At 41.3% G+C, this 57671-nt stretch carries 54 protein-coding genes, 4 pseudogenes and 1 other annotated feature (2 of these 59 only partly in view); of the genes and pseudogenes, 45 read left to right on the forward strand and 13 right to left on the reverse strand.

Annotation, left to right across the window (positions count from 1 at the left end; genetic code table 11):
- Positions 1 to 301: the 5' portion of a toprim domain-containing protein gene (locus tag AC1TO8_RS13660; protein ID WP_482056173.1), read on the reverse strand. 29 nt of this gene lie to the left of the window's left edge; 301 of the gene's 330 nt are visible here — the first part of the coding sequence; its start codon is at positions 299 to 301; the stop codon falls past the left edge of the window.
- Between the two features lie 770 nt (positions 302 to 1071).
- Positions 1072 to 2253 carry an MFS transporter gene (locus AC1TO8_RS13665; RefSeq protein WP_482056174.1) on the reverse strand — a complete coding sequence of 394 codons (1182 nt, stop codon included), beginning with the start codon at positions 2251 to 2253 and terminating at the stop codon, positions 1072 to 1074.
- A 207-nt stretch (positions 2254 to 2460) separates the two neighbouring features.
- Here AC1TO8_RS13665 and AC1TO8_RS13670 point away from each other — a divergent pair, with 207 nt between their 5' ends.
- The 6 genes from AC1TO8_RS13670 (at position 2461) to AC1TO8_RS13695 (ending at position 7509) form a co-directional block, all read left to right on the forward strand.
- The gene (locus AC1TO8_RS13670) at positions 2461 to 2913 is read left to right on the forward strand and encodes a hypothetical protein (RefSeq protein WP_482056175.1); all 453 of its coding nucleotides are present in this window, start codon (positions 2461 to 2463) and stop codon (positions 2911 to 2913) included.
- A 16-nt stretch (positions 2914 to 2929) separates the two neighbouring features.
- Complete coding sequence (locus AC1TO8_RS13675) at positions 2930 to 4081, forward strand: transglutaminase domain-containing protein (RefSeq protein WP_482056176.1); 1152 nt, start codon at positions 2930 to 2932, stop codon at positions 4079 to 4081.
- A gap of 157 nt (positions 4082 to 4238) precedes the next feature.
- The gene (locus AC1TO8_RS13680) at positions 4239 to 4526 is read left to right on the forward strand and encodes an RNA polymerase sigma factor (protein WP_482056177.1); all 288 of its coding nucleotides are present in this window, start codon (positions 4239 to 4241) and stop codon (positions 4524 to 4526) included.
- Positions 4519 to 5697, forward strand: a complete 1179-nt coding sequence (locus AC1TO8_RS13685; protein WP_482056178.1) for an anti-sigma factor — start codon at positions 4519 to 4521, stop codon at positions 5695 to 5697. The genes AC1TO8_RS13680 and AC1TO8_RS13685 overlap by 8 nt, the downstream gene beginning before the upstream one ends.
- Before the next feature lie 63 nt (positions 5698 to 5760).
- On the forward strand, positions 5761 to 6063 hold the full coding sequence (locus AC1TO8_RS13690) for a hypothetical protein (RefSeq protein ID WP_482056179.1): 303 nt from the start codon (positions 5761 to 5763) through the stop codon (positions 6061 to 6063).
- A gap of 36 nt (positions 6064 to 6099) precedes the next feature.
- Positions 6100 to 7509 carry a deoxyguanosinetriphosphate triphosphohydrolase family protein gene (locus AC1TO8_RS13695; RefSeq protein ID WP_482056180.1) on the forward strand — a complete coding sequence of 470 codons (1410 nt, stop codon included), beginning with the start codon at positions 6100 to 6102 and terminating at the stop codon, positions 7507 to 7509.
- Here the strand turns inward: AC1TO8_RS13695 and AC1TO8_RS13700 are convergent.
- A complete protein-coding gene (locus tag AC1TO8_RS13700) occupies positions 7506 to 8477 on the reverse strand; it encodes a D-2-hydroxyacid dehydrogenase (protein ID WP_482056181.1) in 972 nt (323 codons plus the stop codon). The genes AC1TO8_RS13695 and AC1TO8_RS13700 overlap by 4 nt on opposite strands.
- Positions 8478 to 8923: 446 nt before the next feature.
- Between AC1TO8_RS13700 and AC1TO8_RS13705 the strand changes: the two genes are divergently transcribed.
- Positions 8924 to 9736 (forward strand): cell wall hydrolase, encoded by an 813-nt coding sequence (locus AC1TO8_RS13705; protein ID WP_482056182.1) that lies wholly within the window; start codon positions 8924 to 8926, stop codon positions 9734 to 9736.
- Here the strand turns inward: AC1TO8_RS13705 and AC1TO8_RS13710 are convergent.
- Positions 9727 to 10890, reverse strand: a complete 1164-nt coding sequence (locus AC1TO8_RS13710; protein ID WP_482056183.1) for an MGDG synthase family glycosyltransferase — start codon at positions 10888 to 10890, stop codon at positions 9727 to 9729. The two genes, AC1TO8_RS13705 and AC1TO8_RS13710, sit on opposite strands and share 10 nt — an antisense overlap.
- A gap of 324 nt (positions 10891 to 11214) precedes the next feature.
- Between AC1TO8_RS13710 and AC1TO8_RS13715 the strand changes: the two genes are divergently transcribed.
- The 3 genes from AC1TO8_RS13715 (at position 11215) to AC1TO8_RS13725 (ending at position 14644) form a co-directional block, all read left to right on the forward strand.
- A complete protein-coding gene (locus tag AC1TO8_RS13715) occupies positions 11215 to 11793 on the forward strand; it encodes a TetR/AcrR family transcriptional regulator (protein WP_482056184.1) in 579 nt (192 codons plus the stop codon).
- Between the two features lie 152 nt (positions 11794 to 11945).
- On the forward strand, positions 11946 to 14294 hold the full coding sequence (locus AC1TO8_RS13720) for a YhgE/Pip family protein (RefSeq protein WP_482056185.1): 2349 nt from the start codon (positions 11946 to 11948) through the stop codon (positions 14292 to 14294).
- A gap of 197 nt (positions 14295 to 14491) precedes the next feature.
- Positions 14492 to 14644, forward strand: coding sequence for a hypothetical protein (locus AC1TO8_RS13725; protein ID WP_482056186.1), 153 nt, complete (start codon positions 14492 to 14494; stop codon positions 14642 to 14644).
- 47 nt (positions 14645 to 14691) lie between these two features.
- Here AC1TO8_RS13725 and AC1TO8_RS13730 read toward each other — a convergent pair whose 3' ends face one another.
- Entirely contained in the window at positions 14692 to 15060 is a 369-nt protein-coding gene (locus tag AC1TO8_RS13730; RefSeq protein WP_482056187.1) for a helix-turn-helix domain-containing protein, read from the reverse strand.
- Between the two features lie 282 nt (positions 15061 to 15342).
- On the opposite strand from AC1TO8_RS13730, the gene AC1TO8_RS13735 reads away from it, so the two are divergent.
- The 6 genes from AC1TO8_RS13735 to AC1TO8_RS13760 all read left to right on the forward strand — a co-directional run bounded on the left by AC1TO8_RS13735 (position 15343) and on the right by AC1TO8_RS13760 (position 21459).
- The gene (locus tag AC1TO8_RS13735) at positions 15343 to 15687 is read left to right on the forward strand and encodes a hypothetical protein (protein ID WP_482056188.1); all 345 of its coding nucleotides are present in this window, start codon (positions 15343 to 15345) and stop codon (positions 15685 to 15687) included.
- 746 nt (positions 15688 to 16433) lie between these two features.
- Positions 16434 to 17063 carry a sugar transferase gene (locus tag AC1TO8_RS13740; protein WP_482056261.1) on the forward strand — a complete coding sequence of 210 codons (630 nt, stop codon included), beginning with the start codon at positions 16434 to 16436 and terminating at the stop codon, positions 17061 to 17063.
- Positions 17064 to 17113: 50 nt separating this feature from the next.
- Positions 17114 to 18454 carry a UDP-glucose dehydrogenase family protein gene (locus tag AC1TO8_RS13745; RefSeq protein ID WP_482056189.1) on the forward strand — a complete coding sequence of 447 codons (1341 nt, stop codon included), beginning with the start codon at positions 17114 to 17116 and terminating at the stop codon, positions 18452 to 18454.
- 71 nt (positions 18455 to 18525) lie between these two features.
- The gene (locus tag AC1TO8_RS13750; RefSeq protein WP_482056190.1) at positions 18526 to 19464 is read left to right on the forward strand and encodes an LCP family glycopolymer transferase; all 939 of its coding nucleotides are present in this window, start codon (positions 18526 to 18528) and stop codon (positions 19462 to 19464) included.
- Between the two features lie 308 nt (positions 19465 to 19772).
- Positions 19773 to 20684 carry an ABC transporter ATP-binding protein gene (locus AC1TO8_RS13755; protein ID WP_482056191.1) on the forward strand — a complete coding sequence of 304 codons (912 nt, stop codon included), beginning with the start codon at positions 19773 to 19775 and terminating at the stop codon, positions 20682 to 20684.
- The gene (locus AC1TO8_RS13760; protein WP_482056192.1) at positions 20668 to 21459 is read left to right on the forward strand and encodes an ABC transporter permease; all 792 of its coding nucleotides are present in this window, start codon (positions 20668 to 20670) and stop codon (positions 21457 to 21459) included. The genes AC1TO8_RS13755 and AC1TO8_RS13760 overlap by 17 nt, the downstream gene beginning before the upstream one ends.
- Before the next feature lie 267 nt (positions 21460 to 21726).
- On the opposite strand, the gene AC1TO8_RS13765 is transcribed toward AC1TO8_RS13760, so the two are convergent.
- Together AC1TO8_RS13765 and AC1TO8_RS13770 are read right to left on the reverse strand one after the other, a co-directional pair.
- On the reverse strand, positions 21727 to 22146 hold the full coding sequence (locus AC1TO8_RS13765; RefSeq protein WP_482056193.1) for a bactofilin family protein: 420 nt from the start codon (positions 22144 to 22146) through the stop codon (positions 21727 to 21729).
- A gap of 108 nt (positions 22147 to 22254) precedes the next feature.
- A complete protein-coding gene (locus tag AC1TO8_RS13770; RefSeq protein ID WP_482056194.1) occupies positions 22255 to 23250 on the reverse strand; it encodes a M23 family metallopeptidase in 996 nt (331 codons plus the stop codon).
- A gap of 211 nt (positions 23251 to 23461) precedes the next feature.
- Between AC1TO8_RS13770 and cls the strand changes: the two genes are divergently transcribed.
- The 8 genes from cls (at position 23462) to AC1TO8_RS13810 (ending at position 31553) form a co-directional block, all read left to right on the forward strand.
- Positions 23462 to 24892 carry a cardiolipin synthase gene (gene cls, locus AC1TO8_RS13775; protein ID WP_482056195.1) on the forward strand — a complete coding sequence of 477 codons (1431 nt, stop codon included), beginning with the start codon at positions 23462 to 23464 and terminating at the stop codon, positions 24890 to 24892.
- Positions 24893 to 25114: 222 nt separating this feature from the next.
- Complete coding sequence (locus AC1TO8_RS13780) at positions 25115 to 25282, forward strand: hypothetical protein (RefSeq protein ID WP_482056196.1); 168 nt, start codon at positions 25115 to 25117, stop codon at positions 25280 to 25282.
- Between the two features lie 194 nt (positions 25283 to 25476).
- Positions 25477 to 25683, forward strand: coding sequence for an H-type small acid-soluble spore protein (locus AC1TO8_RS13785; RefSeq protein ID WP_482056197.1), 207 nt, complete (start codon positions 25477 to 25479; stop codon positions 25681 to 25683).
- Positions 25684 to 26009: 326 nt separating this feature from the next.
- On the forward strand, positions 26010 to 26498 hold the full coding sequence (gene tsaE, locus AC1TO8_RS13790) for a tRNA (adenosine(37)-N6)-threonylcarbamoyltransferase complex ATPase subunit type 1 TsaE (protein WP_482056198.1): 489 nt from the start codon (positions 26010 to 26012) through the stop codon (positions 26496 to 26498).
- On the forward strand, positions 26495 to 27289 hold the full coding sequence (gene tsaB, locus AC1TO8_RS13795) for a tRNA (adenosine(37)-N6)-threonylcarbamoyltransferase complex dimerization subunit type 1 TsaB (protein WP_482056199.1): 795 nt from the start codon (positions 26495 to 26497) through the stop codon (positions 27287 to 27289). Before tsaE ends, tsaB begins: the two co-directional genes overlap by 4 nt.
- 17 nt (positions 27290 to 27306) lie before the next feature.
- On the forward strand, positions 27307 to 27819 hold the full coding sequence (rimI, locus tag AC1TO8_RS13800; protein WP_482056200.1) for a ribosomal protein S18-alanine N-acetyltransferase: 513 nt from the start codon (positions 27307 to 27309) through the stop codon (positions 27817 to 27819).
- A gap of 4 nt (positions 27820 to 27823) precedes the next feature.
- Complete coding sequence (gene tsaD, locus AC1TO8_RS13805) at positions 27824 to 28876, forward strand: tRNA (adenosine(37)-N6)-threonylcarbamoyltransferase complex transferase subunit TsaD (protein ID WP_482056201.1); 1053 nt, start codon at positions 27824 to 27826, stop codon at positions 28874 to 28876.
- 663 nt (positions 28877 to 29539) lie between these two features.
- Positions 29540 to 29817, forward strand: a binding site (T-box leader).
- A 206-nt stretch (positions 29818 to 30023) separates the two neighbouring features.
- On the forward strand, positions 30024 to 31553 hold the full coding sequence (locus AC1TO8_RS13810; protein ID WP_482056202.1) for a 2-isopropylmalate synthase: 1530 nt from the start codon (positions 30024 to 30026) through the stop codon (positions 31551 to 31553).
- Positions 31554 to 31960: 407 nt separating this feature from the next.
- Here the strand turns inward: AC1TO8_RS13810 and AC1TO8_RS13815 are convergent, their stop codons facing one another.
- Positions 31961 to 33910, reverse strand: a complete 1950-nt coding sequence (locus tag AC1TO8_RS13815; protein WP_482056203.1) for an ABC-F family ATP-binding cassette domain-containing protein — start codon at positions 33908 to 33910, stop codon at positions 31961 to 31963.
- A gap of 214 nt (positions 33911 to 34124) precedes the next feature.
- Here AC1TO8_RS13815 and AC1TO8_RS13820 point away from each other — a divergent pair, with 214 nt between their 5' ends.
- The 6 genes from AC1TO8_RS13820 to groL all read left to right on the forward strand — a co-directional run bounded on the left by AC1TO8_RS13820 (position 34125) and on the right by groL (position 38716).
- A complete protein-coding gene (locus AC1TO8_RS13820; RefSeq protein WP_482056204.1) occupies positions 34125 to 34742 on the forward strand; it encodes a 5-formyltetrahydrofolate cyclo-ligase in 618 nt (205 codons plus the stop codon).
- 40 nt (positions 34743 to 34782) lie between these two features.
- A complete protein-coding gene (locus tag AC1TO8_RS13825) occupies positions 34783 to 35268 on the forward strand; it encodes a MogA/MoaB family molybdenum cofactor biosynthesis protein (protein WP_482056205.1) in 486 nt (161 codons plus the stop codon).
- Positions 35269 to 35430: 162 nt separating this feature from the next.
- Positions 35431 to 35652 carry a twin-arginine translocase TatA/TatE family subunit gene (locus AC1TO8_RS13830; protein ID WP_482056206.1) on the forward strand — a complete coding sequence of 74 codons (222 nt, stop codon included), beginning with the start codon at positions 35431 to 35433 and terminating at the stop codon, positions 35650 to 35652.
- 92 nt (positions 35653 to 35744) lie between these two features.
- Positions 35745 to 36518, forward strand: coding sequence for a twin-arginine translocase subunit TatC (tatC, locus tag AC1TO8_RS13835; protein ID WP_482056207.1), 774 nt, complete (start codon positions 35745 to 35747; stop codon positions 36516 to 36518).
- 224 nt (positions 36519 to 36742) lie between these two features.
- Positions 36743 to 37024, forward strand: coding sequence for a co-chaperone GroES (groES, locus tag AC1TO8_RS13840; protein WP_482056208.1), 282 nt, complete (start codon positions 36743 to 36745; stop codon positions 37022 to 37024).
- Between the two features lie 63 nt (positions 37025 to 37087).
- Positions 37088 to 38716: a chaperonin GroEL gene (gene groL, locus AC1TO8_RS13845; RefSeq protein ID WP_482056209.1), complete on the forward strand. Its 1629-nt coding sequence runs from the start codon at positions 37088 to 37090 to the stop codon at positions 38714 to 38716.
- Between the two features lie 223 nt (positions 38717 to 38939).
- Here the strand turns inward: groL and AC1TO8_RS13850 are convergent, their stop codons facing one another.
- From AC1TO8_RS13850 to AC1TO8_RS13865, 4 genes are all read right to left on the reverse strand, one after another.
- Positions 38940 to 39092 carry a hypothetical protein gene (locus AC1TO8_RS13850; RefSeq protein ID WP_482056210.1) on the reverse strand — a complete coding sequence of 51 codons (153 nt, stop codon included), beginning with the start codon at positions 39090 to 39092 and terminating at the stop codon, positions 38940 to 38942.
- Positions 39056 to 39649, reverse strand: a complete 594-nt coding sequence (locus AC1TO8_RS13855; RefSeq protein ID WP_482056211.1) for a hypothetical protein — start codon at positions 39647 to 39649, stop codon at positions 39056 to 39058. Before AC1TO8_RS13855 ends, AC1TO8_RS13850 begins: the two co-directional genes overlap by 37 nt.
- A 2-nt stretch (positions 39650 to 39651) precedes the next feature.
- The gene (locus AC1TO8_RS13860; protein WP_482056262.1) at positions 39652 to 39951 is read right to left on the reverse strand and encodes an Arm DNA-binding domain-containing protein; all 300 of its coding nucleotides are present in this window, start codon (positions 39949 to 39951) and stop codon (positions 39652 to 39654) included.
- A gap of 422 nt (positions 39952 to 40373) precedes the next feature.
- Positions 40374 to 40529 (reverse strand): hypothetical protein, encoded by a 156-nt coding sequence (locus tag AC1TO8_RS13865; protein ID WP_482056212.1) that lies wholly within the window; start codon positions 40527 to 40529, stop codon positions 40374 to 40376.
- 222 nt (positions 40530 to 40751) lie between these two features.
- On the opposite strand from AC1TO8_RS13865, the gene AC1TO8_RS13870 reads away from it, so the two are divergent.
- The 11 genes and pseudogenes from AC1TO8_RS13870 (at position 40752) to AC1TO8_RS13920 (ending at position 51790) form a co-directional block, all read left to right on the forward strand.
- Positions 40752 to 41045: a phage tail protein gene (locus AC1TO8_RS13870; protein ID WP_482056267.1), complete on the forward strand. Its 294-nt coding sequence runs from the start codon at positions 40752 to 40754 to the stop codon at positions 41043 to 41045.
- Positions 40972 to 41133 (forward strand): annotated as a pseudogene (locus AC1TO8_RS13875) (hypothetical protein); the annotation flags it as partial. The gene AC1TO8_RS13870 and the pseudogene AC1TO8_RS13875, both read left to right, overlap by 74 nt.
- 195 nt (positions 41134 to 41328) lie before the next feature.
- Positions 41329 to 45009: a putative Ig domain-containing protein gene (locus tag AC1TO8_RS13880; protein ID WP_482056213.1), complete on the forward strand. Its 3681-nt coding sequence runs from the start codon at positions 41329 to 41331 to the stop codon at positions 45007 to 45009.
- Between the two features lie 352 nt (positions 45010 to 45361).
- Positions 45362 to 45574 (forward strand): annotated as a pseudogene (locus tag AC1TO8_RS13885) (hypothetical protein); the annotation flags it as partial.
- 395 nt (positions 45575 to 45969) lie between these two features.
- Positions 45970 to 46689 (forward strand): lantibiotic protection ABC transporter ATP-binding protein, encoded by a 720-nt coding sequence (locus AC1TO8_RS13890; protein WP_482056214.1) that lies wholly within the window; start codon positions 45970 to 45972, stop codon positions 46687 to 46689.
- Complete coding sequence (locus AC1TO8_RS13895; RefSeq protein ID WP_482056215.1) at positions 46686 to 47444, forward strand: lantibiotic immunity ABC transporter MutE/EpiE family permease subunit; 759 nt, start codon at positions 46686 to 46688, stop codon at positions 47442 to 47444. Before AC1TO8_RS13890 ends, AC1TO8_RS13895 begins: the two co-directional genes overlap by 4 nt.
- Positions 47445 to 48167 (forward strand): lantibiotic immunity ABC transporter MutG family permease subunit, encoded by a 723-nt coding sequence (locus AC1TO8_RS13900; RefSeq protein WP_482056216.1) that lies wholly within the window; start codon positions 47445 to 47447, stop codon positions 48165 to 48167.
- Positions 48168 to 48180: 13 nt separating this feature from the next.
- Entirely contained in the window at positions 48181 to 48843 is a 663-nt protein-coding gene (locus AC1TO8_RS13905) for a response regulator transcription factor (protein WP_482056217.1), read from the forward strand.
- A complete protein-coding gene (locus AC1TO8_RS13910; RefSeq protein ID WP_482056218.1) occupies positions 48834 to 50207 on the forward strand; it encodes a sensor histidine kinase in 1374 nt (457 codons plus the stop codon). Before AC1TO8_RS13905 ends, AC1TO8_RS13910 begins: the two co-directional genes overlap by 10 nt.
- Before the next feature lie 49 nt (positions 50208 to 50256).
- The gene (locus AC1TO8_RS13915; protein WP_482056219.1) at positions 50257 to 50460 is read left to right on the forward strand and encodes a hypothetical protein; all 204 of its coding nucleotides are present in this window, start codon (positions 50257 to 50259) and stop codon (positions 50458 to 50460) included.
- 607 nt (positions 50461 to 51067) lie between these two features.
- Positions 51068 to 51790 carry a dihydropteridine reductase gene (locus AC1TO8_RS13920; protein WP_482056220.1) on the forward strand — a complete coding sequence of 241 codons (723 nt, stop codon included), beginning with the start codon at positions 51068 to 51070 and terminating at the stop codon, positions 51788 to 51790.
- Positions 51791 to 51976: 186 nt separating this feature from the next.
- Here the strand turns inward: AC1TO8_RS13920 and AC1TO8_RS13925 are convergent.
- A pseudogene (locus tag AC1TO8_RS13925) lies at positions 51977 to 52490 on the reverse strand (tRNA dihydrouridine synthase); the annotation flags it as partial.
- Between the two features lie 131 nt (positions 52491 to 52621).
- Between AC1TO8_RS13925 and AC1TO8_RS13930 the strand changes: the two are divergent.
- The 4 genes and pseudogenes from AC1TO8_RS13930 to AC1TO8_RS13945 all read left to right on the forward strand — a co-directional run.
- A pseudogene (locus tag AC1TO8_RS13930) lies at positions 52622 to 53041 on the forward strand (recombinase family protein); the annotation flags it as partial.
- Between the two features lie 180 nt (positions 53042 to 53221).
- A complete protein-coding gene (locus AC1TO8_RS13935) occupies positions 53222 to 53674 on the forward strand; it encodes a nucleoside deaminase (protein WP_482056221.1) in 453 nt (150 codons plus the stop codon).
- 444 nt (positions 53675 to 54118) lie between these two features.
- Entirely contained in the window at positions 54119 to 54589 is a 471-nt protein-coding gene (locus AC1TO8_RS13940) for a DinB family protein (RefSeq protein WP_482056222.1), read from the forward strand.
- A 633-nt stretch (positions 54590 to 55222) separates the two neighbouring features.
- Positions 55223 to 57671, forward strand: partial view of a hypothetical protein gene (locus AC1TO8_RS13945; RefSeq protein ID WP_482056223.1) — the 5' portion only. The gene runs 533 nt beyond the window's last position; the window shows 2449 of its 2982 coding nt (coding positions 1–2449); it begins with the start codon at positions 55223 to 55225; its stop codon lies off the right edge, out of view.

Genomic DNA, 57671 nt, shown 5'->3' on the forward strand with positions numbered 1-57671 from the left:
CCTTTTCTAATTGAGCTATCAAATATTCATCAGGTGTGCCCTCCACTCCAGCATATCCACGATGCGTATAAATATGTTCGGCATCCGGGAATGCATCGCGTAGTACACCACGAATTTTTTTACCCGAACTATCATTATCCATAAATAAAAAGACTTCATCATCTTTCACTTGATTACGGAGAGCTTCAAGCCTAGTAGTGTTTAATGTACCGTAGGTGCACAAAATATCGATTTCTGGTAAAAGTAGGCGTTGGAGCTTACGACGGTCATTCTTACCTTCGACAATAATATAGATAGACACTGGATTTGCACCTCATCATAAGAGGAGAGATCCCTCAGAATTCCCCGGGAAATGTTGAAATTTAACCTGTATGGGTCATTCTAGTGTATCTCCTTTTGTATGTTATATGCAAAAAAACGCTGGAGGATATGGAGGGCATAAGCCTCTCTTATTGAATGGTTGATATTAGTTTTGGTTGAACAGTAGGATAATGAGTTTGATTGTGATGGCTTGATTAACTGTCGCCACTTTTTCCCGTGTAGTTCATTGCCGCATTGTATCTTATGTGGAGGAAGGATAAAGGCTTGTGTGAAAGCCTAGTTCTGATTTGCCAAGAGATAGAAGGCTAAACCGAAGATTGAGTGCTTGTTGGATAAGATTCTGGCTACAGCATCCGCTAATTGTCCCCCAATATCACCGCTATACGTCTACTCTGGGATAGGGATGGGTTAGATGTATAATGTGTACTTAATTGGCAGTAAAGGTAGGGGGAGAGAGGAATAGCTGTAAAAACTGCAGTTAAAAGTGGCGATAACGATGAAAAGTGGGTTTTCCAGCAATCTAGAGGCAGTATTTACAACTAAAGTTAGTGTTAGAGGGATTTAGCCGAATTTAGATGTGCTTTATGCAACTGTTGGTGATGATTTGATTATTACACACCGTCTTTAAAGTCGTAAGTCGTGCTCTCCCTCTAAATATGATTCAAGGAACAGGATTTCACTTGTCCCATAATCTACATTAACTTGTTTACGAAAGAAGGACGCCTAACGGCGTCCTCTTTTGGCAACTGCCTATATAGCATCAGGACTGCTGTGTGGGTTACGCGTATATAAAGATGGATTTGTCTGACGAGATATAGGGATCATCATTAATCCAATCATCAATATAAGAAAGGCTATGAAATAGGGTGAGAAATGGTCGCGGAATTGCCCTGAAGTAACAGGTCCAAGGAATGATCCCAAGGACATGGCGATGGATTGAAATGCGAATACTCGCCCTAATCGACTTCCACCGCTAAGTTTGATAAATAAGGAGGCCATGGCTGGGAAGATAATCCCCTTGGATGAACCTAATACAAACAGGATTACAACTAAAGGGATTTCTGGCAATGCCGCTAAACTGAAAAAGCAACAAGTCATTAGTATAACTCCTAGGACAACTCGCTTAAAAGGAGAATATCGATTTAGGAAGAGCAGGCAAAGTGTTGAGAGTGCTCCTAGGCTAACAACCGAGAAGAGAATGCCGGTAGACATAATGCCAGACATATCCGTATTTCGTAAAGGGATTTCAAAAAAAAGAATACCTTGCGCGCAAGACACGACGAATGGAAGGGCGTAGTAACGTAAGGAAATCGATACTGTCTCCGGTCGTGTGAAAGGTCCGAATGGAATGGAGTTTTTAGATCTAATAGCTTCCTTCGATGCTCCAAACGACTTGGGTACACTGAAAATGGCCATGATGCCAGTTGCGATGAGTAGCCAACCAAGACTTTGGAATGTCATAGTATAACCAGCATTGGCAACAATGAAGGCGCCCGCAGCTGGGGAGACAACGGAGGCTAAGGTATGGATCACGCCATGCCCTGACATATACTTCCCTTGAGTGACAGGATCTTTAGATAAGGAAGCCAACAGAGCTAGGCAAGCTGGAGAAAGAAAGGCTAATACAAAACCACTTAGAGAACGTAGAACGAATAGTTGCCAGGGGAACTGGATATGAGCTTGTAGTAGGAGAATGGCTCCAGCAGATAAGAGACTGAAGATGATGTAAGGGCGGCTCCCGTGGCGGTCAATTACCTTTCCTGCAATAATATTTCCTGGAAGGTGTGTAAGTGCATAAATACCCACGACCCATCCAATGAAGACTGGAGTTGCTCCAAGAGATATTGCAAATGGAGTGAGTATTGGATACTGAGCATGCAGATCGAAAAAGGCTAAGAAAAGAAATAAATAGAGCCAAAAGGCCGTTTTCACATCATGACTCCTTTCTACATCAGAAATAATTGCTATCTATACTACTTGTACGTTGAAATAGGCTGAAACAGAACAGCTTATCCCCTTTTTTTTGTCCAAGTAGGGTTAGGCTGACAGAATATCTGGGAATAATGTATAATTAGGAAATGATCGGCTACTGATTGGGTGGTCGGAAGTGAGTTAAGTAGATGGGAGTGTTATGAAATAATGGACGTACAAGTATGGATTGATTTCTTGCAGCAAAATTGGCTGGTAATTGTTATTGCTCTCGTGGTGCTCTTTATTGTTCTCAATCTCGTTAAGACGATGGTTAAATGGGTGCTCGCGATTGTAATTGTAGCAGGGCTTCTTATTTATAGTGGCATCTCTATTGAGCAGATCGGTGAGGTCGTTACAACGGTAAAAGATGAAACCGTGGATACGCTCAAGAGTGAAGCTATGAACATGATGTTAAAGGAAGCGAAGGATGCGAAGTATACGAAGAGCAAGGATGGAGCGTATACGATTACAACACCTAATATGAGTTTGAAAGGTGAAACTGGATCTGAAACGGTGGAAGTGACCTTCAAAGGAGTATCCTTAGGAGAATGGAAAGTGAATGACACGATCATAACATTCATTGAGACTGCACAAAGTAATGGATCAACTACAACGAAGTAAATAGGAGATTAAAGGCGTGTTCTACACATGGTTTCAAAGTTTGCAGGATTTCAATATTGTTACACTGATCTTAGTGTGCATTGTAGCCCTATCGTTATTCCAAGGTTGGCGTAGAGGAGCTTCTAATTCAGCGGGTAGATTATTGATTCTTCTTCGTGATGTTGCTCTTACGCTACTTGGACTTGCGATTTCGGTTCCTTTTACGCTGTGGATGTCGCCTTGGGTACAAGGGTGGCTGGAAGTTTATAGTTCGAAGCTACCTAATCGGGATTTGAGTGGATGGGAACAGACGTATTATACGATTATTAATTCGATGGCGGATTTCCCACTGATGCGGTTCGCGGTGCTCTTTATTGTGATTTATTCTATTATTAGATTGTTGTTCAGTATACTTATCTTGTTGCTATTCGGTAGAGGGATCTCTTTATTCTCCGCAAGTAAAAGGAGATCTTCTGGCTTGATTGGTCGACTGATTGGTATGGGGATTGGCGGTTTGATGGGCGTAACGCGTTGCATTATCGTTGTCGCATTTCTATTTATATACGTTGCTTTATATCCAACAAGTGCCTTTAGCCGTCATATTGAGGCATCCCCCGTGTATCAGGATGGAGCTCGGATGATCATTGAGCCATTATCAGGAGATTTGGTTACAGAGAAGCTTCCGGTCTTTACCAAAGCGGTGGAACAAGAGCTAGGTAGTATTCTCCAACGCAAATATGACATCATTGATCGATCCATTCCGACTGATATAGAACAAGCTGCTGCGCAGATCGTTGCGAAAGCCAACAGTGAAGAAGAGAAGGCGCGGTTATTATATGATTGGGTAGGATCACGTGTATCCTATGATTATAGTAAAGTAGATGACTATGAACAAAAGGGAATATGGCATGAGCAGACACCACGTAATACCTTTGATACGAAGCTTGGGGTATGTATAGACTACGCGAGGCTATATGCTGTGATGGCAAGGTCCCAAGATCTCGAAGTCAAAGTAGTTACTGGACTCGGGTATAATGGACAAGGTGGCTATGGGCCTCATGCATGGAATGAAGTATATTTAAGCAACGAGAATATATGGATTCCACTTGACCCCACCTGGGCTCAAAGTGGAAATTGGTTCAACCCTCCGAAATTTGCGGAGACGCATGTGAAGGATAAGGTTCTGTAGCGATTCACTCAATTTTATAGTAATTATAATATCTTGAAGTACAAGGCGAATTTCCTATGAAAGGAAGTTCGTCTTTTTTTACATAGTATAAAAATAAGCATGAATGATTTGTAACTTTTCAACTTATCATACGTTCATAGGGTTGAGGGGAGATAATATGAAGCCCAACACGCTAGATAGAAAATATATGATATTAGCAGACACTTCAGCATTAGGTCCAGAAGCAGAGGTTCTGCGTAAGGAAACGATTGAAGAAGTTAGAGCATGGATTTCAGCCTTACCTGATCAACAGAAACAGGCACTCCTGTTATATGATATGAATCACCTTAGTTATCAGGAAGCTGCGAATATAATGGGCATTACTTTATCGCACTTTAAAATATTGTTGTTTCGGGCTAGACAAGGGTTGAGGCGTAAACGTGAAGGGAGCAATGAGCATGAGTGATGAATTTAAGAAAAAGATGAAGGAATATACAGAGGGTACGCTTTCAGAGGAGGAACGCATCGAGGTAGAGAAGGAACTGGAGAAGATGGAGCTCTACCAATCTTATATGGAAGACATGATGCAGGAGGGCGGCAAGGCTGAACTTGAAAATCCGCAATGGGATACAGAATCTCCTCGTTTAAATGAAGTGCGGATTTTACGAAAAGGAAAATGGAAAGGACGATTTGGCTCTGCCTTTATTGTGATAAGTATGTTCTTAGTCTTTACGGTTATAACTACAATCGGTACAATTTTGTTCTATACATGGGGTGAACCGGATCGTGGTGAACAATATAGGGATGTAGTTAGTTCCACGATAGCGCTAACCCAACCAAATAGCATGGTGAATTTAAGCAGTAATGGCGGTGCCTATTTTGGAATGAACCTTACGGGTGAGATTAAGAAGCAGGTGGGTGGAGCACGGCTTACCGTGGGGGAATTCTCAGGTTCACTTTTCTTCAATTTTTTACGCACATATGATTTTACGTGGAGTGAGCAAGGGCAATATAATAATGCGCTTTATCAGCTTCCTGATTCCGCAGGTTTCAATAGTGACGCTGATTGGAATCGCTTGACAATGCTACCTGAGGGAACGGTGGCCGAGGCGTATGTATCCTATCATAAATACTTCACAACGGATGAGTTATTAGCACAGTTCAAGGACAAGAATCTGGAGGCTGTCTGGTACGCTGTGGATATCGGGGATAGCAATAAAACATATGATGACAACGGAGTCATCACCGAGCCACTTGGGTTTCCTAGTAATCCTATTTGGCATTCGGATGATATGACGGTTACGAATCGAACGGAGAGTAAGAAAGGGTGGGGGATGACGGTAACGATGGAGTCATCGAGTGCACCATCTGTCGACACTCACGGGGATGGTGACTTACGTGATGATAATTTCATAAAAACATTAAAGTTACTTCAACAATATCCATCAATCACGAAGAGATTGGCACCCTTTTACGATATAGAAGGATCTGTATCATATATTGAAGAACATGGCGTGAGATTATACGGTGCTGTCGTCACTGGACCTACGAAAGAATTGTTGAAGCTAAAGGATGATCCGCTCGTATCTAACATACGTATAGGTAACGTTACGCTATGGGATTGGAACGAACGATAAGTTTGAGAGTATAATCTTAACAAGTAGTTAAATTGAACACCATTTAATTCGGAGGTGACTAAAGTGAAGAACAAGAAGGTCATACTACTTATGGGGTTAGCGATACTTACTATAATGTCTTTGACAGGCTGTGTTCCTGGGGATGGGAAGGTAACGGTTGATGATCCCGCAGGATTCTTCTGGGGGGTGTGGCATGGATGGATTGCACCGTTCTCATTAATTATCGGATTCTTCAAGGATGATATTCGCATATACGAAATATACAATAGCGGCTGGTGGTACGATCTTGGATTCTACATTGCTATCATTAGTGGATTCGGTGGAGTATCATTATCTCGGCGTAAAAGAAGAAATAAGCGTTATTAGTAATTAAATGGATAAATATGCAAGGAGAGACCAACTATGACACTCAAAGAGAAAAGAGAACATCGGCAATATCCCGAACAGACGAAGCTAGATGCATCTCGAGCTACCTATGAACGGGATTATTCAAGGCTCATACATTCGCCCACGTTTCGGCGGCTTCAAGGGAAGTCCCAGGTGTTCGGAGCAGGAACAGGTGATTATTATCGGACACGTCTGACCCATTCACTTGAAGTGGCACAGATTGCCCGTGAAGCTTCGAAAAGTCTAGTACGCTCTTATCCGGAAGTGACGCTCGAAAGGGCAGATAATCCAGGACTTGTGATCGATCCTGAAGTGGTCGAATGCGCATCGATCGCTCATGACTTTGGGCATCCGCCATTTGGTCATAAGGGGGAGGAAGTACTGGATGGTATTCTTGAGCGTTTCATTGATGATAAGCTTAAGCTTGTAACGAAGGAAAGATACAACTCACCAGAACATCTTATGAAAGTCCGTAGTGGTCTCAGGACCAAGTATGAACATTTCGAGGGGAATGCGCATAATTTCAGGTTAATTATGTTCCTGGAGAAAAGGGAGAACATGGACGGGCTGAATTTATCGGATGCTGTATTACTAGGCATTAACAAATATCCATATCCAGGATCGATACTCAAGAAGGGGCTTTATAAGCATGAATGGGAGTATATTTCACAGATACGAAAAAGTTGGGGAATTCCAGATCATAAGATGACGCTGGAGGCTCAATTAATGGATTTATGCGACGACATTGCCTATTCAGCACATGATCTAGAGGACGGAATTAAGGCAGGAAAGATCGTAGTCCATGAGTACTTCTTATTTGACCCTTCCATAATTCGATTAATCGTAGAGAAGATTACGACACTTGAGGATGCCATCTGGGCTGGATGGAATAAGGAAGGAATTCAGCCGAAAGTGGAAGAGGTGCTAGCCTCCTTTTTACAAGTGTGGAAAGAGAAAATGGTCATCTGCGAGAATGATTATTCTCGTACAAGACGTGAAGTGAAAGCTTATTGGGTGAGTCTATTCGTGAGTAATCTCGGTGTGATCCCGGATGGGGATTGGAAGAAGGTTACCTTCGTGAAAGACAACTCGGAGAATGAGGATATGCTGCGTACAGTTAGCGTGCTTAAGAGCTTTGCATGGGTAACGATGATTAAGGATTTACGGGTACAACGTCTGCAAAAAAGAAGCGAATGGATCATTAAACGTCTATGGGATGCCTTTTTAGATCCTGAAGTTTCCAAATCGATCATTCCATCTGATTGGCTAGAGCGCTACGAACGGGATCAGATGAAGGACCAACCAATTTGGACTTGGGAGCATATGGTGATTGATTACATTGCAGGGATGACGGATGCTTTTGCCGAGAAAATATACAATGAATTGTATGGACTTAAGGTCGGGTCGATCTATGATTTGGATTAATAATTCAAAGAATAATCCACTAAATTTCGTGGCAATTCTTTATCATCTATATAAGCCTTTAGATTCTCTATAAAGATATCAATGACCCGTTCGTCGTAATGCTCAGTGTTTCCAGATATATGCGGTGTAATAATGACTTGATTCATTGTCCAGAGAGGATGTTCTGCTGGCAAAGGTTCCTCTTCAAATACATCGAGTGCTGCATAACCAATAATACCCTCTTCTAGTGCTCCCAACAGAGCCGCCGTATCGACCGTAGGGCCTCGTCCCACATTGATGAAGCAAGCACCACGTTTGCAGGCTGCAAAAGTCGCTGTATCAAAAGTATGCCGGGTCTCCTTGGTCAGGGGAAGAATGTTGATGATGTAATCACTTTGGTTTAGCGCTTCTTCCAAATTGACCATGGTAAACATGGTATCTACGTGGGGGTTGGACTTACCGGAACGTCGTACGCCGAGCACATTCATTCCGAAAGCCTTTGCAATCTGTGCAGTCTTGCTTCCAATCTCGCCTACGCCGACGATAACGATGGTCTTATTACGTAATTCTGATAATGTTCCTGATCCACCGGATACTATTTTTGGATTCCATATATTATCTTGTTGGTTCTGAATCGACTGTTGGATACCGCGGGAGAAGGCTAGCATCATGGCGAAGATAGATTCGGAAATAGGAATAGCATGAACTCCACTGGCAGTTGTTAAGCGAATATCTTTATTAGCAAATTGGTCGAGAGGCATTTTGTCGACACCAGCAGACCAAGATTGAATCCACTTTAAGGAGCTGTTGTCATGTAGAACATGCTTTTCAATTTTGCTGGACCAGCCTAACAACACTTCAGCTTCTGGAAGAACTGCAGGATCTAATAGATCCCCTTTTCCTATCGTAACGGTATAATTTGGAGCAATATGATAGATTTGTTGTAGATGATCGGCTGATAACGGATACAGACTAACAATACGTTTCACGTTGATGTCCTCCTAAGTATAAATCGGATGGTCTTGATATTAATCATGATTGTATCGAAATTATCAATTCAACACAAATATTTTCTATATTTAAAAAAATAAAAAAGGTCTGATTTTACTCGAAATAAACGGCCAGGTCAGATGATGTATAAATACTCTCAAACCTTGACTACACTAGTCTTTTACAATGCACTCGATGAATTGACATCCAATGAAAGTAAGTGGAAAAAAGAGACTTATGATAGAGTTAGTCGAACTTGAAAACTTGAGGAATGGAACTGAAACGAGTATAATCACAAAGGTAGTGTGTAAATACCGGCCCCATATCACGTTGGCACGTAAATAGAAATGTACGCAAACATGTTTCGAAAATTGCTAGAATGGTTAATAAGACCTATATTTTCGGTTACATATTTAGGGGAATGCCGGAATTTTAGGAGGTTTATATGAATATTATTAGACATAATCGCTGGATTGCACTATTAATTGGTGTGATATTAGTGTGTTTTTCTGCGATAAATTTCTTGATGCAGGGTGAACAAGAGAAGAACCAGGGGAGAATATACAAGCAGGTTACAGTTAAGGAGACAGGGGAGTATAAATTTAAACCATTGTTAACTTACTCAATAGAACATAAGGAATCCTTCTATACATTGATTAATAACAAGCAACAGTCAGCGATTATTGAGCAAGATGTAAGGGATCAATCTTTCATAAATGATTCTGTGAATAAAAGTGAAATTACGGATAATCAGGAAATGGCAGAACAAGGCGAAAATGTAGCAGAAGTAATCGAAGTTAATCATCAGCTCATCCCCCCAAAGGTACTATTCTTTACTCGGACCCAGATGCTTAGTCAGGAAGAGAAAGAACAATCGACTTTGCAATACACTGTAACCGATGAAGAACTGCTAATGCTCCGTAAAATCGTGATGGCAGAAGCAGAAGGTGAACCGTACGAAGGCAAGGTAGCAGTTACTAATGTTGTCTTGAATCGGCTACGGTCAGCCAATTTCCCCAATACAATTTATAAGGTGATTTATCAGAAATACCAATTCAGTCCTGTGGCTAATGGTCGATTCGATCGAGTAAAGCCTTCTGAGGATACTATTTATGCTGTGAATGAAGCATTAAATGGACGCAAGGAAGTGAGTGACGATACTTATTATTTCTTATCGTTAAAGCTAGCTGAAGATTTGACAGTTCACCATACACGTTCATTCAGTAAAACAATTGGTAATCATTCCTTCTATAAATAGGACCCAGTTATTGAATATGCAGTTGTAGTTTGTGGTTGCTCATTAAAGAGGTCTAAGACCGTTTGTGCGCAATAATGAGGCTGGAGATAAGGTTCAATGTGCTTAACCTGCTGTCTGCGGGTGTTTATCTGTTCGTATTGATTGGTTATCAATTGAAACCACTTATTGACAACTTGAGGAGAATGAATCGTTTCAGCATACCCACGATTTACGAAAAATTGACTATTTTGCTCTTCTTGTCCTGGAATGGCTTGAAAAAAAAGCATAGGTATTCCTTTGGCGAGTCCTTCTGTACAAGTCATTCCGCCAGGTTTAGTAATCAATAGGTCGGATACATCCATCAGTTTGCCAATCTGACTTGTGTAACCCAAAATAATGATGTTAGGGTGATGGAATATCGGATTGGCCTTCATTTTCTCAACAAGCTTGACGTTGCTACCCAAGCAGAAAATAAGTTGAATACGGTCTGCCCATGAAATCAATTGTTGTAATAAGTCAGGTTTCAGTGTAAGACCCCATCCTCCGCCCATGATGAGCACAGTGGGCATTTTTTGTAGCTTCAATTCCTTACGTAATTGTTCCTTATTCCCTCTCTCCCAGAAATCAGGATGTACTGGAATGCCTGTTGTTTGAATTTTATAAGACTGTACGCCACGTTGAAGTAGCAGATTCTTGACTCTAGGTGAAGATGCTAAATAATGATTCACTTCTGGGCTAATCCATGTTCCATGTACATCATAGTCTGTGATGAGGGTAACCAGAGGGATATCCATTCCCTGTTGTCTTAGTCTTGAGATGACACTATTAGGTATCGGATGGGTACATATAATGACATCAGGTTGTAGCTGAGATATGACTTGAGCGGCATGTGTATAAAATATACGATGAAGAGCAAGCTGCGTGAGTCTTGTTAATGACTTGTCATATCTATTTCGATAAAGTAAACCTATGATGGCTGGCGATGTACTAACCGTTTTACGGTAAGTGGATAATATTATTGGCCCGATTGTAGGATTTAGAAAATTACCAAGTTCGATTACCTTGCATTGCAGATTGGGATGAAGTTTCTTCATACCGCTAGCTAAGGCATGAGCAGCTTGTGTATGTCCTGCTCCGAATCCCTCTGATAATAGGAGTACTCTCTTCTTTTTCATGAATTCACCTATGTCCTTCTTAATTGAGTATGATGCTTATAACTCTGATGATTATAACTAATGATCTGTTTATTGTAAGTTAGATATCATTTTTTATTAATAGACCAAAGACGGTTTTTAATCCTAGACTTTAGTTGGGGCTGAGCAATGTAGTGCTCCACTGTTATTATGCCATAAGTGCCCTTCTTTTGGATACATACTGTATCACAAAATTTAAATTGAAATTTAAATAGCTACATGTTATATTAATGTCTGACTAAGTGACTAGTTATATATTATAGTCATTTATCGATAATATCAACCCATTTTGAAAGGAGAGATGAAATGGCTGTGATGGATCGTCGTAAGCAAGTGCTTACTGCTGCGGCCCAATCCTTTGCAACTTTCGGGTACAAGGCAACCACGATGGAGCAGGTAGCTAAAATTGCTAATGTAGGAAAAGGAACGATATATAATTTCTTTACGAACAAGGAAGAACTATTTGATGAGATTCTATACGGAGTCATTATCGAAATGAGGAAGATCCCAGATCGAGAGATTCGTCGGGAAAAGTCATTCTTGGATAATTTGTATCAAGTTCTCGATGGTTTACTGGAGTTTCGCAGAGAGCATGAGCTATTCATTAAATTATCGCATGAGTTAAGGGATTTCGGAACACCTCAAGTGTTAGAAGCCCTCGATAAAGTGGAGAATGTGATCTTGGAGTATTTGGAGCGTGAATTACAGGCGGCTATAGATAACGAAGAGATCAAACCTTGTGATCCTAAAATTGTGTCGATTGTCATAAAGAAGCTATATATTACACTAACCACAGAAATTAGTAAGCATCATGAGCCATTGAGTAAAGAACAGATTAAACATTATTTTCGATTGTTTCTTTCGGATGGATTGGCAGTACAATAATTGAATATATAGAAAAAGACTTCCTTTGGGAGCGATGTATTAGACAAAGACGTAAGCATCGCGATTTCGGAGAGAAGTTTTTATTGGTCAACATATGACCGGATGGGGAAGTCAGTCATAACGTATTTTAACTTAGGGGAGAGAAACTGTTTATGAAGTCATTAGCTGTATTTTTTAAAGATATGGGAACTGCTATTAGAAATCCTAAAGTACTGGTTACGATGATTGCGATTCTATTGGTTCCAGTGATGTATAGTGGAATGTTCCTGGGTGCTTTCTGGGACCCCTATAGTAAAATGGAAGATCTACCCGTAGCTGTAGTTAATACTGATATAGGGGCAAACTTTGAAAGTAAGTCACTTCACATAGGTGAAGAGTTAATTGAGGAATTGAAAGTGACAGATGGCTTCAAATGGGAGTTCGTTTCCAAGCAAGAAGCTGATGAAGGTATGATTAATAATATTTACTATATGACGATTGTCATTCCTGAAGACTTCTCATCTAAAGCGACGACGTTACTAGATGATCAACCACAACCTGCGGAAATCATATTTATGCCCAATGAAGGATATAACTTTCTTGCAGGACAAATTGGCGGAACAGCAGTAGAGCAGATCAGAGCGAAAGTATCTGCGAAAGTAACGGAAGTGTACACCGAAACATTATTTGATCAGATCGAAACGGTATCCACTGGCTTCAAGGATGCGGGTGCTGGAGCTAGTGAAATAACAGATGGAGCTATTAAGCTGGACGATGGAGCTATCTTACTGAAAGATAATTTAGTCAAAATGGTTGACGGCACGATGAAGTTGCAAGAGGGGATTAGACCCCTTACGAAAGGTGTCGGTGATCTTGAGCAAGGGGCAACAGAACTGCAGGCTGGATCTTTATCGTTAGCAGATGGTCTTGTTCAGCTGACGGCAGCGCAGAAGCAGCTGGAGAGTGGAGCCATTCAAGCTCATACAGGGATCAGCCAATTACAAGCGGGTCTGAAATCCTCTGAAGAGGGAAGTGCACAAATCTCAGCAGGATTACAATCCTCAGCTGATGGAACATCGCAATTGGAAGTCGGGCTGCAAGCTACGGTTAAAGGATCGGCTCAATTACAAAGTGGACTTGAATCTTCCGTAGATGGGAGTGCTAAGCTATCGGAAGGGTTGAAAGATGCTGCTGATGGTAGTGAACAAGTGGCAACAGGTGCAACAAGTGTAGCTCAAGGGCTTAAACAACTGGCAGACTCTAATCCAGAGCTTGCTGAGAACACGGATGTACAGAAATTGATAGCAGCGAGTCAGGCCGTAGCACAAGGTAGTAATAAGGTACACAAAGGACAGCAACAATTAGCCGAAGGAGCAACTCAATTGCATGAAGGACAAGTACAGCTGGTGCAGGGAGCAACGCAACTGCACACAGGTGCAGTACAACTTCATGCAGGTGCTAATCAATTGGATCAAGGAACACAGCAGTTGCTTAAAGGCAGTACAGAGTTACATCAAGGACAGCAAAAGCTTGTACAAGGTGTTAATCAATTAGATGCAGGGCAGACTCAATTGGTTGAGGGCTTGAAATTAATTGGATCCAAGATGAGTGATGCTGTCTCAGGAAGCCAACAATTGGCAGGTGGGGCAGAGAAGATAGCTACTGGATCTGAGAAATTAGCTGGGGGTATGAGTCAATTAGGAGATGGCGTAGTTACTCTTACGGATGGATCCCAGAAGTTAAGTGACGGCGCTGGGGAATTGGAGAATGGACTGGTGCAACTAAAAGATGGTTCAGATGAACTTGCATCCAAATTGAATGATGCCGCAAATACTACCGGGGAAGTTAAGGGAACGGATGAAACATACAGTATGTTCGCTAAGCCCGTCACTGTGACAGAGGAAAAAGTGAACAAAGTACCTAACTACGGTACAGGCTTTGCTCCATACTTCCTATCACTAGGACTGTTTGTAGGTGCACTGATTACAACGATTGTTGTTCCAATTAGAACGTCTAATGTACCTAATACAACAGGTCTTAATCGATTTGTAAGCCGGACGCTTGCTTTTTGTAGCATTGGTTTAATTCAATCACTGTTAGCCTCAACGTTAGTTCTTTATGGTTTAGGACTGGAAGTACAAAGCGTACCTATGTTCTACTTATTTAGTTTAATTACAAGTTTATCGTTCATGTTCTTAGTGCAGGCATTTGTGACATGGTTGGATCAACCAGGACGTTTCGCAGTCATTGTCATTCTAATTCTACAGCTTACAACAAGTGCGGGTACGTTCCCAGTTGAACTTATCCCGGGATGGTTGAAAGTACTCAATCCATGGTTCCCAATGACATATAGTGTCCAAGGGTATAAAGCTATTATTTCTACGGGTGATGTTGGAATGATGTGGTCTCAAATCGGTATATTGAGTATATTCGGTGGAATATTCCTGATTGCAACATTCTTCTATTTCATGCGCAAACCGCATTCTTTTAATGTACAAGATAAACATACTTTAACAGCTTAATATAGACAATTTTACCAAGGCACTCAGATTCTAGGGTGTCTTTTTTACGGATTATAAGCACCTGTTTTTTTTTTCGACAAAAATAGAACCTAACAAAAGTAAAACTAATCCATAAGACGACAACAAATAATAAAGGGCTAATATATAATATGAAATATTGAATGTTAAATCCTATATATTAAGCGAGGTTATCATCAGTGGACGGAAATAAAGAAGTAGGAATCGGAGTAAGGTTCGAAGCAGAGGTGCCGAACAAAGTGAATGTGGACATTATGAAGATTATGGAACAGTGTAACATTGATCCCGAAAGATGGAAAGATTACATAAGAGCAGAACCAAACAGACTCTAAAGAACTAACTTTAGAGTCTGAGTAGAATCCATGCAGAAGCGAGTAAGTTACTTCATCGTTCGTTCCATACGAATAAAAGCGATAAATCGTTTAGCTTCATCCTCTGAAAGGCTGCGTCCATCGATGGTAAGATTAAACCGCTCCAATAGCTTATCATCGGAAAGTTCCAAATCATCTACAAAGTGACGCACGTCATCCTCCATAACTAGGTTATGATTACTAGTTCTCCCAATTAAATAATCAATGGAAACTTCGAATACATCAGCGAGTTTTGTTAATATTTCAAAATCAGGCTTCCGCCGACTTTTTTCATAATGAGAGAGAGAAGCCCTTGTAATACCAATCGAACGGGAGAGCTCATCTTGTGTCCAGCCTCGAGCCTCTCGTAATTCTGCTATACGATTCTCCTGATTCATGAATTACCCTCCTATGTTGCAATCTAAGTGTGTTAGTTGCGCTATTAAATGGTCAGTAAAGAGTAGAGATAAATTAAGTGCTTGACATGATACGGTTTGTATCGTAAATTGGATTTGTTAGATACGAATTGTATCTATGTCTATTTTACCCCAATTACTAATTTTAAATCATTATTACTACTCTTAAGTAAAAGGAATGAAGATATGCCCCCCAATATACATGATTGGGCCGAACTTTCTCTTAACGCGCATATGTACATCAGAGAAGTAAGGGGAAATAAGGTGAACAGTAAACGACGTCCAATATTTTTGATGGAATTAGGCGACAACACGATAAGTTTCTTAAGTGATTTGGATTTACCGATGTTATCTAATGTAGTGTATGGATTTGATATAGAGAACATTAGTTCTAAGGTCACTCTGTTGGGGAAACTACAAGCTAAAGGCATGTATGAGAATCAATTTCAATATCGGGTTAAGCTAATCAATAGCGTTAAGGGATACCAATTGTATAATGCTAATATTTTGAAAAAAATGCTACTTCATTTAGATTATTTCATGGTCTCTAAACATAAACAAAGATTCAAGACGCATAGAAGTAATAGGAATGTGTTTATTTTACTATAAATCATGACGAAGTGCATTAAATTTAGAAGCCACTCATGCCCAGTCCAATCTGGATGGGTTAAGTTAAGTTAATTTACAAGATGTTCTCCATGAATTAAAAGTGAAACGTATAACACCAATTTTAGCACATCCAGAACGAAACAGTGAGGTTGTTAATTCCATCAAGGTTACGGATGAATTGTTAGAACAAGGTGTAAAAGTGGTGTTTCCATTTATGTAAGAAGAATCAGTTACATTTCATTTCATCAGATGTTCATGATGTCGTTCGAAGGAATTTTATGTTGCAGAAGTCATACGCTAGAATTGGCAACTTATTCGGTGATGATGTGGTGGAAAGGTTGAAACGTAATATATAGATATCATTAAATCATCAACAGTCATAGAGAGGGTGATTACGAATTATGCTGATCTGGGTATAACAGCGAATGAGTTGGCTAGTAAGATTAATTAGTTAAGAAGGCAAAAGCTAACGTAGAACATGTTCATTCTCGTTTTCTTGGAGTGGTCTTGAAAAGCGTCAATATGAGTAAAGGGAACCCGTACAACTATTACTATGGTGAGAAATAAATAGAACAGTGTTGTAATCTAGCTCTTGTTCATGATCAAAACCTGGCTTTTTGAACTTGAACTAAAGTATATCGAGGAAGGGGCACTATGCCCTCTAGAGGAGAGTATGCATGATTCCGACATCTCAAAGGAATGAAGTTGACGTATTTATTGATAAGCACTTATCCTACCCACACGGCATGCCCAACCATCATCGTTCGGACAAACAATATCTATTCATGAAGAGAGTAATGGATGTGATAGGGGCCATAATTGGTCTACTCCTGTTGTCGCCTGTATTTACAATTATAGCAATCCTCATTAAATTAGAAGATCCCAAGGGGCCTATATTCTTTCATCAAATTCGTGTCGGCAAGAATGAGAAAGAATTTCATATGTTTAAATTTCGTTCGATGGTCTCGAATGCTGAAGATTTACTTGATGATCTACTCCATCGCAATGAAGTGAGCGGTGCTATGTTTAAGATGAAGAATGATCCCCGTATTACAAGAATAGGGAAGTTCATTCGCAGAACGAGTATCGATGAATTCCCTCAACTATGGAATGTTCTACGCGGCGATATGAGTATGGTTGGTCCTAGACCACCACTCGTTAGAGAGGTCGCAGAATATTCCCCATATGACATGAAGAGACTTCATGTAACACCAGGTTGTACTGGTCTTTGGCAAGTGAGCGGAAGAAATAGTGTTGGATTTGAGAGAATGGTAGAGCTGGATATTCGATATATAGATAAGAGAAGTACTTTATATGATCTTGGGATTATTCTCAGAACTATAAAGATGCTATTTCGAGCTAAGGATGCTTTCTAAGTGATAGTGCCGTTATTAGGGGAAATTGTGTATAGATGAGGAGTGATTTAATGAAGATTGCAGTTATAGGTACAGGGTATGTTGGTTTAGTATCGGGAGTGTGCTTCTCGGAAATAGGGCATCAAGTAGTCTGTGTTGATAATGATCCAAGTAAAGTGGAGATGCTTCAGAAGGGAGAAGTTCCGATCTATGAACCTGGGCTCCAAGAGTTGATGAATAGTAATGTTGCTTCAGGTAAGCTATCCTTTACAAAAAATATTGGGGAAGCTGTAATGAATTCTGAACTGATTATTATCGCTGTTGGAACTCCTTCTATGCCTAATGGAGAAGCTAATCTAAGTTATATTGAGCAGGTTGCCATAGAAATAGGCACGGTGATGGATGGATATAAAATCGTGGTTACGAAGAGTACGGTCCCTGTCGGGACTAACTTTAAAGTGAAACAATGGATTAGTGAACGGACGGGTCAGCCATTCGATATCGTGTCGATACCCGAATTTCTTCGAGAAGGTACAGCGATCAAGGACACATTATTCCCCGATCGTGTAGTCATTGGAATAGATAATCCGAGAGTTATAGAACCTATGTTAGATCTTCATAAGTCATTAACTGAACATATCGTCATTACGGATATTCGCTCAAGCGAAATGATCAAATATGCTTCTAATGCTTTCCTCGCAACGAAGATTTCATTTATTAATGAAATTGCAAATATTTGCGAAAAGGTAGGGGCGGATGTGACGAAGGTAGCGGAAGGAATGGGATACGACAAGCGAATTGGACATTCCTTTCTTCAAGCTGGAATTGGGTATGGTGGTTCCTGCTTTCCAAAAGACACAGAAGCACTTATCCAAATAGCTGGGAATGTAGATTATGAATTTAAGCTACTGAAGTCAGTAGTAGAGGTGAATAAAGATCAGCGATTTAATGTCATTAATAAGCTAAAGGATGCGCTAGGAACATTAGAAGGCCGAACTATTGGGGTTTGGGGACTAGCCTTTAAACCTAACACAGATGACGTACGCGACGCACCCGCGATTGATATCATCAAGACGTTAATCAAAATGGGAGCTTATATTCAGGCATATGACCCCGTTGCGGTTGAGAACTTTAGAGGTGTACTTAATGCTCCTGAGATCGAATGGTCGAGGAGTGCTATGGAAGCGGCTAAGGATTGTGATGCGATTTGTATCCTAACGGAGTGGTCGGAGTTCGCAGAAATTGAACTTGTTGATCTTGCTTCTATTATGAAGCAACCTGTCATGATTGATGGTCGAAATGTATACGGTAAGATAGAAATCGCGAATTCCCCCTTTGCATATTATTCGGTGGGCCGTCCTAACATGAATACAATCGATGATGATAAACGGGTGGCATCTGTCTTTCATTAAGGTCATTATTCACGAACCGGATTACGAGTGGTTAAAACCATTGAATAGAAGGAATAAAGGGGTATCATTTAATGAAACGTTGGATCAAAATAACCTTGCTGGCTCTATCTATATTGGTTATCACTATATTTTGCTATGGAATCTATTTGTACGAGTCAGTGAAGTCGGCAGCTGATGCAATCTATGAACCTAGAGAACCGATTAAGACTGTAATTAAATCGAATCCGACTAGCGCAGAACAAAAAGGCGGCGGTCCCGTGAAGATGGATGAACAGGAGCCTTATACTGTGTTATTCATGGGAGTAGATCAGCGGGAGAACGACGTGGGTCGATCCGACACGATGATTGTTCTGAGCGTCAACCCATCTAAAGAATCGATTCTTATGTTCAATATTCCAAGGGATACACGAACTGAAATTATAGGGCATGGTACGACAGATAAAATTAATCACGCCTATGCCTTTGGCGGAGTAAACATGTCCATTCAGACGGTAGAGAAATTCTTAAGTATACCTATTAATTATTACATAAAGGTAAATATGGAGGGCTTCAGCCAGATTATAGACCTACTAGGTGGGGTGGAGGTTGAGAATCCATTTTCTTTTCAGTATGCAGGTTATGATTTCGCGGAAGGTCCCTTAGAATTAGACGGTGAAGAAGCACTTGCTTACTCACGAATGCGATTCGAAGACCCTCGTGGAGATATGGGACGTAACGCTAGACAAAGAGAAATACTGAAGCAGACGTTGAAGAATGCTCTACAAGTTACGAATATCGTTCGTATCCAATCGATGCTTGCGGAAGTTGGGAATAATGTGAAGACAGATATTACTTTTGCTGAGATGAAGAAATTTATAACAGATTATCGCTCTGACCTGAATAAGATTGAAACATTGGAGTTAAACGGTCAAGGGAAGAGAATAAACGGGATTTATTATTATATTATAGAAGCTGTCGAGAAGGAACGGGTTCATAGCATCATTGAGGAACATCTGCGTAGAGCGGAATAAGAATAAATTTTGCTGAATATATAGGTGTGAGTCTTTAAAGGGGTAGATTTTTGGGTGACGGAAGGATATCAATTTTTCTGTGTATATTGTGAACAGCTTGTACAAAGTAATGAGAGAAGCTCTATTTTTAAAACTGGATTTTACAAGCATGAGTTCCCAATGGGTTATTGTACGGTATGTGAGAAAAAGTATCGCCAATCGAGCATAGATTCCCATATTATAGATAAACCGTTAGAGTAATATGCTAAACTATATTTAGAGAGCAAGATAAGATCGCATATGCTCGTCAATCTAAAGGGGTGAATAGAATGCAGCAGGAACCGGTTATTCGATTGGAGGGTGTCTCGAAGGTTATCTCCTCAAAGGTAATCATTGATAATCTCAATCTGGAAATTGTACCAGGCCAAGTATTCGGATTTCTTGGTCCGAATGGAGCGGGAAAGACGACGACGATTCGCATGATGGTTGGCTTAATATCCATTAGTCAGGGAGACATCGTCATTTGTGGGCACAGCATTAAACACGAATTCGAAGCGGCAATAGCAAATGTGGGGGCAATTGTTGAGAACCCAGAGATGTATAAATATTTAAGTGGATATCAAAATTTACGCCATTTCGCTCGTATGATGCCTGGAGTCACGAAGGAACGAATACAAGAGGTCATCGCACTTGTTGGCTTGGATAAGCGAATTCACGACAAAGTTAAAACCTACTCACTCGGTATGAGACAAAGATTAGGTGTAGCTCAGGCTATTCTACATAACCCAAAGCTTCTTATCTTGGACGAGCCTACGAATGGACTGGATCCACAAGGTATCCGAGAATTACGTGACTATCTAAGGCATCTTTGTAGAGTTGAAGGAACTACGGTGTTCGTATCAAGTCATTTACTATCTGAGATGGAATTGATGTGTGATAGCGTAGCTATTATTCAGAATGGTCGATTAATTGATGTTCGTCAATTGAAGAATGAAGAAGGGGTAGCCGTGTCTGCTGCCGAGATTGCCTTTGATGTGGATCAACCTCAATTAGCTGCACAATTATTGGGAGTGAATCGATTGGAGAATAACCTACTCATATTGAAAATATCACGTGAAGAAATAGCTGATATTAATGCTCGTCTCGTTCAGGCTGGGCTCAAAGTATACGGCATTCGTGAGGTTACTCGCACGCTCGAGGATCAATTTTTGGAGATGACGGGAAGTGAACAAATTGACTAGTTTCTATAAATTAATATTAAACGAGAATATGAAAATATATTATCGCATTCGTACGTGGATTATGTTAAGTATTCTAGCTATATTCAGTATATTGATGCCATTCGTATTCTTCATGGCGCAAGGATCGGAACAACCTAATGTATGGGAAGTCACGATATTAACGATGACGATAACATTCTTTCTAAATATTATATTCGTTGTTGTTATTGCAGCGGATTCTGTAGCCAGTGAGTTTACTGGGGGAACGATTAAGTTGCTTCTGATCAGACCATGGAGTCGTTCGAAGATTCTATTATCCAAATATATATCCGTGATTTTATTTAGCTTATTAAGTAGCCTTGTACTGTTTGGAGTTGCCTTTCTATTTTCAAATATATGGTTCAACTATGAGGGCAATTCAGGGATGTTCTCGAGTACTTGGAGTGATATGTCGTATGCATTCATGAATCTTGGCAGCAGTTATGTTCAACTCTTCATGATCATGATGATAGCGTTTATGATATCTACCCTATTTCGCTCGAGTACCTTTGCGATAGCCTTGTCATTGTTCATCTTATTCACCAAGGATATCTTTTTGACTATTCTAAATCCTGACAGATATGAGTGGATGAAATATTTGATATTCACACATATGGATTTAAAAGGATATATCAATTCATCTGTTGGCCCAGCGGGATCAACGTTCACTTTTTCGTTACTTATACTAGCGGGTTACTATATTGTGTTCGTGTTGCTCTCATGGTTTGTGTTCAAGAAACGTGATGTAGCAACATAACATGGCGAATGAAATAGGAGATGCACCTTTGCAATTAAAAATGGGATTAGTGGAGTTCGGCTCAATTTAAGTGTACTTTTGGTGCTAATGCTAATTACATGTAGGTGATGGAAGATGATTGTGGTAGCAGTCCCCCTTGAAAGTAGAACAAAAGAAGGGAATGGGTATGAGGGAGGGAGCATACACTTCCTTCCCACCCACGATATCAACTTCCCAAGCAAAAACTTCTCAAATCAAACTATGTTTCCGCAAGGTGTATTCGTTAGATTACCCTACCTCGGTTTGTAAGGAACGCGAAGAGGTATCCTTTGACTTGTCAGAGACAGGATTAGACACTGGAAGGCTCATCGTACTCGTTCCACTTAAAGCCCCGCCTTCCATAATGATTAGGGAAGCGGAGGAGACATCCCCGAACATCTGCCCAGTTGGTGTAATCGTAAGCTTACCCGTTGTAGCAATATCTCCATATACCTTACCAGCAATAATGACTTCCTTAGCCTGAATGTTAGAACGTGCTTCCGCATATTCACCCACCGTGACATCTCCTTGACTCTCAATTTCACCATTAAACTGGCCTTCAATTCGCAAGTTGGCTTCACAGTTTAACTTTCCGGTGATCACTGAACCTTGTCCAATGAGTGTGTCCGTCGCTGCGAGTGCTTTCCCATTCCTTCTTGATCTTGCCATGATACAACCCCCTAAAAGTTTTTGAAGAGCATAACTTCCTGGTTAAACTTCGTTTCGAAAACTCACCTCGAAAGCATATGCTTAGTTTTTGAAGAGCATAACTTCCCACTATTTGATGTAGGAAAGTGGGTTAACGGTTTTGTTTTTCTTTTCCACTTGGAAATGGAGATGAGCTCCTGTACTACGACCAGTATTTCCTAGTTTCCCAATCACATCTCCTTTGGAGACATGATCCCCGACAGCGACCTCGATTTTACTCAAATGCATGTAAGAAGTCTGCAATCCATTTGGATGTTCAATCTGTATATAGAGACCTCGTGCGCCTAGTTGCTCAGCATGTAGCACCTTGCCTGCCCCTGCAGCATAGATAGGCTCTCCTGTTTTACCAGAAATATCGATACCCGCATGATAAGCTGCACCACCGTTAAACGGATCTTTCCTATAGCCGAAGCTAGAGGAAATGACGTGGGAGGAGGTTGGCCACATATTCGGAATGCCTTCCAACATATCTTGTGTCGCTTGAGCCTTTTCAAGCGTGCGAGGGATATTATTCTCCATGGAATGGATTAGTTTGCGAATTTCTTCAAAGTCATCCTTCGTCTCTTGAGAAAGGTTGATGATGTCGCTAGTGTGTACAGCAATAAATTCACCACCTACATGTGGAGGGAAATCATTAGTCAACTTCATAGAACGGCTCTTACTGCTAACGTCATCGGAAATCATACTGGTATCATTTTTCTGTATGAACTGTTGTAGATCCTCTTCTAGCTCAGTTACACGTTGCATTTTATCCTTCATATCATGAGCATCAGTAGATAACTGGATAATTTCATTCTGTAATCTACTGATAGCTTCTTCCCGATTACTAACCGTGATCTCCATTTGATGGTTGGCCATGTTCTGAAGCTCCATTTCCTGTTCCATCTTAGAGATTGCTTGGGAAGAATGAACTTGCATGGAAATAATAAGACCTGTAAGGGACAGAATAGCAACAGTAGGTACGATAATTAATAAGGGTTTTGAGATATGGATCTGCTTGACAGAATGCTGTGCATCTCGGAGAACAAGTAGCGTTAATTGCTGTTTCGTCTTAGTACTTTTCATAGGCAACTCCTTTCTAATTAATGGGTGGAGGAATGGAATAGATCGCTTATATTCTATTTATTCTTTGAAGTCTATAAACATGTCTAATTTGTTGAGAGAATCTTAGTAATTCTTGTTTTTAACGAGGTGGATTGAATAAATCCTCCAAGGGTTGGTCAATGCTGTACGATACGGTGGCGGTTACTATTACTTATGGAGGGGGGATAGCTTTATGATATGGCTACTTATTATATTGATTGTATTTATTGTCCAAATCGCGACGATTATTATCATTGAATTCCGAAATCCAACGAAAGCTCTCGCATGGATATTTATTTCGTTTTGCTGTCCAGTGATTGGATTTATAATCTATTATGTAATAGCTCGAGAATACAATAAACATAAGCAAGTTCGTTCAAGAGAATCGAGGCTATATCAGAAAAGTCATGTGCATCTCTGGCGCGAGACTGACATTGTTCAGATCGCGGAAGAGATGAAGAATAGTGAATTCATGCATCGAAAGCGGCTATTTCATTTATTGACCCACCTTCAGGGGAGTTCTATAACGCGATGTAATAAAAGTCGGGTTCTAACGGACGGGAAAATGGCTTATCATGCGATGCTTGAAGCAATGGAATCTGCTAAGGATCATATTCATGTGGAATTTTATATTTTTAGACCAGATATGATCGGTACTGAATTTCAGGATGTGATGATTCGGAAGGCTCAAGAAGGAGTCAAGGTTCGTGTCGTTTGTGATGGGATAGGGAGTTACCACCTAAAACGGTCCTTTATACAGCATTTCAAAGAAGAAGGTATTGAATTTCATTTCTTTCTTCCGCTAGTCCTTGCTATCATCAATCGTCGTATTAACTACCGTAATCATCGTAAGATTGTGATTGTGGATGGTAAAAGGGGATTTACAGGAGGACTAAATGTAGGTGATGACTATTTGGGATTATATTCTGAAATCGGATATTGGCGGGATACTCACTTGGAACTAGAAGGTGATGCTGTTTATTACCTACAGAATATATTTCTTAATGATTGGGAATTAGCTTCTAGTGAACGAATTGAGGATGCTTCTATGTTTCCTGCCCATGAATGTCGCGGAGATCAGCAAATTCAAATATTGAGTAGTGGTCCAGATCAGGTACGTGATGCATTACAGGAGATGTTCTTTGGAGCAATAACAGCTGCTAACGATAGGATATGGATTACATCCCCTTACTTTATCCCTGATGCAGGTATTCATGAGGGACTCAAAACAGCGGCAATTAGTGGTGTGGATGTACGTATCATTATTCCAGGTAAGCCGGATTCGAAATGGGTACATCTTGCTTCTCTGTCGTATGTAGAAGAATTGCTAGAGGCAGGCGTACGTTTCTATCAATACCGCAAAGGCTTCGTCCATGCCAAAACTATGATTGTGGATGACTTGTTAGCTACTATTGCGACCGCCAACATGGATATGCGGAGTTTCTTCTGTAATTTCGAGTTAGCTGCAGTATTATTTGATCAGAAATCTATACAACGAGTTGTAAAAGATTTCGAGGTTGATCTTCAGGTTTGCTCAGAAATCATCCTTAGTGAATTTATAGCAAGGCCTTATAAGCAAAAAGTAGGAGAGCGGTTATGTAGAATTTTATCTCCATTATTATAAAAAAGATCGAAAATTTTTTAATCATAGAAATGACTGTGATATAAATATACGGATAATATTAGGATGAGGTATAAGTTATGCTCTATACGGTACAGTCGTTTATTCGTATTTGATCATTTTTGTATATGATGAAATGCATGACAGTGCATAGTGCGGGGCATATTGAGAAGGATAAAGTACGAATCATCATGTGTTATATGAGTTAGGAAGGAATGAGAAATTGTGGATGAAGAAGAAGCTTATTTGCGAGATGTTGATCGGATGGTGAATGAGGGTTTAGGAGGTGGAGAAGTCACGATAGATAATGGGTATGTTGGTGATATCCCATTAGAAGAGTTATCTATGGAGCGAAAGGAAGAGTTTATAGAGGACGAAGATACTAGTTATTAGACTATAAGTGCGTGTTCAAAAAGTCGAATTTTCAGCACCAAGAAGATTGGATGAAGCAAGGGAGTGAGGAGCGGAGCGTAGGCAGTACCTACGTGAGCACCGGAAGGACCGGCTGAATTCAATGTTCGATGTCGAATAAGCTTCTTGGCATACTTCGTGATCAAAAGATGGCTTTTTGAACAACCTCTATAATAATGAAAAGGAGTAATGATAAGGACGTAAGAAGAGCGCTTGATATTTATCAAGACAAAGATACCATTGCTGTTCAATTAGATGGAGATCCTGTCTGGATTGAGCATGTGGATGAAGTTAATGGAATGGCTACAGTTCAGGTGGGATCGCGTCCGACCAACACACATACGGTGAGTGTGGATCGTCTTCGTGAGGAAGAGACATCATAACTGCTACTTGTTGAATAGATTAGGGATGCGGAAATAGCATTAGAACTTTAGGAAGGGCTCGAACTGCTTGAATTAGCGGTTTCGAGTCCTTTTATATTTCCGCTGAAACGGGTACTTTAAAGTGATACGAAGTATCGCTAGCATCGGAAGCATAAGCTTTTTGAAAAAAGATGGCATAGCCGTTTCTACTTGCATATCGAGACTTCTTGCGGGTCATAGCATTGACAGATATAATAAAGGACAAGTTATGTTGGAAATGGTCATAAAGTACGAGTTCAAAAAGTCGACTTTTTGAACAACCTCATAAAGGTGGGTTCATATTGGGAATGAGTCATTATAAGGGAACATATATCTATTCATCTCATCATTTGGAAGATACCGAAGCGCTTGCGGCTTGGTTGGCTAAAGTAGTGATCCCGGGTACGGTGATTGGACTTGATGGAGATTTAGGAGCGGGAAAAACAGCATTTTCACAACTATTTGCTAAGCATCTTGGAGTTAAAGGGATCGTTAATAGTCCAACATTTACAATTATTAAAGAATATGAAGGTAGAGTGCCTTTTTATCATATGGATGTTTATCGCCTTTCGATAGAAGAAGCGGATGAGCTTGGGCTGGATGAGTATTTCTATGGTAAGGGAGTATGTCTGGTGGAGTGGTCCCAAATTATTAGTGATTTATTACCTGGAAATCATCTGCATTTATCGATAGAGACTATTGGGCCTGAACAACGTGAAATTACGATTCGTGGGTTAGGAGAACCTTATGAAGAATGGTGCCGTAACCTGAATAAGAATGGAGTCTTTAAGTTATGAGTAAACCGCAAAATCCAGATTCGCAACAACGGATACTGGCATTGGACACATCTACAACATCACTGGCTGCAGCGGTGATGGATAAGGGTAAGGTTGTACATGAGATTAGCGAATTGGGTGAACGAAATCATTCCATTCGAGTTCTATCGATTGTGGACGAAGTTCTGAAAGCATCTGGAACGATAACTTCAGAGCTGAAGGGTATCGCTGTTGGAATAGGACCGGGATCTTATACGGGCACACGAATAGCTGTTACCGCAGCAAAGACGTTAGCATGGGCTTGGAGCATACCAGTGGTGGGTATATCGAGTCTTTACTCATTGGCTTATGGCGGCTATTCCCATGGGGTAAATACTCATGAGATTAAGGTAGGAATAGATGACGTCCATTGGATTATTCCGTTGATGGATGCGAGACGCGGTCAGGTATATACAGCACTATTCAGTTCATCAGATGGGAATGTACCGAACCGCCTAGAGCCGGATGCTATTCGTCTAATGGATCAGTGGGTAGAAGAGCTAGTGAATCGGTTGGAAGCTATATCTGAACAGGAGAAGCCATATCATGTCTGGTTCGTGGGGGATGTGAATCTCCATAAGGAAGCAGCTGAACGTCTAAGAGTACATCTTGGAGATGCACTTCATATCGTTTCATATGATTTGGAGGCACGTTTCGTAGGAATGTTAGGGGAACAGAGGCTTAACCAAGGTGAAATGGATGATATGCATTCACTGATTCCGAATTATACCCAACTTACTGAAGCGGAAACGAATCTCCTTCGTAAGATGTGAAGGGAGTTAGGTAATTGATGGAGCAGAATAACAAGGTGGCAGACGACGATGGAATCTCTTTTCGAATCATGAAGCTCGAGGATATACCTAATATTATGGTTATTGAACATGATGCATTTACACTTCCATGGACAGAGACTGCATTTCGTAATGAATTGACGAACAATCTATTTGCTCGTTATATCGTGATGGAGAGTCATGGAAATCCCATAGGTTACGCTGGAATGTGGACGATTGTAGATGAGGCACATATCACGAACATTGCTATTCTGGAAGCATATCGCGGTCGTAGATTAGGTGCGCGTTTGCTAGATGAATTAATGAAGACTGCTGTTCAATTGGGAATGGATCGAATGACACTGGAAGTTAGGGTGTCCAATTGTATCGCCCAGCATTTGTATGAAAAAAAGGGATTTGAATCAGTAGGACTTCGTAAAGGCTATTATTCAGACAATCATGAGGATGCAATGATTATGTGGGTAGATTTACCCCAATATAAGGAGTACGGTAGTAGGGAAGGAAGCGTATAGAATCATGAGTATAGATAACAATAAATATAGCCCATGTTATATATTAGCTATTGAGACAAGCTGTGACGAAACGGCTGTAGCTGTTGTGAAGGATGGGCATGAGGTATTGTCGAATATGATATCAAGCCAGATTGAGACGCATAAGGCTTTTGGTGGTGTTGTACCCGAAGTTGCATCTCGCAAGCATGTTGAGAGTATTACACTTATGCTAGAAGAAGCAGTAACTGCTTCAGGAATCAAGATGAAAGATTTGTCTGCAATTGCTGTGACACAAGGACCTGGACTTGTGGGTGCATTATTAGTAGGGGTAGTGGCTGCAAAGAGTCTTTCAGTAGCGTTATCTAAACCACTAATTGGAACACACCATATTGCAGGACATATATATGCCAATCGCTTGGTGGGAGATATTCATTATCCTTGTATGACGTTAGTTGTATCCGGTGGACATACGGAACTTGTCTATATGAAAGAAGAAGGTCACTTTGAAGTGATCGGTCGAACTAGGGATGATGCGGTTGGAGAGGCCTACGATAAAGTAGCACGCTCACTTGGCTTTCCTTATCCTGGTGGCCCACATGTGGATCGTATGGCTATGGAATCGGAGGAATCAATAACACTTCCACGTGCATGGTTGGAACCGGGATCATATGATTTCAGTTTCAGTGGTTTGAAATCTGCCGTATTAAATGTGATCAATCAACGTAAGATGCGTGGAGATCCACCGATCACGGCTGCCATTGCACGAGGATTTCAAGAGTCGGTTGTAGAGGTGCTTGTAACCAAAGCAATTCTTGCCGTGAAAGCCTATGATGTGAAGCAGTTGCTACTATGTGGTGGTGTAGCTGCTAACCGTGGTCTTCGGGCGGAGCTTAGCCGTAGATGTGCGGAGGAAGGAATAGATCTATCCATTCCTCCATTTGAATATTGTACAGACAATGCTGCTATGATTGGCGCTGCAGCTTATCTTAAATGGCGCGAACAATATTTCACACCGCTTGAAATGAAGGCAGATCCGCAGCTTTCTTTGGAAGCATGGGGCACTAATAGCGTAGATTAAGTCAAGAATAAGAAAAATGTCTATTGACAGAGTTCCTTCAAATCGGTATGATAATAAAAATTTCAAATTGTGATAAACGCGATGAACAAGAGTAGTAGGGGAAATCCGGGAATAATCAGAGAACTGCGGGTTGGTGCAACGCAGTCGAAGGGGCCTGAACTCGCTTGGGAGCGGAACGGTGGAACACGACGAGGAAGATTCGTCGTAGTCTCGGTAGTGCACGCCGGGGAAGTACATCGTTACGTTGGCCTCCGTAAGAGGGTAAGCTTAGCAGTCCATTACTTTATGATTCGTTATGGCTGTAAGGCGTTTGAGGGGTTCTTCCGATAATCCTATGTTACATGTGGGGGAAGGACAACAAGAGTGGTACCGCGAAGGGTGAATAACAGCCTGTCGTCTCTTGATATAGAGATGACGGGCTTTTTTGTATATATTTTCAGTGTAAGTTCAAAAAGTCAGATTTTCAGCACTAAAGTATATGCTTACGATGCTACGTTTCTTCGAAACGTCTCAGAAGATTGAATGAAGATAGGGAGTGAGGAGCGGAGCGTAGGCAGTACCTACGTGAGCACCGGAAGGACCGGCTGAATTCAATATTCGATGTCGAATACGCTTCTTGTTATACTTCGTGATCAAAAGATGACTTTTTGAACAACCCTATAAATTATGGCTATGAACGGGAGTAGTAAAAGGATTATGCCTTCAGAGAGCTGTGGAATTGGTGTGACACAGTGACAGAACCCTTTGAATCTCGCCCGGGAGCTAAGTCTGTGGAACTTCGAGAAGAAGCGTACACGGATTCGGTTATCCACCGTTAAAGGGATCTCTTTATGTAAGGTCATACAACCGAGCATAAAGAACAAAGTGGGGTGCTTAGACGATGATGTCGATGGCGCCAACAAGAGTGGTACCGCGGAAGGTGAAAACCTGTCGTCTCTTATATTCATAAGAGATGGCAGGTTTTTTCTGTCTTCTTAACATGACTCCACAAAAACTACGTTTATGCTTACGATGCGATTTGTTGGAACGAAGATTAATCAGGGGAGCCTAGCTCTCCAATAAATTAGGCGTATGCTTTCGAAGTAATTTTTATTATGAAGGACTACCAAGGAGCATTGCTCCACAAAAATCTTAGGAGGTTATTAAAATGACAACAGCACCAAGGATTATTATATTTGATACAACGCTACGTGACGGAGAACAGGCACCAGGTGCAAGTTTACAGCCAGATCAGAAAATACAGCTTGCTGGCAAGCTTGTGGAGCTTGGTGTAGATGTGTTGGAGCCGGGGTTCCCGATCTCTAGCCCAGGGGAGTTTGCTGCGGTAGAAGCCATATCGCGACAGTATCAACAAGTAGAGATATGTGGGTTCGCTAGAGCGGTAAAGGGAGATATTGATGCAGCAGTTCGAGCTACAAGGGATGCTGAGCATCGTCGGATCCATCTCTTTCTGTCATCATCAGATATTCACCTACAGCACCAATTACGTATAAGTCGGAAGGAAGCTGTAGCTAAAGCCCGGCAAATGACCGCTTATGCTAAACAATTCAGTGACCAAGTTGAATTCACGGCGATGGATGCTGCCCGCACAGGAATAGATGATCTCATTGAGATGATCGAAGCTGTGATCGAAGAAGGAGCAACGATGATTAATCTGCCAGACACGGTAGGATATGCACTTCCGCAGGAGTATGGGGATATGTTCCGGAAAGTTCGCGAAGGAGCAAGAGGTGGAGCGGGCGTCTTATATAGCGCTCACTGCCATAACGACTTAGGGCTTGCGGTAGCCAATAGCCTTGCTGCCATTCAGAATGGTGCAACTCAGATTGAAGTCACAGTTAACGGAGTGGGAGAGAGAACTGGGAATTGTGCACTAGAGGAACTGGTTATGGCTTTAGAAGTAAGAAAAGATTCACTAAACTACTCAACGGGCATTTCGATGGAGAAGATATACGGAGTATCAAGAGCGGTTAGTAGTGCTATGCATTTTCCAGTGGCATATAACAAACCTATTGTGGGTCGTAATGCATTTCAGCATGAGTCAGGTATTCATCAAGATGGACTACTGAAGGATCTAAGTACTTATGAGATTATGAACCCTGAATCACTAGGCATTTCACGGGATATGATCATATTAGGTAAACATTCGGGTCGTCATGCGCTGAAGGACCGTGTAGCAAGATACGGGATACAGATGAAGGATACGGAGATGGAAGTGCTTTATGATGTCTTTAAGGAAACAGCAGATCGCTTGAAAGTTGTCACTGATGACATACTGTTGAAGATGGTGAGTCATACGACAGGGAAAAGAATACAGAACTTTGAACTTGGAGAAGTACAGGTGCAATCGGGTAGTGCAGAGGAGCGTATCGCAACTGTTACATTACGTCACCTACATGAGGATCGGGAATCTACGCATATCGCTATCGGAAAGGGACCGCTGGAAGCTTTAATTTCAGCGATTGGTCAAGGGATCGAAGCAGATATTACTTTCGGTGACCTGGAACTGCACTCGCTCAGTACAGGGGAAGAGGCACATGCTGAAGCTGCCGTAACGGTGGAGTGGGAAGGTAAGACCTATCGCGGCACAGCCATTCATCAAGATATCGTGATGGCTGCTGGACTTGCTTATGTGGCCGCTTGTAATAGTGCCCTTTCAGTATATCTTTCAGCTTAAATAGATTGAATTATGAAACTTTTGATAAATAGACTTTCAATATAATTGAAAGTCTATTTATTATATTTCCACTGAAATGGGTGCTGAATTAGTTTGTCAAGATGTGGACAAAGTTATCCACATATCCAAGTAGGATTGTGTGTAAACGAGATCAATAAGGAATATATATAGGTTTGAGTGGACTTTGAAACAGTGGATATTTTTTTCATTAAAATTGTGGATAATGTGCATAACTTAGTGGATAAGAGTAAGATGTTCGCTAAAAACTCTATAAAACCTAAAAAAATAGCCCTCAGGGCTATTTTAAAGAGTGAGTTATGCAGGATTTCAGGGGATAACTCTGTGCATAACTTTAAACGTATCATAAAAGTTTTTTTGTTGTTAAATTTTATATTGCCTAATCCCACTTAATCTACCGCAAGTTGCTCCCATTCGTTATAAACATCCTCAAGGGATTTCTTCTTTATTTCGACCATTTGCTGATGCTCTTGTAGAGCTATATAATCTTGAAATATGTCAGGGAGAGCCATCTTAGCTTCAAGAACCTTTATATCTTCTTCTAAAACGTGAATTTCTTCTTCCAAAGTAGCCAATCTACGTTGACGATTACGTTCTTCACGCTTGGCCATTTTATCGGCTTCAAATGAAGATGCGCCTGGTTTATCAATAGGATCTAATGCCGAATCCGATTTGGCTGATGTTTTGGCTGCAAGTTCCAGCGCTTCCTGCTGTATTTCTGCGAGTTCCTGTTTCTTCTCGGTATAGTCATCATAATTGCCAAGGAAATGTTCTGTCCCATTAGAAGAAAGCTCTACAATACGCTCAGCCATCTTATTTAGGAAATAACGGTCATGAGAAATAAATAGAAGGGTACCCTCGAAATCGATCAAAGCAGATTCAAGTACTTCTCGACTGAATAAGTCCAAATGGTTGGTAGGTTCATCTAGAATAAGCATATTAGCTTCGAGGAGCATGAGCTTGGCAAGCGCTACGCGAGCCTTCTCTCCACCACTGAGTGCAGAAACCTTCTTCAGGACATCCTCACCACTAAATAGAAAGTTACCGAGCACAGTGCGAATCCGCGCTTCTTCCATATGGGGGTATTCACTCCAGAGTTCTTCTAAGACGGTATTTTTAAAATTTAAATTGGTCTGTTCTTGATCATAATAGCCAATCTTTACTTTCGTTCCCCAATGAATCTGACCTGTAGCAGGCGTGAGAGTGTCGAGCATACATTTGAATAAGGTTGACTTCCCAATACCGTTAGGACCGATTAGAGCAGCTGTCTCCCCACGACGCATATCAAAGGATACATTCTGAAATAAGGGGGATAACGGATCGAATGCGACAGATAAATCACGTACCTGTAGGACTTCTTTTCCAGACGAATATTCTATTTCAAAAGAAAAAGACGCTTTCTTAAGTTCACCTTGTGGTCGATCAAGTCGATCCATCTTCTCGAGAGATTTACGACGGCTCTGTGCTCGCTTCGTTGTGGAAGCACGTACTAAGTTGCGTTGGACAAACTCTTCCATTTTGGCAATTTCGCCTTGTTGTTTGTCGTATTGCTTCAATTCGGCTTCATATTCAGCAGCCTTGAGCTCAATGTAGCGACTATAATTACCTGTGTAACGCTTAGATTGGTGTCTCTCAATTTCCACAATAGTGGTCACTAGGCGATCTAAGAAATAACGGTCATGAGATACGACTAATATAGATCCAGAATAGGAACGTAAGTAATCTTCTAACCATGTTAGCGTAGCAATATCCAAGTGGTTCGTAGGTTCATCGAGCATGAGCAGATCCGGAGCTAACAACAGGATACGTGCTAATGCCAGTCGAGTCTTCTGCCCACCACTGAGTGTACTAATTGAAGTATCTGGTGCGAAATCTCCAAAGCCCATACCATGCAGAACGCTGCGAATTTTCGTCTCCATTTCATAGCCACCATTATCTTTGAACCAATCGGAGCGAAAAGCATATCGTTCTAATAAATCTTGATATTTCTTCGGGTTCTCCATCGACACGGGATCTGCTATCTGCTTCTCCATAGATCTCAGTTCTTGTTCAGCATCAATTAATGGTGTAAATACGCTGAGCATTTCCTCCCACAGGGTCCCATCCGATTGAAGGCCGCTATTCTGAGCGAGGTACCCAATGGTTGTTTCCTTTGCTTTGAAGATTTGTCCCCCATCATAGGATATTTCACCTGCTAGAATCTGTAGAAATGTGGACTTTCCGGCACCGTTAACACCTACAAGTCCGACGCGTTCCTTCTCAAGAATTTGCAGATTAATTCCATCAAGAACGGGCTGGACACCGTACAATTTCTTTATTCCAGTAGCTTGAAGCAACATGCAGTAGAAACCTCCATCTTTGTCCTTATATAATAGCTATTTTACATTAAAACAATCCAATAGGCGACTTGTTAGCAGGAGTTCTGCTTAATCTTGGCGAAAAGAAAGTAACAATGGTACACTATATAAAAAATATATGTGACAGATTGTCAAGTTATATGGGTCAGAACCTGACTTTTTGAACAACCTCATTGAAGAAGGCAGTTGCATACGAATGAATGGAAATAAATCTCCATTATCTATCGATAAAACAACGATGCGTTTAAAGTTGACAGAGGCGCGAAATGAACTATCCGAGAAAGAGCGCGAACAGTGGTCTAACGAGGCCGTTGGGTATATTATAGAAGAATTCGAAACTTTGGAAATTAGGAACTTTCTAGTGTACATACCTTTTCGCTCAGAACTGAATACGAGACTTTTAATTGAATGGGGCTGGAACAAGGGAGTGGAAGTGCTCGTTCCAAGATGTGATCCCAGTGATTACTCTATGGAGATGTATCGCCTTCGAAATTGGAATGAGCTTGCTCCAGGTGCCTATGGTATAGAGGAACCCGACCCCATACGTACTACTGCTGTAGGATATCAATTTGTCCCGGAGGCTATTGTCCTTCCAGGTCTTGCATTTGATAGGGTTGGAGGAAGATTAGGTTACGGGAGCGGATACTATGACCGACTCTATGAGCGGTTACAACTATCGATTGAGGCTGCTAAGCCTCCCATCTTGATTGGGCTTGGCTACAACATGCAGGTCGTGGACAAGGTGCCAATGGATGAACATGATGTAGCGCTCAACATGCTCGTCACTGAGAAAGGTATTGTGGATTGTAAATAAATAGAAGTAATTTATTTCAATGGACAGGTGGGGTGATCATATGGTGTGGAAAACTGCGATCTTAACAGCCAGCGACAAGGGAGCTAGAGGAGAACGCGAAGATACAAGTGCCCAGGTCATCCGGGAGTTGGTAGAAGAGGAATTGGGTGGGGAGATTGTGGAATACCGAATTGTGCCCGATGAACAAGATGAAATCATGGCATCACTCATTGAACTAACGGATTATTTCAAGGCAGATTTGATTCTGACAACGGGTGGGACGGAGCTAGCTATTCGAGATGTAACTCCAGAGGCGACGAGTCTGGTTATTGAGCGCGAAGTACCTGGAATGTCGGAAGCGATGCGTAGTGCTTGGATGGAACGGAATCGGGCAGCTATGCTATTTCGAGGGATTTGTGGCATAAGGGGTCGAACATTGATTGTTAATCTACCAGGTACCCCTAGAGGTGTACATGAATGTTTAGCAGCACTAATGGATCAGCTCCCTGAAGCGCTACTGATGGTAACAGGTCAATATCGTCAATAAGTCTATCTAATTCCTATAGATTGTGCTCCAAAATCATTGTGTTTATGTGATTTATGTTATGGTATAATAATTTCATTAGGCACTATGTTGGAATGTTGAATGACATCAGTTCTATTAGATTACCATTGGAGTTAAATGGTTTACAATAAGGAGGTATATGTTATGGGAATTGGAACACCAGGAATTGTTCTGCTTGTCATATTAGCGCTGTTGCTGTTCGGACCTCATAAATTACCGGAACTAGGTCGTGCTGTTGGTCGGACATTCCGTGAGTTTAAAGCAGGAGCACGTGACATTATGGAAGATCCGATCAAGTCGAATAGCGATGTCCAACAAACGGATGCAACACGTAATGATCAGGACAATAAGCGTCTTCCAGAATAGGTTTTCAAAGGATATTCGTAAGCCTTGAATCCCTTCCTCGTGGGGAGGGATTTTGTTCTGTCCAAAATTGCTTAGGGATCAGAGGTGGTAACATGTCAGAAGTGCGTGATGAAATGTCTATATTCGAACATTTAGGTGAGCTACGTAAGCGGATTATTTACGTATTGATCATTTTTATTGCCGGTCTTATTATTGGCTTATTTCTCGCTGGTCCGATCTATCAATACTTAGTGAATGCAGATCATGCTAAGGATTATGTGCTTAATGCGTTCTCCTTCTGGGACGGTATTGGTATTTATATGAAAATAGCAATGGCTGTTTCATTGGTTCTATCCATCCCCATGATTGTGTATCAATTATGGTCCTTTGTTAGTCCAGGTTTAAGGGAAGTGGAACGGAAGGCATCCCTGAGATATGTACCGTATGTATTCATTCTATTCTTAGTGGGTCTAACGTTCGCGTATTGTATTGTATTTCCGATGGCTTTATCTTTTAGTAGAGCAGTTACTGCAAGTATGGGACTTACGGAAACGTACGGAATTACACAATACTTTAGTTTTATGTTTGCACTCGTTATTCCTTTAGCACTATTATTTGAGTTACCTGTTCTGATCATGTTCCTTACCAAGATTAGAATTTTAAATCCTCTTCGTTTACGAAAAATGCGCAAGATTTCTTACTTTGTACTCGTATTCGTTGCCGTTGTTATTACTCCTCCAGATTTCATCTCTGATTTTCTTGTGGCAATTCCACTCGTTGCACTATATGAGTTCAGTGTGTTTCTGTCGTCTCTTATATACCGTAAACAATTAGCAGCGGATGCGGCAATAGAGGCGAGGTACTCACAATCGACCGATAAAATATAATGACGATACACCTAATTAAGGCATAATTAGGGGATGAATGGATAGAATGAAAGAGATCACACAACTTTTTTTGAGAAAATGAGCAAAGGGACTTGAAAAAAGTGCCCAAGTTGAGTATCATAAAAATTGGTTGTTAGCACTGATGCTTGTCGAGTGCTAATACATATTTCGACAGATGTTACTGCATAACAACATACTATATTATTTTAAGGAGGCTATTTTTCATGATCAAACCATTAGGTGACCGCGTATTGGTAGAACCAATTGAGCAAGAAGAAACAACGGCATTTGGGATTGTCCTTCCAGACTCCTCTAAAGAAAAGCCGCAAGAAGGCAAAGTTATCGCTGTAGGAAAAGGTGCGGTAAAAGATGGAGTGCATGTTGCTCTTGAAGTAAAAGAAGGCGACAAGGTACTTTTCTCTAAATACGCTGGAACAGAAATCAAATATGAAGGTAAAGAATATTTGATTATGAAAGAAAGCGACATCCATGCAATATTAGGCTAATTTAGCTAAAACATACGAAGTGAAAAACAGTAATTTATAATTTAAAGGGAGGTTTATATCACGATGGCAAAAGATATTAAATTCAGTGAAGACGCTCGTCGTTCCATGCTCCGCGGTGTGGATGCTTTGGCAAATGCAGTAAAAGTTACATTGGGACCAAAAGGACGTAACGTAGTTCTTGAGAAGAAATTCGGTAGCCCGCTTATTACCAATGATGGTGTAACGATTGCTAAAGAAATCGAACTAGAAGACGCTTTCGAGAACATGGGTGCTCAACTTGTTAAGGAAGTAGCTACGAAGACGAATGATGTAGCCGGTGACGGAACAACTACAGCAACTGTTCTTGCTCAAGCTATGATCCGCGAAGGTCTTAAGAACGTAACTGCTGGTGCTAATCCAATGGTTATTCGTAAAGGGATCGAGAAAGCAGTTAAAGCTGCTGTTATCGAATTGAAGAACATTGCTAAACCAATCGAAGGCAAACAATCTATTGCACAAGTTGCATCGATTTCTGCTGGTGATGATGAAGTTGGCGAATTGATCGCTGAAGCAATGGAAAAAGTGGGTAATGACGGTGTTATTACTGTTGAAGAATCCCGCGGATTCGCAACTGAAATGGAAGTCGTGGAAGGTATGCAATTCGACCGCGGTTACATTTCTCCATACATGATTACAGATACGGATAAAATGGAAGCTATTCTTGAAAATCCATACATCCTAATTACAGATAAGAAAATTACGAACACACAAGAAATCTTGCCATTGCTTGAGAAAATCGTGCAACAAGCTAGACCACTTGTATTGATTACTGAAGATATCGAAGGCGAAGCACTAGCTATGCTGGTAGTTAACAAATTGCGTGGTACATTCAACGCAGTTGCTGTTAAAGCACCAGGATTCGGTGACCGTCGTAAAGCTATGCTTCAAGATATTGCTGCATTGACTGGCGGACAAGTGATTACAGAAGAACTTGGTCTTGATCTGAAAACGGCAACGATTGAACAATTAGGTACTGCACGTCAAGTGCGTGTTACGAAAGAAAACACAATCGTCGTAGATGGTGCTGGTAACAAAGCTGATATCGATGCTCGTGTGAACCAAATTAGAGCTCAATTGGAAGATACAACTTCCGAGTTCGACAAAGAGAAATTGCAAGAGCGTCTGGCTAAATTGTCCGGTGGCGTAGCAGTTATCAAAGTCGGAGCTGCAACTGAAACAGAACTTAAAGAACGCAAACTACGCATCGAAGATGCCCTGAATGCAACTCGCGCTGCGGTTGAAGAAGGTATCGTATCTGGTGGTGGTACTGCACTCGTTAACGTATATAATGCAGTAAATGCTATTGATGTAGAAGGTGACGAAAGAACTGGCGTGAACATTGTATTGCGCGCTCTTGAGGAACCAATCCGCACAATCGCAGCAAATGCTGGTCAAGAGGGTTCCGTTATCGTGGATCGCTTGAAGAAAGAAGCTATCGGCATTGGCTACAACGCTGCTACCGATGAGTGGGTGAACATGTTCGAAGCTGGGATCGTTGACCCTGCTAAAGTAACTCGTTCCGCATTGCAAAACGCTGCATCTGTAGCTGCAATGTTCTTGACTACTGAAGCGGTAATCGCTGATAAGCCAGAACCAGAAAAACCAGGTATGCCTGATATGGGCGGCATGGGTGGAATGGGCGGCATGATGTAATAAGAGCTGCAAAGCCTTGTGGGGCAAGGGTTTCTCCTCGGGGCAACACTGATTGCCCACATTGTGTAAAATGAAGACACTTTAGAGTGATGGAAATTGCTCTAAGGTGTCTTTTGTTTTTAAGAAAAGGAGGAGACACTGATTTGGATATTGTTGGACGGCAGGAGATGCTTCATTGTAGAAATATAAATACTGTCCTAAACTTCCTAGGACAGTATTTATATTAAACACCTTTCATCAGATCACTGAACTTTTGTGATGCTTCTTTCTTCATTGATTTTGTTATGTGGAGATACATACGCTTTGTGATTTCTTCGTTCTGGTGCCCTAATCTTTCCATTATTTCATGAATGCCGACTCCGGCCTCAGCAAGCAACGAAGTATGCGTATGACGTAGACTATGAGGAGAATTAGTGTCTCATTCAATCCAGCGAGCCTTAGAAGTCTTCTCATGCGGTTTTGGCTCGTTTTAATGAAATCAGAATAGCCCATATCCTTCTCTGTTTTGGCAAATACGAAATCTTGATCGTAATACACATCTCGATGGAGCATCTTAAGCTCGTTTTGATGAGCTTTTAGCTTTTCTAGCTCTTTAACTACCAGTGGGTCTAGCTCGATGGTTCGTTTCGATGTGCTTGTCTTAGGTGTCAGCAAATGATACTCAGTTGCTCGATTAGTTGGATTATAATAAGTTTTCGTTACTGACAACGCATGTTCCTTTAATTCTAAATCTTTCTTTTTTATTGCGCAGAGGTATTTTACTTTATTTTCTTCCGCTTCAATTTCCTCAACTGTTTTCTGGGGGCGAGGCAACTTTGCATATTGTGTTGGTTCGTTTTTGATAATTTCTAACTCTATTGCCTTGGTAAATAGCATTTGTCCTGTGGAATGAACGCCGGCAATCGTATTTAACGCAAAGCCGCGCTCATACAAGTCTAGCAGGCCTTTTGATAAGCTTTCCGGGTAATGCTCTTCACCTGATGATTTTGAAAATAATCGAGCAATCGAGATGCTTCATGCTTTCGAACACGTACGGTACTAATTTTGACAGTGGCTTCACAGAGCTTCAGCCATTCTTCAACTAAAGTGGAGAATAACATCTCCTTTTCTGCTATGTAGGTTTCCTCCGCAAGCTCCGTATGCATCACCTCGCATGCAGCTTGAGCCTCCTTCTTAGTCTTAAACCCGCCCAATTGTCTTTGGATTCGTTTACCCGTGAGTGGATCTCGACCGATATCAAGGGTGAATGACCAGGTCGCATCACACTATTGTAAATCACATATTAATAAACTTTGAAAATAGCATTTTATCCAAACCTCACGCGATAAAAAAGCCAAGCACAGCGCACCTTCTGAACTAGGCTGGAAATCATTCGGCGACTACAGAAGAAACGGATATTGGTTTGACGCTGGGGCAGCTTGAGGATGTTCAATAGCATTTGCCCTGAGGGAGAACAAGGCGGCGAAGTCGTCAAATTGGCGCAAACTTGTTTAGGTGCCCCATACAGTCAGCCGATGCTAACCGAAGACACAGCGATTTATTACCGTCGATGCTCGAATAAAACTAAAACGTCTTTATCACAATAGGATGAATATCAGGAGACGAGCCTGTAGGCTCGCATCCTGAATGAGATTATGATGCTCGTGGGTGGAGCGTCTTATTTGATATTGACTCCAGCGCTTGCGTAGCCTTGTATCGTAGTGGCGACGTCAAGTCCGGCAGTTACGGTAGCTGTGTACACGAGCAGAAGTCGTGCGTTGGCTGCAACGGGTATGTTTAATCCGGTAGTTATTCCATGGGATTGAGTACCCATTGCCAATATTTTGTGCGAATGCAATTGACATCTGCGATGAAGTCAAGTCGCAAGGTTACACGGGCAGAAAAGCGAATGGATCAACTGACAAAAAGTAGATCATCTTGTTTGCCCTACTCAACGACAATGAACTGACCAGAGAAGAATGGAAAATTCAAAATGCGATTTGTTTTGATATAAATAAAGGGTAATGTAATCTGAATTACAAAATTCCACTTCGTTTTGATATATAATAAAAGAAATCACAAGCAAGATTGCTTGCACACCAAAAACCAACAGCAAGAACTTCCTTCGACGGCGACACATCAGGCGCTAGAAAGCTTGGAAAACGCAGATAAGTCTAAGGCAGAAGGCAATACATGGGCAGTGACCGTGTCAACACGTCCAATATATGCAGATACTGCTAATACTACGATGAATGCGGCAGCTATTGGAACTACGGGTGCCAGTCAAGCTTACAACAACATGCAGCCATATATTGCTGTTTCATTTTGTATTGCGCTGCAAGGAATTTAACCGTCAAGAAATTAGGAGGTGTAGTCATGGATCCATATGTAGGAGAAAATTATTTGCTGGAAATTATGCACCGGTAGTCTGGGCACTATGCAATGGGCAAATAAAGAATATTCAACAAATGCTGCTTTATACAGTGTTATAGGCAATAGTTATGGTGGAGAATTATTGCAATTGGAAGGTGTATTTCCGCCGAAGCAGTAGTTTCTGAAAACTGCCTTGTAGTTTTACTTTCAAGGAAATTTTCATGTTGTAATCCTATTAAATGGTTAGGTGGTAAAAATGCATGAAGAATAAAATTGGTATTCATATTTTTCTATCGATCGTTTTAATTTTTTCTTTATTTCTAGTTTTCCCATCTCGTATGGAGGCAGCCTCAGATGTGTTGAATCCGACAGATTTTGATCCTAGACTTGAAATTAATTATGCAGCGTCAGTGAACACTGCGCCTAATTTGCAGACGATAGGCAACGAGTACGTGAACGAAGGAGATCTCCTAACGTTTAAAGCAACAGCATCAGATGCGGAGGGAGATACATTAACGTACAGTTTGGGTAACGCTCCGACAGGAGCAAGTATTAACTCTACGACGGGTGTATTCAGATGGACGCCAACGGAAGAGCAGGGACCAGATAGCTTTATAATTAAAGTAATCGTAAGTGATGGAGCATTAACAGATGAAGAGGAAATCATAGTTACGGTCAATGAGGTAAATGAGGCACCAGTACTTGGTGCAATAGGAAACAAAACAGTAGATGAAGAAACACTACTTACCTTTACAGCAACAGCAACAGATGCAGATCTGCCAGCGAATACGTTGACGTACAGCCTAGTAGGAGCGCCGTCAGGAGCGAGCATTAATCCAATAACAGGTGTGTTTACATGGACACCAACGGAAGCACAGGGTCCGGGAAGCTACACCCTTGAAGTCATTGTTAGCGATGGAGTGCTTAGCGACAGCGAGGAAATTACCATTACGGTTAACGAGACTAATGCAGCCCCAATACTTGGTGCCATCGGTAATAAGACGGTGAACGAAGGAAGTGAGCTAGCCTTTACGGCAAAAGCGACAGATGCAGATTCGGCTATCTTGACGTACAGCTTAGTTGACGCTCCGATAGGAGCAAGCATCAATGCTACGACGGGTGTATTCACATGGATACCAAGTGAAGCGCAAGGTCCGTCTAGCTATACGTTTACGGTTCACGTAAGTGATGGAACTTTAACAGATGAAGAAGAAATTACGATTACGGTGAATGAAGTGAATATAGCACCAGTGTTAGTTCCAATAGGCAACAAGTCGGTTAATGAAGACAGTCCGTTAACGTTTACAGCAACGGCAACAGATACAGACCTGCCAGCGAATACGCTGACGTATAGCCTGGTTGATGCGCCAACAGGAGCAGGCATCAACGCTACGACAGGTGTGTTCACATGGACCCCAACGGAAGCGCAAGGTCCCGGAAGCTTTGTACTTAAAGTTGTCGTAAGTGATGGCGCGCTAAGTGATGAAGAGGAAATCACGGTTACGGTCAACGAGGTCAACACTGCACCCGTACTTGCAGCGATTGGAGACAAAACGGTAGATGAAGAAACGCTGCTTACGTTTACAGCAACGGCAACGGATGTTGACATGCCAGCGAATACGCTGACGTACAGTTTAGTTGATGCACCGACAGGAGCAAGCATCAACGCTACGACGGGCGTATTCACATGGACGCCAACGGAAGCGCAGGGTCCGGGAAGCTATACGTTCAGAGTTCATGTAAGTGATGGTTTGTTAACTGATGAAGAGCAAATCACCGTTACGGTTAACGAAGTAAATACGGCGCCATTGCTTGCTGCAATCGGCGACAAAACGATAGATGAAGGAAGTCAGCTTACGTTTACGGCAACGGCGACAGACTCGGATTCGGCTATCTTGACATACAGCCTAGTAGGAGCGCCGACAGGGGCAAGTATTAACGCTGTAACTGGTGAGTTTACATGGACACCAACGGAAGCACAAGGCCCGTCTAGCCATACGTTTACAGTTCATGTAAGTGATGGAGCATTAACAGATGAAGAGGAAATTACGGTTACAGTAAATGAAGTGAATGTAGCTCCAATGCTTGCGTCAATCGGCAACAAAACGATAGATGAAGGAAGTCAGTTAACGTTTACGGCAGTGGGAACAGATGCAGATCTGCCAGCGAATACGCTGACGTACAGACTGGTTGATGCGCCGACAGGAGCAAGCATTAACGCTACGACTGGTGTGTTTACATGGACGCCAACGGAAGCACAAAGTCCCGGCATCTTCACATTTAAAGTAGTCGTGAGTGATGGTTTGCTAAGTGATGAAGAGGAAATTACGGTTACGGTTAACGAAGTGAACACAGCACCAGTACTAGCTGCAATCGGAGACAAAACGGTAGATGAAGAAACGCTGCTTACCTTTACGGCAACGGCAACAGATACAGACCTGCCAGCGAATACACTAACGTACAGTTTAGTTAATGCACCGACAGGAGCTAGTATTAATTCAGCGACAGGCGTATTTACATGGACACCAACGGAAGCACAAGGTCCCGGAAGCTACACCTTTGAAGTTGTTGTTAGCGATGGAGTGCTTAGTGACAGCGAGGAAATTACGGTTACCGTTAACGAAGTGAATGCGGCACCTGTAAAAGCAGTGTATACTGATGTCGGTCTACCTGAGCCCTCAGGAAATGCAGTTCATGTATTAGTTAACGGGAAGGTTGTGGACGCAGGTACTGCAACGATTTCTGAAATAAATGGACAAAAAGTGATTACAGTTGCAGTACATGATCAAAAGTTGATGCAACGGTTAGAAGAGGAAGGTAAGCAAGCAGTCATTACGATTCCTGTTACAACAGATAGTAATGTCGTTATTGGTGAGATTAATGGGCGTATAATTAAAAACATGGAAAAGCAGCAAGCGATTATTGTACTACAAACGAATAATGCTTCATACACGATATCAGCAGAACAAATTGATATTACAGCAATTTCTTCTCAGCTTGGAGCAAATGTGGCATTAGAGGATATGAAATTGTTAATCGAAATTGCTGAACCGCTCAAGGACATGTTGAAAATTGTCGAAGCTGCAGTTAATCGTGAAGGGTTAACACAAGTTGCTCCACCGCTTAACTTCAAGGTTAGCGTGGAGTATGACGGGCGTACAGTAGAGATATTGCGATTCAACGCCTATGTTGAGCGTACGATAGCTATTCCAGAAGGGACCGATCCGAACCAAATAACAACGGGTATAGTTGTAGAACCAGATGGCTCAGTTAGACATATACCGACTCAAATTACTAAAGTCGGTGACAGATATTATGCGGTCATTCAAAGCTTGACCAATAGTACTTACTCTGTTGTCTGGAATCCGTTATCATTTATTGATGTCGAGAATCATTGGGCGAAGGCAGCAGTCAATAATATGGGATCTAGGATGGTTGTAAACGGAACAGGAAATGGGATGTATCATCCTGATCAGGATATTACTAGAGCCGAGTTCGCTGCTATTATTGTTCGTGGGCTAGGACTGAGTTTATCACAAGGAAATAGTTTATTCACAGACGTAGGTACAACAGCTTGGTACCGCAGTGCAGTTCAGACTGCATATGAATATGATCTAATTAATGGATTTGAAGATGGAACTTTCCGTCCGAATGATAAAATTACGCGTGAGCAAGCAATGTTAATTGTGTCTAAAGCGATGATAATTACAGGGCTAAAAGAAAGTGCAACAAATCAATCCAATCTCGATGTAATTCGTTCATTTTCTGATGCTAGCACTGTATCTGAATGGGCGCTGGATGGCGTTGCAGACAGCGTGAGCTCAGGTATCATTTCAGGCAGAAATAATAACTTGTTAGTACCTAAAGCTAACATTACTAGAGCAGAAGTAGCAATGATTATACAAAGGCAACTTCAAATTTCCGATCTGATTAAAAAATAAAGTAAACAACAGCATCTGTTGCGGCTATGTTCTTGACAACTGAAGCGGTAATCGCTGATAAGCCAGAAAAAGATAAGCCAGGCATGCCTGATATGGGCGGCATGGGTGGAATGGGTGGAATGATGTGATGAAATCATTATCGAAGTAATTCGATGATGAGCGACCGCGCTTAAGCGGTAGATTTCATCGTCGATGGAGCAGAAAAACGCTCCGTGCGTAATCAGGCTGAGAAGCCTGTAATGCAAAAATGAGAGACCTTTCATGAGTTCATTGAACTTTTGGGAGGTCTCTCATTATTTTTGATGTAGTCGTATTGATTTCGCAAACATTTCGACGTAAAATCTAAATTCACGGAGCTGGCGGGAAAGTGATGCGCCGCATTGGACGCTCCAAACCAAAACGGATCGTCTATGTATCATGCAATCCTGACACACTCGCAACGGACATAACTGAATTGCTGCCATTCGGCTACACGCTTCAATCCGTGCAACCTGTCGACCTGTTCCCGCATACTGTGCATGTGAACTGTGAGATCAAACAACAGAAAAGCGATACTTATTTATAAAGCATCTCCTCTCTGATCAAAAAACTTTGTCGTACATGGAGTTGTATGCTAACAATTGCTAACGCGATCAAGTTAAAATCGTTAACTAATGTGCAAGATGTTACAGATTGAAATTTGAAAAAAGCTGATATATCGCACATTTAGGACACACCGTTAACGATGTTACAGCTTTTCATCTTATGGGCGGCATGATGTAATAAGGGAAGCCCCTTAATACATCAATGCTTTTCGACTAACCAATGCAATTTCCTTGTTGTGAATAAAGTAAGCCTCTCGTCAGTGTTTGTACTGATGAGGGGCTTTTTATTTGGTGATTTTTAATGACAATCAATAGATCTTGATAAATTCTTGAAATCTTTTTGCTAATATCGATTCCAGAGAAGGAGTGAGGCAAAATGAATCAAGATTTTTTAGTAATGACAAAGGATCTAACTAGATTGTTTAAGAAAGAAAAAGCGGTGAATCAGCTATCTTTGCAAGTACGTAAAAATAGCATCTATGGCCTGCTTGGCCCTAATGGAGCGGGAAAAACAACGACGTTGAAAATGCTGACTGGCTTGATTAAGCCAACGTCAGGTGAAATTATGTTTGGAGGCCACCTTTGGAGCCGTAAGGATTTGAACCAAATCGGTTCATTGATTGAGCAAGCTCCGCTGTACGGAAATTTGACGGCTAGAGAAAATTTGCAGGTACACACGACTTTGTTAGGCTTGCCTAGACGAAGGATCGATGAAGTATTGGAAATCGTTGATTTAACACAGACAGGTAGCAAAAGGGTGGGGCATTTCTCTATGGGAATGAAGCAGCGGCTTGGGATTGCGATCGCCTTATTGAATCATCCGAGGTTGCTTATTCTTGATGAACCAACGAATGGTCTTGATCCAATTGGGATTCAAGAATTGCGTGAACTGATCAAGTCCTTTCCAAATCAGGGCATTACGGTCATTTTATCGAGCCATATGCTATCCGAAGTTCAGCATGTTGCTGATGATATTGGTATCGTAAGTCACGGTATTTTGGGTTATCAAGGTAAGGTCTCTCATGAGGAGGATCTGGAGGGACTGTTCATGAGCGTTGTCTCTGAGAATCAGCAGAAGGTGAGGCAGAATTTATGAAGCGATACTTATTATCCGAGCATTTGAAGACAAGACGAACGACGCTGCGGAAAATGATGATTTTCATCCCGATTCTGTGTACTTTGGTTGCATACGGCTTCAGCTCTATGGGAGGTCCGCAAGTTATAAAATGGACGCTGTTGACGATGATGAATCACTGGGCACTGATGTGGATGCCAGCCTTAATTGCTTTACTGGTTGGGCTGAATCATAATCTTGAGCAAAGATCGACGGAATATAAGACGATTTTCAGTTTTGCGATCGACCTGAAAATAAGCTGGTTTTCTAAAAATGCACTGCTCGCAATCTATAGTTTATTTTCAACTTTACTGCTTGGATGTTTCCTTTTTCTGCTCGGCTTAACAGGAGTATTTAATGCGGAGTTAGCCACGATTATGAATATTGTCGCGGCACTATTTCTCTGTTGGCTGTTGACGTTGTGGCAGATCCCTTTTTATCTGTGGCTGGTTAGAAAAGTGAACTTCTTTATTCTGATGATTGTTAACTGCATGCTTGGTGTCGGTCTAGGAGCTATCTCAGCTCCAGAAAAATGGTGGTGGGCCAACCCATGGGGGTGGTCATTGCGGCTGGAGGCCTGTCTATTGAAGCTTCATCCTAATGGAATTCCTCTCCCAGAAAACAGTCCTCTGCTTGACAGATCTGTTCTCCCGGTTGGAATTATACTAAGCCTGATGTTGTTAGGTATTATATTGTATTTAACTAGTCAGAGCTTTAAGCGTGGAGAGGTACTGTAAATGAACAGATTCTGGTGTAGTTATAAAGCTGAATTTATAAAGCAAAAGCATAGCTTGTTTTTCTGGTTGCATGTGGGGATACCGATCATACTGGTGATCATGCTTGATTTATTGTATGTTGGCAGAATAGGTGCTCTTGAGGCTAGCTACTTGTTTAGAGTTTTATTTGAATTGGTGGGGTTCTCCTATCCTTTAGTCATCGCCGTTATATGCGGTCTTATAACCAATCAGGAGGAGCAGGCTGGACAGTTTCAGATCATGTTGGGGAAGGGTTCTAGTAAGGTTGCTAGTTATTTGGGTCAGTTGGGTATGCTGCTTACGATGGGATTATTCTCGCTTGTACTCGCTGTAGTCGGTTTTGCAGCATCCGCGAGATGGATGCTTGGAGTACAGGGGATAGACTATAGCTCTGTTCTTCGTACAAGTGGGCTTATGTTCATTAGCGTTATATTTATGTACTGCTTGTCCTTAGTGCTCGGTTATTTATTCGGGATCGGGATTTGTAGCCTGGTTGGATTTCTAGGCATGATCGTGGCCGCTTTGGCAGAAACCAATTTGGGTGATATGGTCTGGATCTATCTGCCATGGGCTTGGGCGATCCGAATCGGAAATGGAGCAGCGATTCAGAGCGGTTTGATCTGGATGGGAACGATGACCTTCTGTATACTTGTGATTAGTATGCTCTGGTTTCGTAATTGGGAAGGACGACGTTTGACAGGATAATTGAGGTGAATAGATGGCCAGAATATTGGCGATAGATGACAATTTGAGCATTCTGAAGATTATCAAAAGTGCATTACAATTGAAGGCCCATGAGGTAACAGTGCTGGAATCAGTCAGGGGTGTAGCGATTGAGGATTTCTGTGGGTATGATTTAATTTTACTCGATGTCATGATGCCAGAAGTAGATGGCTTTGAGCTATGCCGGAAAATTCGGGATAGCGTTGATTGCCCTATCCTATTTCTGACGGCGAAAACGGAGGAAGCAGCTATCGTGCAGGGGTTGATGTCGGGCGGCGATGATTATATCACCAAGCCGTTTGGCATTATGGAGCTGAATGCCCGGATTGAGGCTCATTTGCGTAGGGAAAATCGGGACAAACACACGCATAAGGCGGCCTCAGGTGATATTTTATTTGATTTTGATAAGAAGGAAGTTCGCGTGAAGGGCGAATTGCTGGATTTCACCAAAAACGAATATTTGATCAGTGAGTATCTGATGACTCATCGCGGCAAGGTGTATACGAAAGAGGAGATTTTCGAAGCGGTGTATGATTATGATAGTGATACGCAAATTAAGGTTATCTCCGAGTTTATTCGCGTTATCCGTAAGAAATTTAAGGTATACGATTGTTATCCGATCGAGACGGTCTGGGGCGTGGGCTATATATGGAAGTAAAGACATCTTCATTCCAGACGTATCTATTCAAATTCACCCTGAAAATATCAGTGACATTAGTGGCTATCGGTTTGATTACGGTTCTTGTTCCTACTATTGGATTAATGTTGGGAGTTTTGTATCCGGCTAACTACTCAGAGCGATTAGTTACACAAGCGAAAGAGACGATTCAACTGGCAAAGAGTGTGACACCTGAGATGATTCCCACAGGGTTGCATTATGTCGTTCTCAGTAAGGAGCATCTGGACGTTGTTAGCGGCAATATGAGTCAAACCGAAATCAAGAAGGCCAGAAAGGCGACCGATGGCAATTACATTAGCGGACTAGGCAATGCGGTCTACACTCCGATTGAAAGCTCCGATGAGTACGTCGTGATCCGTTACCGTTTGGCTGTTCAATTTGCAAATCCTATTTTGCGTAAGTTGATCCCTACGCCAGCAGTTGTCTATACTGTTCTGGCTATTGCCTGTTTTTTCGGAGTGTTGTTCGGAAATATTCGTCGGTTCGCCAAATTGATGAGAATCGAGTTCTCCAAGCTCAATACGATTACAGAGCAAATCAAGGTAGAGGAATTGGATTTTGTGGTAGGGACCTCTTCGATTGCGGAGTTTCAACAGGTGATGGAATCTTTGGATAGTTTGCGAACTGCATTACAGAAGTCAATACAAGCCCAGCTTGTGCAAGAAAGAAGCAAGCAGGAGCAAATTAGCGCTCTAGCTCATGATATTAAAATCCCGATTACGATCATTAGAGGCAATGCCGAATTGCTGAGCTTGAGCTCACAGGAAGAAGCGCAAGAAGAGTTTACAAAGGAGATTATCGCTGCATCGCAGCAGGTAGAGCATTATATCAAGCTGCTCGTACAAATGTCACAGAGCGATGAGACGTTTAGTAAGCAGGTTCAGCGGGAACCAATTCAGGATTTTGTACTGGCGATTCAGAAGGATACAGAGGCTATCGCTTTGAACAGAGGGGTATCCTTTATTTTGGATAATCGTATTCCTATTCAAGCGACTTGGGAAGTTGATGTCCATTTAATGCAGCGGGCGTTGATGAACGTTTTGATGAATGGTTTAGACTTTACACCTGCAGGTCTGTCATTAATTTTAACGGCTTATCTTGAAGGGAATATGGTCAGTTTAGAGATTGTGGATGAAGGTCCGGGATTTACAGAAGAAGCGCTCCAAAGAGGAAAGGAGATGTTCTACTCGGGCGATAAGAGCAGAAGCAATACAGGGCATTATGGCATTGGACTCGCTTTTGCTAATAAAGTGCTACAAATTCATAAGGGTACGCTTCAGTTGCACAATGACTTGAATACAGGCGGAAGCCATGTGAAAATTACTGTTCCTTGTCGAACGTGAATGGATTTTTAAAATGAAAAAATGAGATTTTCCAGTATAATCAAAATGAGTGATCGGAACTGGAGTTCTATATGCGACGTTTTGTACTGGGCATCCCAACACATGTGAAAATCGTTATATCGATGAATACAAAACGTCAGAATATAGATTAGAATCAGATTTCAAAGAAGATGAGCAAAGAAAAACGGATTATCATGGTAGGGAGTTGCTTGAGTTGTTGCAGAACGTAGATGATGCATTGATGTCCTACTAGAATAAAATAATAATATTTTCACAGTAGCCAATAAGGGGACAGTTTTGGTTATCCTTCTCAATACTTTACGACGCTATATCATTAATAAGAGGAATGTATGATGGATTCTATCCTTATTTCTTTCTAAATCCGAATAGTCACATACCTGATGGAGTTGGCAGCTATGCAAATGTGGCTTTAGTTATTGTAGGTTTCACTTTTGTGTATTGCATGCTTGGTTTTCTGCTAATAGCAATAAATAGAGTTATTCCGAGAATTAAAAATGCAAAGTACTTTCAAAAGAATAAAAAGGTTATGTGATATGAATTATAAAATAGTATCACCTTATTTAACAATACTAGCTAATATGAGTTTGTTGTTATTCCACAATCGGGCGCGGTAATCGAATAAGATCGTGTCCTCCTTACGAAATTGATAGTGGTTTTGCCGTTCCTGCACTGTATGTGTTAAGGTGAATTGTTTTTTACCCAATCCTTTTGTTTAAATTGACAGTGAATTAAAGTTACATAAATTTACTTAAATAATTAATCTTTTTAATTGAGAATTGTTATCACTTGTTATATACTAGAACGTAACGATACAGATAATTGAGTAAGGAGAATATATAATGCAAATATACTGGACTAAAATAAATAAGATTATTGAAGAAACGCCTGAGGTTAAAACATACTTGCTCGACTGTCCGGAAGGCTTTACATGGGAAGAAGGTTCCCACACCCACTTTGCACTGGAAGGTTTTAATGCCGGAGATAAACCAAACCGTAGTCTAATTCGTCACATGTCAATCTCTACTTTACCGCACGAAAATTCAATCGGTATCACAACTCGCATCAGAGAGCAGTGCTCTGAGTTTAAAACGATTTTAAGAGATCTTGAAGTCGGCAATGAAGTTGCAATATTTAAAACTCATTCGAATATACCGCTTAAAAGAGAAGACAAAAATGTTTACTTGCTGTCATCAGGTGTCGGCCTGGCAACTTTGAGACCGCTTGTACTTGATTATTTCGAACGTGCTGACAACGTCAATCAAATTCATTCCTTGAACATCGATTCATCAAAAGATTTCTTATTCACTAATATTTTTGAATCCGCACCTGACAAGAAGTTCACATCACAGTTTGTCGATAACCGTAAAGACTACTATGAAGAAGTGAAAAGTCTTGCTGCGGACAAGGATGGACTCTTTTATGTTGTCGGCAGCGACGAGTTCCTCGTGCAGAACATTGAAGTACTGCGTGAGCAGGGCATCAAGCCGGAACAGATTATGCTCGACAAGCATGAACAAAAACTGCCTGAGTTTTTATCATATGATTTATCAGTGGATGTATAACTTTATAGATGTGTATATAGGCTGAGAAGTCTGTAGCATCAAGAGTTTCCTTATGAGGAAACTCCGTTTGATCACATAGTGCAAAAATGAGAGACCTTTCATGAGTTCATTGAACTTGTGGGAGGTCTCTCATTGTTTTAATCATGCACAGGTGGGTATGCTTCAATCTAATTCTTGATCTAAAATAGGTATTGGTGAAAATGCCGCGGCCAATCATGACTCCATCAACGCCGTATTGTTCTACTAATTGTAATCCTGTTGCGCGGTCAGGAATGTCTCCATTAATGGTTAACAACGTATTTGGAGAATTTTCATCGCGTAATTTTTTCATTTCAGGGATTAGTTCCCAGTGTGCATCTACTTTACTCATCTCTTTTTTTGTACGAAGGTGAATGGAAAGATTCGCAATATCTTGTTTCAATATATGTCCTAACCAATCGCGGCACTCGTCAATATCATGGTAACCCAATCTTGTCTTAACACTAACTGGTAATCCGCCTACTTTTGCTGCTTGAATAATTTCTGCTGCAACTTCAGGATGTTGTATTAATCCAGCACCCTTTCCATTGGATGCGACGTTTTGTACTGGGCATCCCATGTTTAAATCGATACCACGAAAACCAAGTTTTTCCAGATCAATACTCATCTGTTCAAAATATGAAGGTTTATTACCCCAAATATGAGCGACAATCGGTTGCTCATATTAACTCCTCCTTTGCCATCATACATAGTGTCATTTTTTTTCGTTTGATGCACAGAATCAATTGTGAACGACAGACACATTTTGGTGTCTGTCATCCATCACACTTCATGTTGTTGAATATGTAAGATGATCAATTAGTTGTGACGAAGCTTGACCGTTTCGCCCGCTCCACTATTGACGCCTTAACGACGGTAGAGGAACTATTCAAACGCGGCGTAAAGATACACGTCATGAATATGGGGACGATTGAAGACACGCCCAATGGAAACCTTATTCTTACGATCTTTTCTGCCTTCGCCAAGTTCGAACGCGATCTAATTGTTTCACGGACGCAAGAAGGCAAGGCGATCGCCAAACAACGCGACGACTTCCGCGAAGGTCGTCCGAATAAGTTCAACCGCAAACAAGTCGAACATGCCCTTTCGCTTCTGGTAACACATTCGTATACGCAAGTCGAATCCATGACGGGAATCAGTAAATCGACGTTAGTAGGTGCAAAGCAAAAGAAAGATGCAGGGGCTTCGGAAATCGGCGTTACAAACGATTAGTACCATACATATACGTACAAGGAAGCGGCTCCGTAGCCATCGGCTTTCCCGCATTCTGGCGTCTTTAATTGTTAATTTATTCCATCCAATATATAATTAAGTTAGTGTACAATAGTATGGAAATGTGAACTACATATTATTTATTTTTTGGACGGCAATGGTCAGAAGGAGATGATTATAATGATATCAAGTATAGAACATCCCAGCGAAATGATAATGCGAGAATTGATTAAAGATGCATGGGATGACAAAGGAATAGTTGCAGCAGTTATCGACTCACTAGGTAATATAATTGCCAAAGGCGAAACAACAATTTGGAAAGACCACGACCCAACTGCACATGCTGAAATAAATGCTATAAGAAGCGCATGTATGGAACTAAAAACGGATAAACTGTCAGGCTACTGGCTATATTCAACATTTGAACCCTGCCCACTATGCGCTTCAGCAATAATTTGGGCAGGGTTTGAAGGTGTAGTATATGCCAATAACCCTGATTTTAAAGGCAGACAGGAAAATTGGTCATTTATAAAATGCAGGGATGTTATAAAGGCAGGCAGCTATATAAGCGAGGTTAAGGTTATTGAAGATTTTTTGCTCGATGAAATAAAGGATTATTTTTTGGTAAAATAAGCGTTACTCCACAAAATAAGCATGATTGACGGTCAAAGAATGATGATTACTTCCGCTAAATCAGCCCAGATGTTCAAATCATTTTATGACGTGTTAGTGTCGAACAATATACTTTCGGAAACTTTTGCAAAACAAGATTATTCAGAAAGAATTAAGTATCTTGAAAAAATCTCCCTAACTTTATCGTGACGAAATAAAGGTGGGTTGCCGTTTTTTGAAGAACTAATCGGCGTCGGTCTAAATGATCGGCGTCTATAAAGACAAGGGCAAATGCCATTCCAGTTCTATTTTAATGTCTGTACTCCCTGTCAACTCGACTCATGTTGAGTGTGTGGCTTGGTTGGAGCTAGAAGAGGGTAACTCATAATCGGGTCGCACCCAGTTTGAATATAGAGTCCCATTGAGTATACAATAGAAAGAAATACATTCAATGGAGGAAAAAACATGTATCGTAAAGCAGAAGACTTTTTGGCAGATTGGGTGGCATCGGCGGCTGGTACGCTGTCCGTCATGAAAGCGATCACGGATGACAAGATGAACACGGCGATCGTGGAAGGACATAACTCACTGGGCTGGCTGGCTTGGCATTTGGTCGGCACGGCGGGGGGGTTCGGACAGCTTGCCGGATTGAATACTCCCGCTATCGAGCGGGGGGCTCAAGTGCCGGAGCGCATGGGCGAGATCGTGGAGAAATACGAAGCGGTTATTGATGCCTACAATAGCGAAGCAAAAAAATTCACGGATGAAATGATGACTGAAGAAATCAACGTTTTTGGAGGCAAGATGATCAGAGGCAAGTTTTTGCGGATGCTCATCGATCATCAGACGCATCATCGCGGTCAAATGACGGTATTGCTCCGTCAAGCGGGACTGACGGTGCCGGGCGTGATGGGACCGACGAAAGAGATGCAGTAAGCGCTGCTTGTTAACATTAATTCTTAAAAAAGAGGTTTCTCATGAGTTCTAATTGAACTTCATGAGAGGCTTTTTTTCTGTTGCTCAAGATGCCAGCTAAGTGAATAATAATCGTAATCCTTTGAATTTCAAGAAGTTACAAGGTGGGATTATGCCTTAAGTCACTGATAATTGAGGCAGGGCTAGGAACAGGATCTTTAACTGAGATGCTACCGTTCATGCAAGAAATGCATCCGAACCTCAATGATACTGAGTTAGAGCAAATGTACAATAGTTGTCATCAGCAGGAAAATGATAACAGCCATACATCAAGAATGAGGTATAACAATTTTATGTTTTCCGCTGAAACGGATACCGTCCTTAAATGGATAGTATCCGTTTTTATTTGTGTAACGATGTAGAATTGATGAAGAAGTAGTACTCATATCCATGATGGCTTTGAACTGAAGTGCCCTCCAATAGGTATGAAGATATAGATGTACTTAAGTAATGGCTTAAGGAGTTGTTCTGAGATCCAGTGGTTACAATTAACAGCTATTCTGAATATATATAGTAAAGTAACACCAGGCATATCATTGATTTGTTTGAAAGCAGGGTTGATTTATAACGATCAGGTTGTCAGGAGGGATTGCAATGACAGAAGAGCAAGGAGTTAACTCAAATAACTCGAACGAGAAGAGTCTATCCCCACTACCAGCGAAAGCGATCAAAGATGATATGTTAGCTTTGGAAGATTTATATTTAAGGGCTAGGGAAGTAGCTAATGGAATAATGAGCATTGGAATTCAAGAATCAGAGATAAGACAACAGAACAAGCTAGATGAATATGGGATAAGCATTAGCCAATATATAGTTGATCCGACAGGTGTACTAGATAGCTACGGAGGGGTAATATCAGCACTGCAAGCATCTTCTGATGAAATATTCATCTCCAAAGGAGTTTATCTAATAGGGCAAAATATAACCATTCCTGCAAATAAGAAACTAGTATTTGGTCGTAATGCTAGATTAAAACCTGCTAATGGCGTGACGATTACTATTCATGGTACTTGGGTTGCGAGTGATGATGACTGGATATTTGATATGTCATTAGGTGGTGTTATCGGAGGGGATTTCAAAGTTAATGGAATCCGGCCCGAATGGACAGGAGCGAAAGGTGACGGAATTACTGATGATGCAAAAGCATTTAATGATGCTATGACGCTATGTGCAAAAAAAAGAAAAATGCTATTGGGTGCGAAAACGTACAAAGTTAAGTCCACCATAGAAAACAATTCTAGGGGAATAAAAGGTGTCGCAACATATGTAGATAGCGGAAACAGTGGTACTTTAATCTCGTTTGATCCTATGGATACAGAAACTGATTTACTCCCGTGTATAAGGATTTCAAACGCAGGTGTAAATGCGGTGTTTGAAAACTTTAGAGTATCAGGTGTTGTGGGTTATAATTCGCGGTATCTATCTAGATGGGTCGATAAAAGTAAGCTCGAAGCAGGGATCTACGATATGTTTTCTAAGGGTGTTGTTGCTATAGATGTATCTGAGTCAGCTACCCCCATCTTTAAGAATATTTCGACTAAATCGGTAAAAGTTGGACTTTTATTAAATAGTATGAAAGGTCATATAACAAGCTATGATTGTGGTTGGAGTGGCCTAATTGGTGTCTATTGTCGTAGAAACAGTGGTGACTATTTCTTTCAAGGTGGGAATGTAAGTGGTTCATTTTGCGGTATCATGTTGGGTATAATCAACACTTCTAATCATCGTGGCGGAATGTCGGTAAGGATGATTAGAGTTCATATGGGATTTAGTCCATACTGTTTCTATCAAGTTAAAGATACTGATGATTATGACTCACTGCCTAACTGTGTCGGGTTAAACGGTGCGTTTGAATCAGTTCGGTTTGAAATGACGGGTGAAGCATGTATTAAATTATTACCGAAATCCGAATCAAGCGGTCACTATTCAGGAATGGGTTTAAGTTGGTCCCCTATTAACTACACAGACGAGCCGGGCAGATGGCAGTATTCTCTCCCTGATGATTTAATGCTCCCCTCAGATAAACAAAAGTATTGCTTTCATTTTGGTAAAATCTATAACAAGTTAATCATGGATAAATGGGATGCGGGCGGTGCTTATAAATCGCCTTATTCAGCAGGAGCGATAGGGGTGGCCTATTTCGACCATATAGCAACGGATGATGTCATGCTGGATGGACTTGGAAATGACCCAAGTCAGATCACTGTTAGGAGAAAAAAGGAATCCGCGTCAATGACATTAACAACTCCGAGAGCAGTGGAAGATGTGCTACATGCAAAAGCACATAATCCTATAAGCCATGGGCAACTAGCTAAAAATCCTGAATTAGTGTCTAGTTGGACTATAAGTAACGGAGCTATGATATCGATAGTAACTGACATATCACAACTCCCCACGGGATTAAATGCTGAGACTAAGCTATATTTGGGGAATGATGTAAAAATTATAAAAATAACACCTAATGGTATAAATACCCCATCTGTGAATTTATTATCTCTTTCTACTTCCGCAGTAGATACCGAAAGGGACATCTGTTACGAGTATTATATTTTCTGTGAAACACAAACGAAGATGAGAAGCAGACTTCAATTCTCATCGGGCTATCTATATGATCAATCCTATAACATTCCCGCGCTCAAGTGGACAAGAATGCGAAACAGAGGAAATAGAGCAAGTGGGTCTTTTATACAGGTTAGTTTTATGGAATTAAGCAAGACCAATCCAAGCTATATACTTGGGGTAATGGTAAGTTATGACCATACTAACGCTTACTCACCACATCCCCACGCTTATACAAACACTGATTTTGAAATAGCCGATAAAAAGGGATTAATATTAACGGACACTATGGACGGAACCCGGAGTAGGATAAACCTAACAAATGGATCAATACAGTCTGAAAATATGAATATAAAGACAAAGGTATATTCTCCAAACGGCATACCTTATAAAATAACCGTAGCCGATGACGGTACTTTATCAACCTCATTAGATGCTTTGGTTTATGATTCATTTCAGCGAGCTGATAGCGCAACATCTTTAG

This window comes from Paenibacillus sp. Y859, assembly GCF_056786405.1.

Bases quoted from the DNA above. Each gene is read 5' to 3' on its own strand.
- AC1TO8_RS13890 (WP_482056214.1), top strand. From the start codon at position 45,970: ATGAATCAAGATTTTTTAGTAATGACAAAGGATCTAACTAGATTGTTT.
- AC1TO8_RS13670 (WP_482056175.1), top strand. From the start codon at position 2,461: ATGGACGTACAAGTATGGATTGATTTCTTGCAGCAAAATTGGCTGGTA.
- AC1TO8_RS13740 (WP_482056261.1), top strand. From the start codon at position 16,434: ATGCCCAACCATCATCGTTCGGACAAACAATATCTATTCATGAAGAGA.
- tsaB (WP_482056199.1), top strand. From the start codon at position 26,495: ATGAGTAAACCGCAAAATCCAGATTCGCAACAACGGATACTGGCATTG.
- cls (WP_482056195.1), top strand. From the start codon at position 23,462: ATGATATGGCTACTTATTATATTGATTGTATTTATTGTCCAAATCGCG.
- AC1TO8_RS13705 (WP_482056182.1), top strand. From the start codon at position 8,924: ATGAATATTATTAGACATAATCGCTGGATTGCACTATTAATTGGTGTG.
- AC1TO8_RS13900 (WP_482056216.1), top strand. From the start codon at position 47,445: ATGAACAGATTCTGGTGTAGTTATAAAGCTGAATTTATAAAGCAAAAG.
- tsaD (WP_482056201.1), top strand. From the start codon at position 27,824: ATGAGTATAGATAACAATAAATATAGCCCATGTTATATATTAGCTATT.
- AC1TO8_RS13920 (WP_482056220.1), top strand. From the start codon at position 51,068: ATGCAAATATACTGGACTAAAATAAATAAGATTATTGAAGAAACGCCT.
- tatC (WP_482056207.1), top strand. From the start codon at position 35,745: ATGTCAGAAGTGCGTGATGAAATGTCTATATTCGAACATTTAGGTGAG.
- AC1TO8_RS13745 (WP_482056189.1), top strand. From the start codon at position 17,114: ATGAAGATTGCAGTTATAGGTACAGGGTATGTTGGTTTAGTATCGGGA.
- AC1TO8_RS13815 (WP_482056203.1), bottom strand. From the start codon at position 33,910: ATGTTGCTTCAAGCTACTGGAATAAAGAAATTGTACGGTGTCCAGCCC.
- AC1TO8_RS13765 (WP_482056193.1), bottom strand. From the start codon at position 22,146: ATGGCAAGATCAAGAAGGAATGGGAAAGCACTCGCAGCGACGGACACA.
- AC1TO8_RS13865 (WP_482056212.1), bottom strand. From the start codon at position 40,529: ATGGGTACTCAATCCCATGGAATAACTACCGGATTAAACATACCCGTT.
- AC1TO8_RS13750 (WP_482056190.1), top strand. From the start codon at position 18,526: ATGAAACGTTGGATCAAAATAACCTTGCTGGCTCTATCTATATTGGTT.
- AC1TO8_RS13880 (WP_482056213.1), top strand. From the start codon at position 41,329: ATGAAGAATAAAATTGGTATTCATATTTTTCTATCGATCGTTTTAATT.
- AC1TO8_RS13810 (WP_482056202.1), top strand. From the start codon at position 30,024: ATGACAACAGCACCAAGGATTATTATATTTGATACAACGCTACGTGAC.
- AC1TO8_RS13825 (WP_482056205.1), top strand. From the start codon at position 34,783: ATGGTGTGGAAAACTGCGATCTTAACAGCCAGCGACAAGGGAGCTAGA.
- AC1TO8_RS13785 (WP_482056197.1), top strand. From the start codon at position 25,477: ATGAAAAGGAGTAATGATAAGGACGTAAGAAGAGCGCTTGATATTTAT.
- rimI (WP_482056200.1), top strand. From the start codon at position 27,307: ATGGAGCAGAATAACAAGGTGGCAGACGACGATGGAATCTCTTTTCGA.
- AC1TO8_RS13770 (WP_482056194.1), bottom strand. From the start codon at position 23,250: ATGAAAAGTACTAAGACGAAACAGCAATTAACGCTACTTGTTCTCCGA.
- AC1TO8_RS13935 (WP_482056221.1), top strand. From the start codon at position 53,222: ATGATATCAAGTATAGAACATCCCAGCGAAATGATAATGCGAGAATTG.
- AC1TO8_RS13730 (WP_482056187.1), bottom strand. From the start codon at position 15,060: ATGAATCAGGAGAATCGTATAGCAGAATTACGAGAGGCTCGAGGCTGG.
- AC1TO8_RS13905 (WP_482056217.1), top strand. From the start codon at position 48,181: ATGGCCAGAATATTGGCGATAGATGACAATTTGAGCATTCTGAAGATT.
- AC1TO8_RS13680 (WP_482056177.1), top strand. From the start codon at position 4,239: ATGAAGCCCAACACGCTAGATAGAAAATATATGATATTAGCAGACACT.
- AC1TO8_RS13695 (WP_482056180.1), top strand. From the start codon at position 6,100: ATGACACTCAAAGAGAAAAGAGAACATCGGCAATATCCCGAACAGACG.
- AC1TO8_RS13715 (WP_482056184.1), top strand. From the start codon at position 11,215: ATGGCTGTGATGGATCGTCGTAAGCAAGTGCTTACTGCTGCGGCCCAA.
- AC1TO8_RS13895 (WP_482056215.1), top strand. From the start codon at position 46,686: ATGAAGCGATACTTATTATCCGAGCATTTGAAGACAAGACGAACGACG.
- AC1TO8_RS13720 (WP_482056185.1), top strand. From the start codon at position 11,946: ATGAAGTCATTAGCTGTATTTTTTAAAGATATGGGAACTGCTATTAGA.
- AC1TO8_RS13820 (WP_482056204.1), top strand. From the start codon at position 34,125: ATGAATGGAAATAAATCTCCATTATCTATCGATAAAACAACGATGCGT.
- groES (WP_482056208.1), top strand. From the start codon at position 36,743: ATGATCAAACCATTAGGTGACCGCGTATTGGTAGAACCAATTGAGCAA.
- AC1TO8_RS13830 (WP_482056206.1), top strand. From the start codon at position 35,431: ATGGGAATTGGAACACCAGGAATTGTTCTGCTTGTCATATTAGCGCTG.
- AC1TO8_RS13940 (WP_482056222.1), top strand. From the start codon at position 54,119: ATGTATCGTAAAGCAGAAGACTTTTTGGCAGATTGGGTGGCATCGGCG.
- groL (WP_482056209.1), top strand. From the start codon at position 37,088: ATGGCAAAAGATATTAAATTCAGTGAAGACGCTCGTCGTTCCATGCTC.
- AC1TO8_RS13755 (WP_482056191.1), top strand. From the start codon at position 19,773: ATGCAGCAGGAACCGGTTATTCGATTGGAGGGTGTCTCGAAGGTTATC.
- AC1TO8_RS13685 (WP_482056178.1), top strand. From the start codon at position 4,519: ATGAGTGATGAATTTAAGAAAAAGATGAAGGAATATACAGAGGGTACG.
- tsaE (WP_482056198.1), top strand. From the start codon at position 26,010: ATGAGTCATTATAAGGGAACATATATCTATTCATCTCATCATTTGGAA.
- AC1TO8_RS13910 (WP_482056218.1), top strand. From the start codon at position 48,834: ATGGAAGTAAAGACATCTTCATTCCAGACGTATCTATTCAAATTCACC.
- AC1TO8_RS13710 (WP_482056183.1), bottom strand. From the start codon at position 10,890: ATGAAAAAGAAGAGAGTACTCCTATTATCAGAGGGATTCGGAGCAGGA.